Source organism: Microbacterium terregens (genome assembly GCF_039534975.1).
Taxonomy (GTDB): Bacteria; Actinomycetota; Actinomycetes; order Actinomycetales; family Microbacteriaceae; genus Microbacterium; species Microbacterium terregens.
Genome location: NZ_BAAAWH010000001.1, coordinates 1372426 through 1428033, shown reverse-complemented (window position 1 = coordinate 1428033; position 55608 = coordinate 1372426). Strand labels below are relative to the sequence as shown.

Below are 55608 nucleotides of genomic sequence, written 5' to 3'. Positions count from 1 at the left end.
GAGCAAGTTCGAGCTCCGGGTTCTCCGCCACGACACGGGAGAAGCGGAACAGGTCGCCCTCGACGTCGGCATCGGGTTCTGCGATCGACGCGGCGCGGATGGCCAGTTCTTCGATGCCGTCCACGAGGTCAGCGGCCGACGACCACCGCGAAGCGACGATCGACTGCAGGAGGGAGACCGTCGCGGGCTGGAACGTCGGGCCGAACACAGCCGACACGACGTTCGAGCGCGCGGAGTCCGGCGCCGACGAATCGGCCAGCGCGCCGCTCAGCTGCGACGAGCCCCCGACGGCATGCGCCGCCGCGAACAGCTCGCGGGCGGTGTCGATGTCGACGGCGGGCACGGCGGCCAGCGCCGCCGTCGCTGCCGCAGTGGCCTGAGTGGTCGCGCTGCCCATTAGTTCGACGCTTTCTGAGCGGTCTCGGAAGCCTCGAGCTCGGCGAGGAAGCGATCCACGACGGCCTGAGCCTTCGCATCATCGGACAGCGTCTCGCCGATCACGCCTCCGGCGAGGTCCAATGCGAGTGTGCCGACCTCGGAACGCAGCGACACGAATGCCGACTGGCGCTCCGCCTCGATCTGCGCGTGCGCGCTCGCAGCGATGCGGGCGGCCTCGGAGGACGCGGCATCCTTCGCTTCGGTGAGGATCTTCCTGCCGTCCTCACGGGCGGCTTCACGGATCTCCCCCGCCTCGGTGCGCGCACCGGCGAGTTGGGCCGTGTACGCCTCGAGCGCGGCCTCGGCCTTGCTCTGCGCCTCGGCGGCCATCTCGATGTTGCCCTCGATCGCGGCAGCGCGTTCGTCGAGCAGCTTCTTCATCCGGGGAAGGGCGACCTTCCAGAAGATGAAGAGGATGACGATGAAGCACACCGCCGACCAGACGATGTCATACATCGCCGGCAGCAGAGGGCTCGGCTCAGCCTCGCCTCCCTCTGCGGCGAATGTGACAAGAGCGTTCAGCATCCTGTCTCCTTAAGTCGTCGTCGAGGTTCAGTAGCCGAAGATGAAGGCTGTGGCGATGCCGATGAAGGCGAGCGCCTCGGTGAAGGCGATACCGATCCACATGAGCACCTGCAGGCGACCTGCGAGCTCAGGCTGACGGGCGACACCCTCGATGGTCTTGCCGACGACAATGCCGACGCCGATGGCGGGCCCGATGGCGGCAAGGCCGTATCCGACGGTCGCGATGCTGCCGGAGACCTCGGCCAGAACCGTAGTTGAGTCCACGAGTTGGTTTTCCTTTCGGTTGTCGGGTGGCAGGGCCGACCCGGGATCAGTGCTCCTCCGCCACCGCGAGCTGGATGTACACCGCGGTGAGGAGAGCGAAGACGTACGCCTGGAGGACTGCCACCAGGAGTTCGAACAGGGTGAACACGAATCCGAACGCGAGCGATCCGACTCCGAGGAGCGACCACCAGCCACCGGCCGTGAAGAAGAAGAACTGGGTCGCCGCGAAGAACAGCACCAGCAGCAGGTGTCCGACCATCATGTTCATCAGGAGTCGGAGCGTCAGAGTGACAGGCCGGACGATGAAGGTGGAGATGAACTCGATCGGCGTGACGATGATGTAGATCGGCCACGGCACGCCTGCGGGGAACAGGGAATTCTTGAAGAAGTTCTTGGGGCTCTTCTTGACGCCCGCGTAGATGAACGTGAAGTACGAGATCAGAGCCAGGAGCAGCGGGACGGCGATGATGCTGGTGCCGGCGATGTTCAGGAACGGGATGATCCCGGTCAGGTTCATGAACAGGATCATGAAGAAGATCGTGGTCAGGATCGGCAGGAACCGATCGCCGTCCTTCTTCCCGAGCAGGTCGTGCGCGATGTTCACGCGCACGAAGTCCAGCCCCATCTCGACGAGGCTCTGGAAGCGCCCGGGGACGATCTTCATGCGGCGGGTGCCGAGCCAGAAGATCACCACGATGGCGACGGTGGCGAGGATCTGGATCAGGTTGATCCTCGTCAGCTCGAACCAGGTCCCCTCGAAGAGGATGGCGTTCGGGAAGAATTCCCAGATCGACGGCGCGTGGAAACCGCTATCGTCCGATTCGACTGCAGTGGCGATCATGGTCGCGGCTTGAATTAACAGCGCTGGCTCCAGCTTCGGGGCAACGAGATTAATCGTTGTGACGATGGTCGGTGAGAGTCACTCCGCAAGCACTCAGGTACGAGTGGGCGGGCGCATTCCAACCCTAGCAAACGAACGGGGCTCAAGAATCCGCACGCGGACCTTGGGCGGTTCCCGACCGCGTCGGAGGGGCGGTTTCGTCGATCACTTCGGTGGGCAGTGAGGCGTCGCTGACCGTCGGGACGCGCATTCTGGTCAGCACGATGACGTCGACCACGAGGGAAGCCAGAACGCTGACGACGACGGCGACGAAGAAGATGACCGGGCTGATCCAGGGCTGCCCACGCAGCAGGAGAAGGGCGACGATGAACACGATGAGCTTGAGGATCCAGCCGCCCAGCACGATCCCGAAGAACACCGGCACGTAGAGCGCATCGCCGTACCAGCGATTGGCGATCAGGATGCTGGCGGCGGTGATGGCGAGGAAGACAGCGGCGACCAGGACGCCGATCAGGGCACTCCACATGCCCGTCGCCCCGTCGATCAGGTAGCCGGCGACCGCGCCGATGACCGCGAGGACCGCGGTCACCACACCGGACCAGAGGAGCGTTGCGCGCAGGATCGGCGTGCTTGAGACGGTTTGGGCACTCATCGAGCGGCCTCCAGGGTCGGTGTGTCATCGCTCGGAGCGAGGACGGCGGGCTTGCGCCGCCACGTGGGCAGCAGTGTGACGACGAGGCAGGCGGCGGCACCGACGAACGCGAAGGCGACGCCGATCCAGTACTGACCGATCCAGTTCTCCCGCGTCCCGATGTACATCAGAAGCACGGCGAGACTGAACACCGCCGTCCAGGCGTAGAAGATCAGGACCGCGTCGCGGTCCGTGTGGCCCATATCCAGCATCCGGTGATGGAGGTGCTTGCGATCGGGCGAGAAGGGGGACTTTCCGGCAGCCATGCGGCGCACGACCGCCAGACCGAAGTCCAGGAGCGGAAGCAGGACCACCACCACGGGCAGCAGGATCGGGATGAAGGCACCGAGCAGCTGCGAACGGCCGAACCCTTCGGGGTCCAGGACCGCCGGTTCGAGCTGGCCCGTGATCGCGATCGCCGAGCACGCCATGAGGAGGCCGAGCATGAGGGCACCGGAGTCGCCCATGAAGAGCTTCGCCGGACTCCAGTTCAGCGGCAGGAAGCCGATGCATGCCCCGATCAGCACGGCCGCGATGAAGGATGCGAGGTTGAAGTAGGTGCTGGACCCGGTGTCGCGGACCAGGATGTACGAGTACGCGAAGAAGACGACGTTCGCGATGAGGCAGACGCCCGCCACCAGGCCGTCGAGACCGTCGATGAAGTTGACGGCGTTCATGACGACCACGATCGAGAAGACAGTGAGCGTGAAGCTCACCCAGCTGGACCCGATGATCAGCCCGCCGATCGGCAGCGAGAAGATCTGCAGCTGCCCGAACCACGCGATGATGCCGGCCGCGAGGAACTGGGCGCCCAGCTTGATCATCCAATCCAGATCCCACAGGTCGTCGGCGACGCCGACGAGCACGATCAGAAGCGTCGCGGCGAGGATCGCGTACACCGGGGCCGGATCGACCCAGAAGATCGCGAAGTAGGGATGCTGCGAGGACACCGCGAACGCCGCGACGACGCCCAGGAACATCGCGACCCCGCCCAGTCGGGGCGTCGGGGTCTTGTGGACGTCACGCTCGCGGATGCCGGGATACAGCTTGTACTTCAGGCTCAGTCGCCAGACCGCCCAGGACAGCGACAGGGTCACGGCGGCCGTGAACAGGATCGTGAAGATGTACTGCTTCACGGGGTGTCCTCAATGGGGCTCCGCCCCACACCCCCGGCTTGCTGACGCGCGCCCTCAATGGGGCTCCGCGTCGGACCCCCGGCGTCGCTCGGCAGCTCGGCGATGAACGTGTCGTCGGGTTCGCGGACCGGGTCGGGTTCCAGCAGATCGCCGACGACCTCGCGCAAGGCGGCCCGGTCTATCGCCCCCTCGCGCAGAACACGGATGACCGGTTCCACGTCGGGGCTGAGCCCGACCAGGCTCGTCGCATCGATGATCGTCGAGGAGACGCCTGTGGCGGAGGGGCCGCCGTCGAGATACACCGCGACGCTGTCGCCGAGCATGCTCCGGGCATCCCAGGCCAGGATCGCGGCGGGCATTCCGGTCAGGTTGGCGCTGGAGACGGCGAGCGGACCGGTCTCCTCCAGCAGTTCGAGGGCCAGGTTGTTGGCCGGCATCCGCACCGCGACGGTGCCGTGCGTGTCGCCCAGGTCCCAGGACAACGAGGGCTGCGCAGGCAGGACGATCGTCAATCCCCCGGGCCAGAACGCCTCGACGAGTCGTTCGACCGGCTCCGGAACCTCGGCCACCAGCGCGCGCAGCGTCGCGATGCCGGCCACCAGCACGGGCGGAGGCGAGGAACGCCCACGGCCTTTCGCTTCGAGCAGTCTCTGAACGGCGCGAGCGCTGAAGGCATCGGCAGCGATGCCGTACACCGTGTCGGTCGGAAGCACCACGAGTTCGCCCCTGCCGATGGCCTGGCGTGCTTGGCGCATCCCGGCCAGCAGCTGCGCCTCGTCACGGCAGTCGAATACAGGGGACATGTCGCGCCCAGTCTAACCGGCGGGGTGTCGCGGACCCGCCCGTCGTCAGGGTGCGATCGCCGTGGTCGCGCGGTCGCGCGAGGTGAGGTCGGGGTGAGTCGACGCGGCACGCCAGCCGTCGGCCGTGAGCAGTTCGCGGATCGCTGCGCCCTGCCATTCCCCGTGCTCGATCACGAGGCTGCCGCCGGGGTGCGCGAGCCGCAGTCCGACGCGGCTGACCACGCGAACCACGTCCAGTCCGTCCTCTCCCCCGTACAGCGCGGCGGCAGGGTCGAAGAACCGCACCTCGGGATCACGAGGGATCGCGGCATCCGGAACGTATGGGGGGTTGGACGCCACCACCGAGACCTGACCGTTCAGCTCGGGGAACGCGTGCTCCAGGTCGACGAACGCGACGCGTGCGTTGTCTGCGCCGACGAGCGCGAAGTTCTCTTTGGCCCACACGAACGCCTCCACCGAGTTCTCCGCGGCGAAGACGCGGGAGTGCGGGACCTCGGTGGCCAGCGCGAGGGCGATCGCACCACTGCCGGTCCCGAGATCCACCGCGATGGGGGCCGGGGATGCCGCGGCCGACAGCGCGTCGATCGCCAGCTGCGCCACGATCTCGGTCTCGGGCCGGGGGACGAAGACGCCGGGGCCGACGCGCAGCTCGAGGTGCCGGAAGGGTGCGGTGCCGGTCAGGTGTTGGAGCGGTTCGCGCGTCGCGCGTCGCGAGACCAGCTCATCCAGACGCCGGGCGTCCTGCGCATCGATCGCGTCGCCGCGGATCGCGGCCGCCTGAACGGCTCCGCGGCCGGTGCCGAGAATGTGCGCCGCGAGCAGTTCGGCATCCACCGACGCGTCCGGGATGCCGACGCCGGTGAGTCGGTCGGCAGCGCTGCGGAGCGCGTCGGCGAGCGAGGCGGAGGAGGGGGAAGGTGACGACATGAGCGGCATACAGCATATGCCGTGCGTGCCGGCCCCCCGCTCCGTCGCCGACGTCTCCGAGCGCCTCGGACGCGGCCGCTCCCCTAGGCTTGTGCGCACACGACGACACTGTGAAAGGTCCGACATGTCCGGCATCCACCCCGATATCACCTCCGCCTTCGGCGACACCCCGCTCGTTCGCCTCAACCGCGTGGCCGAGGGTGTGGACGGCATCGTGCTGGCGAAGCTCGAGTTCTACAGCCCGGCTGCCAGCGTCAAGGACCGCATCGGCATCGCGATCGTCGATGCCGCCGAGGCATCCGGCGCCCTTCCGCCGGGCGGCACCATCGTCGAGGCGACCAGCGGCAACACCGGCATCGCCCTGGCGATGGTCGGCGCCGCGCGCGGCTACCGCGTCATCCTGGCCATGCCCTCGTCCATGTCGATGGAGCGCCGCCTGCTGCTCAAGGCATACGGTGCCGAGCTCGTCCTGACCGACCCGGCAGGTGGCATGAAGGGCGCACTCGCCAAGGCCGAGGAGATCGTCGCCGAGACGCCCGGCGCGTTCCTGGCCCGCCAGTTCGAGAACGAAGCGAACGTCGCCATCCACCGCCGGACCACCGCCGAGGAGATCATCCGCGACACCGATGGGCAGGTCGACTACTTCGTCGCCGGCATCGGTACGGGCGGGACGATCACCGGCGTCGGGCAGGTGCTCAAGGAGCGCGTGCCCTCCGCGAAGGTCATCGCCGTCGAACCGGCGGACTCCCCGCTCCTCACCAAGGGCACGGCCGGACCGCACAAGATCCAGGGGATCGGGGCGAACTTCATCCCCCCGATCCTGGACCGGAGCGTCATCGACGAAGTCATCGACGTCGAATTCCCCGACGCCATCGAGACGGCCCGTGCCGTCGGCGTCAAGGACGGCATCCTGGTCGGCATCTCCTCCGGTGCCGCGATCTGGGCCGCACTGCAGATCGCGGCCCGCCCCGAGGCTGCCGGCAAGAACATCGTGGTGATCGTCCCCTCGTACGGAGAGCGCTACCTGTCGACCGCTCTGTACGAGCACCTTCGCGAAGACTGAGCCGCCTCCACTGAGAAAGGGCGTTCTGTGCCCGGCATCCACTCCGACATCACCTCTGCATTCGGCGACACACCGCTGGTGCGCCTGAATGCGCTCACCGACGGCCTGGGCGGAGAGGTGCTGGCCAAGCTCGAGTTCTACAATCCCGGCTCGAGCGTCAAGGACCGCCTCGGTTTCGCGCTCGTCGAAGCCCTCGAGGCCTCCGGCGAACTGCTGCCCGGCGGCACGATCGTCGAGTCCACGAGCGGCAACACCGGTATCTCGCTGGCGCTGATCGGCGCCGCGCGGGGCTACAAGGTGATCCTCACGATGCCGGCCTCGATGTCCAAGGAGCGCCGCACCCTGCTGAAGGCCTACGGCGCCGAGCTGGTGCTGACCGATCCGCACAAGGGCATGACCGAGGCCGTCGCGACCGCCGAGCGGATCGCGGCGGAGACCCCGGGTGCGGTCCTGGCCCGCCAGTTCGAGAGCCCCGCCAACGCCGAGATCCACCGTCGCACGACGGCGGAGGAGATCTGGCGCGACACCGACGGCGTCGTGGACTACTTCGTCGCCGGATCGGGCACGGGCGGCACGATCACGGGTGTCGGCCAGGTGCTCAAGCAGCGCAATCCGGACGTGAAGATCGTGGTCGTCGAGCCGAAGGACTCCCCCGTTCTGACCGAGGGTCGCGCCGGTGGGCACCGCATCCAGGGCATCGGCCCGAACTTCGTCCCGGCCGTGCTGGACCGCTCGGTCATCGACGAGATCTTCGACGTCGAATTCGACGACGCCCTGCGCGTCGCCCGCGAACTGGCCACCCGCGAGGGCATCCTGGCCGGCATGTCGGCGGGTGCCGCGGTGTGGGCTGCTCTCCAGATCGCCGCACGCCCCGAGGCCGACGGCAAGCGCATCGTCGTGATCGTCCCCGACGCCGGTGAGCGATACCTCTCCACGGCCCTGTACGAGCACCTTCGCGACCCGGAACCGGCATCATGAGCGAGCGCATCGGACCCATCGCGCGCCTGCGCGAAGACGTGGCGGCGGCCAAGCTGCGGGACCCCGCGGCGCGCAACGGCGTCGAGCTCGCCCTGCTCTACCCGGGGCTGCACGCGGTGTGGGGATACCGTCTGTGGCACGCGCTGTGGGTGCGGCGCGCGCGCTTCCTCGCGCGGATGGGCGCGCAGATCACCCGCTGGCTCACCGGCGTCGAGATCCACCCCGGTGCCACGATCGGCCGCCGCTTCTTCATCGATCACGGAATGGGCGTCGTCATCGGCGAGACCGCCGAGATCGGCGACGACGTGATGCTCTACCACGGCGTCACGCTCGGCGGACGACAGCGCGAGGGCGGCAAACGGCATCCCACCATCGGCGACGGGGTGGCGGTCGGGGCGGGCGCGAAGGTCCTCGGGCCCATCACGATCGGGGCCGGTTCGGTCATCGGAGCGAACGCAGTGGTGACCAAGGACGCCCCGCCCGACAGCATCCTGGTCGGTGTGCCTGCGAAGCCTCGCGCGCGTGCCGTCGGCGAGGACACCCGGGCGCTGCTCACGGTGCCCGAGTACAGCATCTGACCGCGGTCAGTCGGCGCGGCGTTGGGCCACCTGGCGTTTGAGGAAGACCATCGGCAACAGCCATGTGGCCAGGGCCGTGATGACCCACACGATCACCGGAGCGAGCACCCACGCGAGGGGCTGCGAGATGCCGATGCCCGCGTTCGGGATGAGCACCACGATGACGATCGCGATGAACGTCGAGATGATCCCGATGCCGCCGAGCAGGGGCGCTGCGTGACGGCGGGTGATCTTGAAGACCCACGGCGCCAGGACGCTCTGGATCACCGCGAAGATCAGCACCGCCAGGGCGAAGCCCCACCAGTCGCTCCAGTCGATGTGGAAGCCCGGCAGGATCAGGTCGGCCACGATCAGGCCGACCGCCGCCGAGACCACGAAGATCGCTGCGCGGATGAGGAACGTGATCATGCGCCGAGCGTAGCGCGGCAGTCCTCGCGCCTCCCTCCGGCTCGCGGCGGGTCCGCCGCCCCGGTTCACTTGCCCTGAATGCACGCCGAGGCGGCCGAACACCGTGCAAACAGGGCAAGTGAACAACGCGCGGGGCGAGGCTAACCGCGGGCGCGGAGCGCGGCGTGCACCCGTTGGATGAGAACACCGGGGTCGGCGAACACCATCGACTTCGTGACGCGGATCACCCGCCAGCCGAGTTCGGCCAGGCGGTCGTGCTTCGCGATGTCGCGATACCACTGGCGCGGATCGAGCCGATGGTGATCGCCTTCGTACTCGATGGCGATCCGCAGCTCGGGATACGCGAGGTCGACGCAGCCGACGAACTCCCCTGCCTCGTCGTACACATCGTGATCGAGGAGGGGTTCGGGCAGGCCCGCATCGACGATCGTGAGCCGGCACCACGTCTCGGGGCGGGACACCGAGCCGTGGCGCGCGCGCAGCAGCGCCTCGTCGAGGGCGGCGATTCCGATGCGACGGCCGCGGCGCAGCTCCACGTCGAGGTCGGAGACATCAGCCAGCGGCGCCCGCAGCACCCGGCCGAAGGGGCCGGCGATGCGCGGCGCGAGGATGACGGCATCCGCGATCGCCGTCAGATCATATGGATGCCGCACCGCACGCCCCAGCTGGGCCCACGTCGACGCGGGGCTGGTCGTGCGCAAGCCGAAGGGACCCGTCACAACGGTGACCTGCGCGCCGGCGAGCTGGTGGCCACGAACGCCGCGACCGCGCGGGGCGCGAGTCGGGGCGCATACCGAAACGTCGATGCGGTCGAGGTCGAGCGGAGGCAGCGGGAGGTCCCACAGAACGGCAGCTGTGACGTGCGAGAAGAACTCCCCCGCGTGCATGTGAGCGGCGAACTGCCGCGCGGCGAGGATCGTCGCGTCTCTTCTCGGGTCTGAGAGGGCCTCATCGGGCTCAGCTGAGCCCAGCTCGAGCGGTTCGGCCCGCAACCCGGCGAAGGGCCGGTCGAGGTGCGGGGAGTCGATTTCGCGGCGGGACATTCCGGCGCGATGGGCGTCGGCGACACGGAATGCGGGGAGTGGTTCTGCCGTCATCCCGGCACCCTCGCACAACCGCCGCGGGGCGCGGGCGCGCTGTCCACAGGCCCGCGCGCCCCGCGGTTCACTTGTCCTGTATGTACACGAAACGCGGGCGCGCGCGTACAAACAGGGCAAGTGAACAGGTGAGGCGCGGGCACTTACGCACACGCACTCACGCCACTCACGCCCACACGCACGCACACGGGAGAAGTGAGAAGACCCGCGGCGAAGCGACGCCGCAGCGGAGATCAGTCCTCGGAACCCAGCGCCGCGAGGCGCTCTTCCTCGTCGGCCGCGATGCAGGACTGGATGATCGGGTCGAGCGCACCGTCCATCACCTGGTCGAGGTTGTACGCCTTGTACCCGGTGCGGTGGTCCGCGATGCGGTTCTCCGGAAAGTTGTAGGTGCGGATGCGCTCGGAACGGTCCATGCCGCGGATCTGCGACTTGCGGGCTGCGGAGGACGCGGCATCCAGCTCCTCCTGCTGCTTCGCGAGGATGCGGGCCCGCAGCACGCGCATGCCCGCCTCGCGGTTCTGCAGCTGCGACTTCTCGTTCTGCATCGACACCACGATGCCGGTCGGCAGGTGGGTGATGCGCACCGCGGAGTCGGTCGTGTTCACGGACTGTCCCCCGGGTCCGGAGGAGCGGAAGACGTCGATCTTGAGGTCGTTCGGGCTGATCTCGACCTCGTCGGGCGCGTCGACCTCGGGGAAGACCAACACACCCGTGGTCGAGGTGTGGATGCGTCCCTGCGACTCCGTTGCCGGCACGCGCTGCACGCGGTGCACACCGCCCTCGTACTTCAACGAGGCCCATACGCCCTGCGCGGGGTCGCTCGAGGAGCCCTTGATGGCGACCTGGACGTCCTTGTAGCCGCCGAGGTCCGATTCGGTGCGTTCCAGCAGTTCGGTCTTCCACCCACGGGATGCCGCGTACTGCAGGTACATGCGCAGCAGGTCGGCCGCGAACAAGGCGCTCTCGGCACCGCCCTCGCCGCCCTTGATCTCCATGATGACGTCGCGGCCGTCGTCGGGATCGCGCGGGATGAGGAGGCGCCGCAGCTTCTCCTGCGTCTCCTCGACGCGCTCCTCGAGCGCGGGCACCTCGGCGGCGAACGCCTCGTCCTCGTTGGCGAATTCCTGCGCGGCCTCAAGGTCGCCGGTCGCGAGCACCCACGCGTCGTAGGCACCCACGATGCGCGACAGCTCGGCATAGCGCCGGTTGACGCGCTTCGCGCGCCCCGCATCGGCGTGCACAGCCGGGTCGGAGAGTTCCTCCTGGACGGCCTTGTGCTCGTCGATGAGGGTCTTCACCGATTCGAACATGAATGCTCCGAACGACTACGTCAGCGAATGCTGTTCTCGTGCCCGTGGCTGCTGCCACCGCCGGTCGGCGCGGGGATCGACTTCTGCATCTGGACCAGGAACTCGACGTTGGACTGCGTCTCCTTCAGCTTGCCCAGCACGACCTCGAGGGCCTGCTGCGTGTCCAGACCCGCAAGCGCGCGACGGAGCTTCCAGGTGATCTTGACCTCATCGGCCGAGAGCAGCATCTCTTCACGACGCGTGCTCGACGCGTTCACGTCGACCGCGGGGAAGATGCGCTTGTCGGCGAGCTGACGCGACAGGCGCAGCTCGCTGTTGCCGGTGCCCTTGAACTCCTCGAAGATGACTTCGTCCATCTTGGAGCCGGTCTCCACGAGCGCCGTGGCCAGGATCGTCAGCGAGCCGCCGTTCTCGATGTTGCGCGCAGCGCCGAAGAAGCGCTTGGGCGGGTACAGCGCCGAGGCGTCGACCCCACCGGTGAGCACGCGGCCGGATGCCGGGGCAGAGATGTTGTACGCGCGACCGAGACGGGTGATCGAGTCCAGCAGCACCACGACGTCGCGGCCCAGCTCGACGAGACGCTTGGCACGCTCGATGGCCAGCTCGGCGACCGTGGTGTGGTCCTCGGCGGGACGATCGAACGTCGAGGCGATGACCTCGCCGCGAACCGTCCGCTGCATGTCGGTGACCTCTTCGGGACGCTCGTCGACGAGGACGACCATGAGGTGGACCTCGGGGTTGTTCGTCGCGATCGCGTTGGCGATCTGCTGCAGCACGATCGTCTTGCCGGCCTTGGGCGGCGCGACGATGAGGCCGCGCTGGCCCTTGCCGATCGGTGCCACCAGGTCGATGATCCGCTGGGTCAGCTTCTCGGGCACGGTCTCGAGGCGCAGGCGCTCCTGCGGGTACAGCGGCGTCAGCTTGCCGAACTCGACGCGATCGGCGGCGTCCTCGACGGACAATCCGTTGACGGAGTCGACCTTCACCAGGGCGTTGTACTTCTGGCGTCCCGGCTGCTCGCCCTCGCGGGGCTGCTTGATCGCGCCGACGACGGCGTCGCCCTTGCGGAGGTTGTACTTCTTCACCTGGCCGAGCGAGACGTAGACGTCACTGGTGCCGGGCAGGTAGCCGGTGGTGCGGACGAAGGCGTAGTTGTCGAGCACGTCGAGGATTCCGGCGATCGGCACGAGGACGTCGTCCTCGCCGATCTCGGTGTCGAACTCGTCGGCGACGCCCTGGCCGCGACGCTTGTTGCGCTGGCGGTTGCGGTTGCCCGCCGGTCCGCCATCGTCGTCTGCGTCGGATGCCGGAGACTGCGTCTGCGGCTTGGCAGTGGGAGCGCTCGGCGCGTCCTGGTCGCCCTTGGCCGGGGCAGCCTGCGTTGCCTGACCGGTCTGGCCGCCCTGGGCGTTGCGGTTGCGGTTGCGGTTGCGGCTCCGGCTGCGGCTACGGCTGGGGGTCCCATCGCCGTGGTCCTCGCCGGACTCGCCGGCTTCGGCCGTGTCAGCGGACTCGCCACCCTCACCGTCGGTGGACTTCTCGGCTGCGGGGGCCTGCGGTGCGGCGTCGCCCTGGGCAGAATCGGTCGTCTCGGGCGCTGCGACGGCGGCCGGTTCGGTCTCGATCTCGGCAGCAGACTCGACGGCGGGAATCTCAGCGGCGGGCGCCTCGACAGCGGCGGGCGCCTCGACAGCGGCGGGCTCAGCAGCGGGCGCCTCGACAGCGGCTGCCGGCGCCTCATCGGCGGCGGGTGCATCGGCGGCGGGTGCATCGGCGGCGGGTGCATCGACGGATGCCGGCGCCTCAGCGGCGACCCCGGTGCTCTTCGCCCGACGGGGTGCGCGCTTGCGCGGCGCCTTGACGGGGGCGGGCTCGACGGGAGCTTCGGTGGCTGCCGGAGCGGCATCCACCGGAGAGTCGGCGGGAGCGTCGGCGGCGACCTCGGCGGCAGCGGACGGCGCTGCTGCCGCGGCAGGCTCTTCGGCCTGTGCCGCTTCGGTCTCGGCCGCGGGCTCGTCGGCCGGAGCTACCACGTCGGCCGGCGCCTCAGCGCGGTCTTCGGTGGTCTCGGTGCTGTTCTCGGCCGTGGTGGCGTCGACGTTCTCGGTGGCGTCGGGCGCTTCCGTGCGCTCTTCCCCGTTGGCGTCGGCGGTATGGATCTCGGAGATGGACTCCACGAGTTCTCCCTCATGAAACGTGTGGATGATCATGTCTGCACGAGACGCACGCCACAACGGACGTCAGCCCGCGCCGCTTCACAGGCTTCGAACTTGGGAAGGCGGGGGGTCGTGCAGAGTTTCGCAGATTGCGAGCGGAGGCCAGATTCACGTAGTCACGTGGAACCCTCCGTTATGTCCCTCACTGTACCACCCTTGAAGTCCACGGCGAGCATCAGCGCCTCCCACGGAGTGTCCGTGGATCGCGCCGCCAGATCGGCCGCCGCGAGGCGCCGACCAGGGCCATCGGCGAGCACCAGCACGCTCGGTCCGGCTCCGGAGACGACTGCTGCGAAGCCGGCATTGCGCAGGCTCCGCACCAGGCGATCCGTCTCCGGCATCGCCTGCGCGCGATAGCTCTGGTGCAGCTTGTCCTCGGTCGCCGCCAGGAGCAGCTCGGGGCTCTGCATGAGCGCTGCGATCAGCAGCGCGGATCGCGAGACGTTGAAGACGGCATCCTCGCGCGGCACTTGCAGAGGCTGCAGGCTGCGCGCGACGCTCGTGGACATCGTGGACTCCGGCACGAAGATCAGCGGCGACACTCCCCGGTGCACGAGCAGCTTCTTGTGCTGCGGCCCGGACTCGTCGACCCACGCGATGGTGAGACCGCCGAACAGGGCGGGGGCCACGTTGTCGGGGTGCCCCTCGAGTTCCGTGGCGAGGCGCAGCAGCGTCTCGGCGCCGAACTCGACGTCTCCCGCCAGCAGGCCCTTCGCCGCGAGCAGCCCGGATACCACCGCGGCGCCCGACGACCCGAGGCCTCGGCCGTGCGGGATGACGTTGCGCGCGTCCAGTCGCACTCCCGGCATCCGCCGCCCGACCGACTCGAATGCATAGGCCATCGCGCGGACGACGAGGTTCGACGCGTCGCGCGGAACCTCCTGCGCACCTTCGCCGTGGACGGTCACCTCGACCCCGTCTCCGGGCATCCGGGTCACGACGAGCTCGTCGTACAGGCTCAAGGCCAGGCCGAGGGTATCGAACCCCGGCCCGAGGTTGGCGCTGGTCGCCGGCACGCGTACCGCGACGGACCGCCCTTCGACAGCGGGTTCCCGAGCAGGTCGCGAAGCGACCGTGTCGAACGGCTCGGAAACCTGTCTCCGGACGGGTCGGCTCACGCGGTGACTCCGGAGGAGACCAGGCCGAGAACGGATGCCACGTCCGACGTGGTCGCATCCACGACAGTGGGTTCCACCTGCGTGCCGTCCGCGTTGCGCAGCGCCCACTGGGGGTCTTTCAGCCCGTGGCCGGTGACGGTCAGCACGACGCGCGCGCCCTGCGGGATGACCCCGGCTTCGGCGCGGTCCAGCAGACCCGCGACGCTGATCGCTGAGGCGGGCTCGACGAAGATCCCCACCTCGCCGGCGAGCAGCTTCTGCGCCGCCAGGATACGGTCGTCGTCGATCGCGCCGAAGTACCCGTCCGTCGCGTCGCGCGCTTCGAGCGCGAGCTCCCACGACGCGGGGTTTCCGATGCGGATCGCGCTGGCGATCGTCTCGGGGTTCTTGACGATCTCACCGCGCACCAGCGGGGCGCTCCCCTCGGCCTGGAAGCCGAACATGCGGGGGACGCGCGTGGAGATGCCGCGGTCGGCCTCCTCGCGGTATCCGCGGGAGTACGCGGTGTAGTTGCCCGCGTTGCCCACCGGGATGAAGTGGAAGTCCGGCGCGTCGCCGAGCGTCTCGACGACCTCGTACGCCGCGGTCTTCTGGCCTTCGATCCGGTCGGGATTGACCGAGTTCACGAGGTGGACCGGGTAGTGATCGGCCAGCTCCCGGGCGATCTCGAGGCAGTCGTCGAAGTTGCCGCGGATCTGGATCAACTGGCCGTTGTGGGCGACCGCCTGGCTCAGCTTGCCCATCGCGATCTTGCCCTCGGGGACCAGCACGGCAGCCGTGATGCCGGCGTGGGCAGCGTAGGCCGCAGCCGACGCCGACGTGTTGCCGGTGGACGCGCAGATGATCGCCTTCGCGCCGTGCTCGATCGCACGCGAGACGGCGACGGTCATGCCGCGGTCCTTGAACGAGCCGGTCGGGTTCATGCCTTCGAACTTCACCCAGACGTCGGCGCCGGTGCGGCGCGACAGCGCGGGCGCGGGCAGCAGCGGCGTGCCGCCCTCGCCGAGCGTGACGACGGTCGAAGCATCCGTCACTCCCAGACGATCGGCATATTCGCGGAGGACTCCGCGCCAGACGTGTGCCATGTCAATCCCCTTCTACGCGCAGCACCGAGACGACCCGCTCGACCACGCCGCTGGCGGCGAGTCGATCGACGGTGTCGCTGAGGTCCTGCTCTCGTGCTTTGTGAGTTCCGATGACCAACCGCGCGACGGGAACGCCGAGCGCGGCGTCATCGATGACGGTCTGCTCGACCGTGGCGATCGAGACGCGGCCTTCGCTGAGGATGCCGGCCACCGTGGCCAGGACGCCCGGCTGGTCGTCGACTTCGAGCGTGATCTGGTACCGCGTGGTGACGTGACCGATCGGAACGATCGGCAGGTTCGCGCGGGTGGACTCGGCCACGCCGACGCCGCCCGCGATGTGGCGTCGGGCCGCGGAGACCACATCGCCCAGCACCGCCGACGCGGTCTGCACGCCGCCGGCGCCGGCGCCGTAGAACATGAGGTTTCCGGCGGCCTCGGCTTCGACGAAGACGGCGTTGTTCGCGCCGTGGACACTGGCCAGCGGGTGGTTCCGGTGAATCAGCGCCGGATAGACGCGCACCGAGATCGACTCCTGCCCGTCCACGCCCGGCTCCGCGTCGAGTCGCTCGCACACCGCCAGCAGCTTGATGACATATCCCGCGTGGCGTGCGGAGTCGATGGTGGCCTTGTCGATCGAGGTGATCCCCTCGCGGTGCACGGCATCCAGCGGGACGGTCGTGTGGAACGCGAGGCTCGCCAGGATCGCCGCCTTCTGCGCGGCGTCGTAGCCTTCGACGTCGGCGGTGGGGTCGGACTCGGCATAGCCGAGCGCCTGCGCCTGCGCGAGCACGTCCGCGAAGTCGGCGCCCTCGGTGTCCATGCGGTCGAGGATGTAGTTCGTGGTCCCGTTGACGATGCCCATGATGCGCCGGACGCGGTCGCCGGCCAGCGAGTCGCGGAGCGGGCGGATGATCGGGATGGCACCGGCCGCGGCGGCCTCGTAGTACACCTGCGCGCCGACCTGGTCTGCCGCGTCGAAGATCTCGGGCCCGTGGGTGGCCAGCAGCGCCTTGTTGGCGGTGACAGCGTCCGCGCCCGAGTTGATCGCCTGCAAGAGGTACGTCTTGGCCGGCTCGATCCCGCCCATGAGCTCGATCACGATGTCCGCACCGACGATGAGGGACTCCGCGTCGGTCGTGAACAGCTCGCGCGGCAGGTCCGTCTCGCGGGGCGCGTCGAGGTCGCGCACGGCGATACCCACCAGTTCCAGCGACGCTCCGGCGCGGTCGGCGAGTTCGTCGGCGTGCTTGAGCAGCAGCGCGGCAACCTGTGACCCCACGGCCCCGGCCCCCAGCAGCGCAACTCTCAGTCGGCGGTGGTCGGTCATCCGGCTCCCTCTGTTCTTTCGTCGTCCCCGCGGAACGCGGGTGTCTTGTCCAATCCGGCGTCATGCGCCAGGAGATCGTCCAGGCTCACGCCGCGCACGATGATCCGGGCGGAGCCGGCGCGCACCGCGACGACGGGAGGACGCGGCACGTAGTTGTAGTTGCTCGCGAGCGAGAAGCAGTACGCCCCGGTCGCGGGCACCGCAAGCAGGTCGCCCGGGACGACGTCATCCGGCAGGTATTCGGCGTCCACGACGATGTCGCCGGACTCGCAGTGCTTGCCGACCACGCGCACCAAGGCAGGTGCCGCCTCACTCACGCGGGAGGCGATCCGTGCACTGAAGTCGGCCCCGTACAGCGCGGGCCGGGCGTTGTCGCTCATGCCCCCGTCCACGCTGACGTACAGGCGCTGCGCGCCGGCGCCGATCTCCACCGGCTTGGTCGTGCCGATCTCGTACAGCGTCACCCCCGCCTGACCCACGATCGCCCGACCGGGTTCGAAGGCGAGGTTGGGCATCGGGATGCCGCGCACCTCGCACTCGCGGGCGACGGCGTCGACGATGCCCGATGCGAGCTCCTCGATCGGTGTGGGATCGTCGGCCGAGGTGTAGGCGATCCCGAATCCACCGCCGAGGTTCAGGACCGGGATGTCGCCACCGTCCAGCAGCGTGGCGTGCAGCTCCACGATCCGTGCGGCGGATTCCAGGAAGCCGGCCGTCCCGAAGATCTGGGATCCGATGTGGCAGTGCAGTCCCGCGAAGACGAGCGCAGGCAACTCGCGGATGCGTGCCACGACAGCCGGGGCATCCTCGAGCGTGAAGCCGAATTTCTGGTCTTCATGGGCGGTGGCAAGGAACTCGTGGGTCTCGGCGTGGATGCCGCTGTTGACGCGAACGAGCACGGTCTGCGTGCGGACATCGTCCACGGATCGGCGCTCGAGGATGGCGGCGAGCCGCTCGAGCTCGATCCAGCTGTCCAGCACGATCGAGCCGATGCCGACGTCGACCGCGTTCTCGAGCTCCGCGACGCTCTTGTTGTTGCCGTGGAATCCGAGGCGAGCGGGGTCGGCTCCGGCGGCGAGTGCGACCGCGAGCTCACCTCCGGTGCACACGTCCACGGCCAGGCCCTCGTCGGTCACCCACCGGACGACCTCGGCGCACAGGAAGGCCTTGCCGGCGTAGTAGACACGGGCCTGCACGCCGTGGCGCGCGGTCGCCGACCGGAAGGCCGCCAGCGTTCGACGCGCGTGCCCGCGGACCTCATCCTCGTCCACCACGTACAGTGGCGTGCCGAATCGGTCGCGCAGGTCGGTGGCCGGCACGCCGGCGATCTGCAGCACGCCCTCGTCGTCCCGCGTCGCGGATGTCGGCCAGACGCCGGGTGCGAGCGCGTTCGCGTCGTCCGGGGGCAGGAGCCAGTCCGGGGCGAGCGAAGGAGAGACGGACAACTCGAACCAATCGTGGAAGGGTGCTTCGGCGCGACTGCTGCGGGGGTGAGCCCGGGCTCAGCGGGTGTGCCGCGGCAGCGGCGGACTCACGCGCCGGGCGGTCCTCAGAAGTCTATGGCACGGCATCTGCCCATCACGCGTTGGTGACGGTCCTCACGCGCAGGCGCCAGGCTGCTGCAGTGCCGGGTCGCCAACGATCGCCCCGTCGATGTCCAGCTCGGCGACCACGTGCTCGCCGGTCACCGAGATGTCCGCGAGCCGCACTCCGGCCGGGATGTACGAGGCGATGCAGATGGTCCAGTCGCGCAGGACGGTGTCGGTCACCGCGCCGAACTGGTCACGAAGCGCGTCGGCGGACACCTCGTTACCAGCGAGCTGGAGGGATGCCGGGGTGAGCACGATGTCGCCGTCCACGGCGCTCGGCGTCAGCGCCACCCCGACCGGCACCTCCAGGCCGAAGAAGCGCAGGTCGGTCGCCATGGTGACGTTCGGCTCGGCCAGACCCACGGAATCGGCCGGGAAGTTCTCGACCGTCGAAAGCAGCGTGCGCACCTGGTCGGCGTCGAGCACGACGGTCGCCGATGCTGCTCCGGCCGCGGCATCCCCCCGAATGGCGATGTCCTGCGCGTGGACGGTCACGTCGCCCACCAGCGCGCCGAGCTTCACGTCGTCGGAGGCGACGGTGACATCGTCCAGAGTGCCGGCGATCAGCTGCGGCAGGACCGCTCCCGCGACGGAGACGTCGACCTCCTGGTCGGCCGGCAGCGCGAGCTGTGTGATGACCTGCTCACGGATGGTGGAGGTGACGATGTCGCGCGCGATCCACTCCCCGGCGAACCACGCCGCGACGGCGAGCCCGGCAACCACGAGCACCGCGACGATCCAGGGCCACACCCGGCGGCGCCGTGCGGGCGGCTGCTCGGTGTGCGCCCACTCCGGGAGTGGTTCGGTCGGCTGGGTCTGGGCTGTCGTCATGCCCTCGCCTACATCCGTTCCGGCGCATCGACGCCGAGCAGGTCGAGCCCGTTGCGCAGCACCTGGCCGGTCGCGTCGTTCAGCCAGAGCCGCGTGCGGTGCACGCTGCCGACGGGCTCGTCGCCGAGCGGGATCACCCGGCAGTTGTCATACCAGCGGTGGTACAGCCCGGCGAGCTCCTCGAGGTAGCGAGCCACGCGGTGCGGTTCGCGCACCTCGGCGGCGAACGCGACGATGCGCGGGAATTCCTGCAACGCGCCCAGCAGCGCCGACTCGGTCTCGTGGTCGAGCAGCTCGGGGGCGAACTCGCTGCGATCGACGCCGGCCGCGACGGCGTTGCGCGCCACGTTGTGCGTGCGGGCGTGCGCGTACTGCACGTAGAAGACCGGATTGTCGTTCGTCCGCTTGCGCAGCAACTCCGGGTCCAGCGTGAGCGGCGAGTCGGCGGGATACCGGGCGAGCGAGTAGCGCAGCGCATCGGTGCCGAGCCACTCGCGCAGGTCGTCCATCTCGATGATGTTGCCGGCGCGCTTGGACAGGCGCGCCCCGTTGATCGAGACCAGCTGACCGATCAGCACCTCGATGTCCTTCTCCGGGTCGTCGCCGGCGGCGCCCGCGAGCGCCTTCAGCCGGTGCACGTAGCCGTGGTGATCGGCGCCGAGCAGATAGATCTTGTGCGCGAAGCCCCGGTCGCCCTTGTTCAGGTAGTACGCGGCATCCGCAGCGAAGTACGTGTACTCGCCGTTGGAGCGGCGGATGACGCGGTCCTTGTCGTCGCCGAAGTCGGTGGTGCGCACCCAGACCGCCCCCTCGTCGTCGAACACGTGGCCCTGCGCGCGGAGTCGATCGACGGCCTCGTCGACGAGGCTGGGCTCCCCGTCGCTGCCCGGAGCGTGCAGGGTGCGCTCCGAGAACCACACATCGAAGGCGACGTGGAACTTGGCCAGCGATGCCTGCAGCTCCCCGAGTTGGAACCCGTACGCGAGGTCACGAGCGACGGCGACCTGCTCATCGGGATCGAGGTCGAGCAGGTCGGGCCGGGACTCCAGAACGCGACGGGCGAGGTCGTCGATGTAGACACCGGCATAGCCGCCCTCGGGGGTCGGTTCGCCCTTGACCGAGGCGAGCACCGAGTGTCCGAACCGCTCCATCTGCACGCCGGCGTCGTTGATGTAGAACTCGCGCGCCACGGTCGCGCCGCTGGCGAGCAGCAGTCGGGCGATGGAGTCGCCGAGCGCGGCCCACCGGGTGTGGCCGATGTGCAGGGGTCCGGTGGGGTTCGCGCTGACGAATTCGACGTTGATCGCGTTGCCGCGCTGGGACTCGTTGGTGCCGAAGGCCGCTCCGGCCTCGACGATCGTGCGGGCGAGCGCGCCGGCGGCCGCGGCATCCAGCCGGATGTTGATGAAACCGGGACCGGCGACCTCGACGCTGGCGACCCCGGGCGTCTGCGCGAGGCCGGAGGCGATCTCGGCGGCCAGCTCGCGCGGGTTGGCTCCGACCGCTTTCGCGAGCTTGAGCGCGGCGTTGGAGGACCAGTCGCCGTGGTCGCGGTTCTTCGGGCGCTCCAGCGGCAGGTCAGCGGCCGTCAGACCGGCCGCCGAGCCCTCTCGGCGCGCCTCGGCGAGCGGGGTCACGATGGCGAGCAGGGCGGTGGAGAGTTCGGCGGGGTTCATGGCCGCACCAGTCTACGTTTCCGCGCCGGGAGGTCCGGGCGCGCTCCCCTCTCCGCTCCCCTGTCGCAAACTGCCGCGCACCCCGGCACGTTGCGACAGCGGAACAGCCCCGCGCCGCGCCCCCCTCCGCTCCCCTGTCGCAAACTGCCGCGCACCCCGGCACGTTGCGACAGCGGAACAGCCCCAGGTCGCGGCCCTCTCTCGGCTCCCCTGTCGCAAACTGCTGCGCACCCCGGCAGGTTGCGACAGCGGAACAGCCCCAGGTCGCGCCCTCTCTCGGCTCCCCTGTCGCAAACTGCTGCGCACCCCGGCAGGTTGCGACAGCGGAACAGGCGAAGAGGCAGGGTCAGGCGAGCTGGACCAGCGTGGTGAAGTCGTCCGGGGCGGGGTCGGATGCCGCGGCTCCCGTCGCGAGAGCAGGCTCGAGCTGGTCGGGCCTGCCCTCGCCCTCCAGCCCCTCGACCGACGCCGCTTCGGGCATGACCCACGCGTCCACGCGCATGTGCACCAGCCCGACGTGCCCGCCGTGGTAGCTGAGGAACGCGCAGTCCGCGGCATCGCGCCCGGTGGCGATGCGCACCAGCGAACGCCGGTTCGCCAGCCGCGTGGCGTCGATGACGTACCAGGCCCCGTCGTGGAAGGCCTCGGCGACCGCGTGGAAGTCCATCGGCTGCAGACCCGGCGCGTAGCAGGCGGTGTACCGCGCCGGCATGTCCATCGCCCGCAGCAGCGAGATCACGACGTGCGCGTAGTCCCGGCAGACGCCCTGGCCGGTCATGAGGGTGGTCACGGCGCTGTCCGTCCCCTGGCTGAGCCCCGGGGTGTACGTCGTGCTCGTCGCGACGAAGTCGGAGACGGCTGCGATGAGGTCATAGCCCTGCAGACCGCGGAACTGGCGACGCGCCTGGCTGAAGACTTCGTCGGACTGGCAGTACCGGCTCGGCCGCAGATACGTGATCGCCTCGAGGTCGCTGGTGCGACCGCTGGTGGCCTGGCCTTCGACGGTGGCCTGGTACCGCACCTCGAGCCGCCCGGGCTCGCCGGTCAGACGATGCAGGCGGCTTCCGGACTGGTCGACGATCTCGGTCGGCGTGTACACGCGTTCGCCCTGGGTGAAGGTCAGTTCCTCGGTGACCAGCGGCACATGCTGGGCCGCTGCGACTTGGAAGATGAGGTCGACGGAGGACCCCAGTTCGAGGTCCAGTTCAGCGGTCACGAGGCGTTGCACCGGAGTATCCTCGCACGCCGAATCGACGGCTTCGTACGCACTGCGAAAGCGGGCCCGCCAGGTCAGCGGCGCGGAGCCGTCCGCGACGGAAGTCGCCCCCGCCGGCCGGCCTCTCCCCGGCACGCGAAGCCGCGTGTTCGTCGCGTCGCGGATCATCGCTTACTCTTCTGACGTGAACCCGCCCGCGACCGCCCGCCGCGCGCGCCGGTTCTGGCCTTTGGCCGTCGTCGCGATCGCGATCGCCGCGGTGTGCGCGGTGGGTGCTCTTCGCCCGTGGGCGGCGGACCCGGGCGCGATCGTGGCGACCGGCCAGGATGCCGCGATCTCCGTCGCCGGGCCCGCGCCGCTCATGCTCCCGGAGCAGCCGCGGGTGCTCGTCTTCGGAGACTCCTGGACCTACGGATCCGCCGCTGCTCTCCCGACGCTCGGGTACGCGTACGTGATCGGTCAGCGCCTGGGCTGGGACACGACCGTCGACGGGGTCCGCGGCAGCGGTTACCTCAAACCGGGGCTGGACGGGGGTTCGTACGGCGAGCGCATCGCCGCGCTGGACCCCACGCTGGATCCCGACCTCGTCATCATCGAGGGCTCGATCAACGACCGACGGCTCGCCGAGACCGGGTACCGGGAGGCCGTGACCGCGGCGTGGGACGCGCTCGCGGCGCTCTACCCCGCGGCATCCGTCGTCATCCTGGGGCCGGCCCCCCAGATCCTGCCGGTGGAGGCGTCGACCGCCCGCATCGATGCCGACCTGGCCGAACTCGCCGCGGCACGCAGCTGGTGGTACATCTCCCCGCTCGCGGAAGGCTGGATCACGACCGACAACTACGCCGGGGTCATCGACGCCGGCATCGGTCGCGATCACCCCTCGACGAATGGACATGCCTACCTGGCGACTCGGCTCGCCGAGGCGCTGCGGGAACGGTCCGGGGGGACGGATGCCGCGGCCGACGCTCCGCGTGAGGTGGAGCCGAACGGACCCTGACGCGAACGGAGCGGCGCGGCTCGGTGATAACCTCGATCGGTACGCCTCCGTAGCTCAGGGGATAGAGCGTTGGTTTCCGGTACCAAAGGTCGCAGGTTCGATTCCTGTCGGGGGCACTGACTGACGCGAAAGGCCGTCCTTCGGGGCGGCCTTTCGCGTCGGTCGGTGCGGCAGACGACCGCGCCGGACGGCAATGAAGATCGGCCCGGAGCCGAAGCCCCGGGCCGATCGTCTGCGATCTGTGGTTTCCGTTTCGAGTTCCCTTGCGGGTCCCTTTCGTCTCCGTTTTCTCTCCGCAGAAGTAAAGATACTCATCCCCGCATGCGCGTCAAGAGTTCATCTCGAAGTCACCTCGACGTGATGTTGAACGTGAAGGATCCGCGGTCATTCGGATGCTTCGGGGCGGCGTCCGGGTGGCCTATTCGGGACCGACGAGCTTGAGCCCGACGATGCAGCCGACGAGTCCGAGGATCAGCAGCAGGCGCACGATCGAGAACGGCTCCGCACCGGTGATCATCGCGTAGCCGACGGTCAGCGCGGCGCCGATGCCGACCCACACGGCGTAGGCCGTGCCCGTCGAGATGTCACGCATCGCCCAGGCCAGGCCCGCCATGCTCGCGATCAGCGTGACGGCGAAGATCACGCTCGGCCAGAGCTTGGTGAAGCCCTCGGATTTGCCGAGCGCGGTGGCCCAGACGGCCTCGAGGATGCCGGATACGACCAGGATGACCCACGACACAGGACTCGCCTCCATGGCCAGTCTTGTCGCTCACCGGGTACTGATCCGTCGTCCGGGGATCCGGGAGAGGATCCGCGTCCCACGCTATCGCTCGGCTCTGTGCACCCCCTGTGCAGCGGCTCCGTCCCCGTTCACTCCGCCGAGGGACTCAGATGAGGAAGAGTCCGTTCAGCAGATCCGGGTTGTGTGCGTGCACGAGCACGAGGAAGACCACGGCGTCGAAGAGCAGATGCACGGTCACCACGTAGGTCAGCGAACGCGTGCGCTTGAAGATGTAGGCCTGCACCAGCGCGAACGGGATCGTCAGCAAGGGCCCCCACGCCTGGTAGCCCAGCTCCCAGAGGAACGAGACGAAGACGGTCGCCTGCAGCAGGTTGGCCTGCCAGTCGGGGAAATGGCGGCGCAGCAGGGTGAACACGATGCAGATGAAGAACAGCTCGTCCCAGATTCCCACCGCGCCCACACCGACGAACAGCCGGGCGATCATTTCCGGCGTATCCACCACCGGCCAGTTCATGTAGACGCCCGAGGTGATGAAGTAGAAGGGCAGGATCAGCCAGCCGAAGGCGAGCACGGCGAACAGCCAGGTCCACTGGAACGCCGTCCAGCGTCCACCCCCGCGCCACGGGAAGCGGATCGCGTGATCGCGGTAGACGAAGCGGGAGATCACGTACGGCACGGCCACGGCACCACCCAGCGCGAGCCCGAACCGAACGAACGCGAGATTGTCCAGCTCCGCGGCGAGCGGGATGGCGCTGACGATGAGCATTCCGAGGGTGATCAGCGAGAGGTCCCGCACCAGGCTCGGGGTTCGCACACCGGTCGACGCGACGCTCGCTTGCGCGGCGGCGGCCTCGGCATCCGTACGGAAACGCACGAACCAGGCGGTCAGCATCCCGGCGGCGAGCAGCACCCACCCCAGCCAGGCGATCTGCAGGACGAAGAACGCGGGCGCGGCGAGGCACACCAGGAAAGCGGGGATCAGACCGACTGAGACCATCGGGCGGGTGCCGAGCACGGCAGTGGGATGAGCGGGCACCCGTTCAGTCTGTCAGCGGATGGGCGATCTCATCCTGCGGCATGCGCGCGGCGAAGATCGCGATGATGCCGAACACGAGCGTGAGGACGCCCGCCGCGGTGAAGATCACCTGCATCGAGAGCACCTCGGACAGCGGTCCGGCGAGCGCCATCGACAGCGGCATGAGAGCGAGCGAGACGAAGAAATCCAGGCTCGAGATCCGTCCCAGCATGTGCCGGGGAACGCGCCGCTGCAGCAGGGTGCCCCAGATGACGTTGCCGTAGCTGAACCCGAAGCCGACGAGGAACAGCGACGCCATGAGGAGCCAGTACTGGTCGGTGAACCCGACGATGATGAACGGCAGCGTGCTGACGCCCCACACCAGGTTCATCGTGGTCAGATAGCGCCGCGGGAGCTTTCTCGACGACACGAAGATCGAGCCGAGCACCCCACCGGCACCGTAGACCGCCAGCAGGAAGCCGAACAGACGAGGATCCTCGCCGATCCGTTCCCGGACGAGGAACGGCAGCAGCACCTCTTCGGGCCCGACCACGACGAGCACCCACAGCGTGGCGTACAGGAGGGTCCACAGCAGCCACGGTGTCTTCACCGTGAAGACGACCGCTTCGCGCAGGTCGTGGAAGACGCTCTTCGCCGAGTGATCCGCGGTCTCGTCCGCTGCGGCCGGCTCAGGCTCGGGGCGCAGGAACATCAGGATCGTGAAGGCCGCGCCGTGCGCGATCGCGATCACCACCGCCGCGTGGGCGGGGATCACCGCGGCCAGGAGCATTCCCGCGGCCGCCGGACCCGCCGCCTGCTGCAACGCGGGCCGGATAGCCCCCTCCAGCCCGTTCGCGGCGAGGAGCTGGCCCGGGGGAAGCAGGCGCGGCAGGATCGCGCTGTACGCGGGGAAGAAGAACCCCGCTCCGGCACCGAGGGTGAACGCGACGACGACGAGCTGCGGGATGCCGACCGGTCCGAACGCGCCGACCACCACGACGGACGTGATCGCCAGGAAGTCCGCCAGCGAGACGGCGCGGACGATCAGCCGGCGTGAGACGCGGTCCGCGACGATGCCTCCCGGAATGGCGCACAGCAGCAGTCCGGTGGCGTTCGCCGCGGCGACGAGCGACAGGTCGAGGGGTCCTCCCCCGACGCCGATGACGGCGTAGACCATCACAACGGCCCACATCCCGGCGGCGAAGATCGACAGCACGACCGCGGCGAACAGCGCGCGGAAGTCCCGGTGCGCGAGTGGGCGGACGATCCTCCAGCGGTCGCGCGTCGCGCCCGCCCGTGCACCCTCCACCGGAGCGGATGCCGGGTCCTTCGGCTCGCTCATTCCCGGCGTTGGCGGATGTAGCTGAGATCACGGATCGCGCGACCCGCCCGAGCCCCCTTGCGTTCGAAGGCCGTCAGAACCCGGCCGTCGAACCGGTCCGCCCACTCGCCCGCGAACGCGCGCTCGAACTCGGGCGCGGCATCGAGCACCTCGCGCATCTGCCGGGCGTACTGCTCCCAGTCGGTGGCAAGACGCAGCGTCCCCCCGTCGCGCACGGCGCCCGCAGCCGTCGTGGCGAACTCCGGCGTGACGAGCCGCCGCTTGGTGTGCTTGTTCTTGTGCCACGGGTCGGGGAAGAAGACCCACAGCTCGTCGACGGATGCCGGTGGCAGCAGGTGCTCGAGGACCTCCGGCGCGTTCGCCTCGACGAGCCGCAGGTTCTCGACGGCCGCGCGCTCCGCGCCCAGCATCGTGCGGGCCAGCCCGGCGGTGAAGACCTCGATCGCGAGGAAGTCGGCCTCGGGGCGCGACACGGCCGCGTGGATGATGGCGTGACCCTGCCCGGAACCGATCTCGACGATGAGTGGCGCATCCCGCCCCCAGACCTCCCGCGGGTCGATCGCCGCGCCGGGTCGCACACTGGTGGCCGCATCGTCGCGGGGCGCGTCCAGGACGTACCGCGCAGCGAGGTCGGTCCAGGCGCGCTCCTGCCCGTCGGTCATCCGGCCGTTGCGGCGAACGAAGGACACGGGGCGATCACGGAAGGTGGAGGGGTCGGACACCACTCCAGGCTAACCACGCACACCGACTTCCATGTCGGTGCGGCCGTGCTTCAGTCCGTGACGAAGTCGATGAGCTCCTCGACACGGCCGAGCAGGGCCGGGTCCAGGTCCCGATAGGAGTGAACGCGTGCGAGGATGCGCTGCCACGCCCTGCCCAGGTCCGCCGGTGTCTCGGACGGCCACCCCAGCGCCCGGCACGTCCCGACCTTGATGTCGGTTCCCCGCGGAACCTCCGGCCAGCGCGCGATGCCCATCGCCTTCGGGGTCACGCACTGCCAGACGTCCACGTACGGGTGCCCGACCATGCGGACGAAACGGCCGTGCGGTCCCCGTGCCACCGCATCCGCGATTCGCGATTCCTTCGAGCCGGGCACGAGGTGATCGACCAGAACCCCGTAGCGGCGATCCGCGGTCGGCGGCTCGTTCTCGAGCGTCTCGGCGAGCAGGTCGACACCCTGCAGATACTCCACGACCACGCCCTCTGCGCGCAGGTCCGCGCCCCACACCTTCTCGACCAGCTCGGCATCGTGGCGTCCCTCGACGAGGATGCGACTCGCGCGAGCCACTCGCGCGCGCGCTTCGGGGGCCGCGAATGACCCGGACGCGGTCCGCGCCGGGGTCCGCGGCGCGGTGGACAGGACGGGCGCGGTCAGCACCACATCGGCGCCGTCGACGAGGAACCCGGGCCCGAGCGGGAACAGCCGGTGCCGCCCGTGCCGGTCTTCGAGCTCGACGAGACCGGAGGCCACCCCGACGACAGCTCCGCAGAATCCGTCCGCCGCGACCTCGACCACCAGGTCGACGTCGGCTGTGAGCACGGGAACGGGTCGTCGGCGGGCATCGCGCCATCCGGCCGCCAGTACGTCGGCCGCGTATCGATCGTCCATGAGTCCTCCGAGATCGACACGCTACCCGCGCGGCACGGTGGCGGACCGCTCACACGGCGAGGTCGATCAAAACCGTCTGCTCAGACGGCTCTTCGTCGCGCCATGACGACCGCAGCGCCGCCGCCGAGCAGGAGCAGGACGCTCCCGACGATCAGCGACGCGCCGGGCGCCGAGGCCCCCGACGCCGCCAATCGGCGTGGCCCGGCGGTGCTGCTCTCGGATGCCGCGGGGACGGTGGCGGCATCCGGATCGGGCCCCGGGACCGGTGCGTCGGGCGTGGTCGGCGGGATCGCGGGGAGCGGTGGGACACCCGAGGGGAGGACGGCCGTTGCCCATGCGGTCTCTTCGCCCTGCTGCACGCAGGCGGCCTCGAGAAGGACGCTCGCGAGCGGTCCGGGGTTGTTGGCGACCAGCCACACGCTGATGGGTTCCAACGGCACCTGGACCGCCGCGCCGTCCGCCGCGGCGACGACCTCCAATCCGATAGGGACCTCGACGACGCCGCCGTCGCCCGTGGGGCTCAGCAGCGTGGACGCGAACAGGATCGCTCCGTCGGCGGGACACCCGGCCACGGAGACGGAACCATGGTCTCCCGGCTCCCGCAGCACGTCCACGCTCATGCCTGCGGGGACATGCAGGACGAGCTCGATGGGCGGAGGCGGCGGAGCTTCTTCGGCGGCCGCGGGCGAGCCGGTCATCGCCAGCAGCGTCGCGGCGAGCAACGAACCTGACGTTGCGACGATGGAAAGTACGGACATGGTCCCCCTCGGTCGAATTCTCAGTATCCCTGACACCAAGCCTCGCGCCGCACGCGCTCTCGCGCGGGCACGTCGAACGAGCCGACGGCTGGTTCGCCGCCGCGGCCACGCCCTCGCCTCGCACGCGAGGGTTGCATAGACTCGGTGCTCGGGGCCTCGACTGCGCGTCCCCGAGGAGGGGAACGATGCGTGCGCGATGGGCAGTGGCGCTCACGACGGCTCTCACGCTGATGTTCGCGGGCGCAGCCGGTGCCGCGTCGGCGACGGACCCCGTGACTCTCGGTGCCGGATACGTGCTCGACGATGTCGGCGCACTCTCCAGCGCCCAGGCGAGCGAAGCGCAGACCCGCCTCGAGCAGCTCAAGGCCGACACCGGGATCGACCTGTGGGTGGTGTTCGTCGACGAGTTCACCGACCCCACCAGCTCGGAGGACTGGGCGAACACCACTGCGGAGATCAACGGGCTCGGCCCGACGCAGTATCTGCTCGCGATCGCCACCGGCACCCGTCAGTTCTACCTCTCCGGCGATTCCTCCGGTCCGGTGTCCTTCGAACAGCTCGGAACGATCGAGCAGTCGGTCCAGCCGCGGCTGGCCGACGAGGACTGGGCCGGTGCCGTCGACAGCGCTGCCGCGGGATTCGCCGACGCCGCGGGCGGCGGGCCCGGCTCCGACGCTTCCGGAGGGGGTTTCCCCACGGGCCTGGTCATCTTCCTCGCGATCGCCGTCGTCGCGATCATCGTGATCGTGCTCGTGGTGCGCAGCCGACGCAAGAACAGGAAGGTCGGCGGCGCGGGCGGCGCCGGACCGGCGATCGAACAGATCGACGGAAAGGAACTGGCGCGGCGCGCCTCATCGGCACTCGTGGAGACCGACGATGCCGTCAAGACGAGCGAACAGGAGCTCGGGTTCGCCAAGGCGCAGTTCGGCGACGCCGCCACCATCGAGTTCAAGCAGGCGCTGCAGAAGGCTCATGAGAACCTCAACACGGCATTCACGCTGAGGCAGCAGCTGGATGACGCGACGGCCGACACCGAAGAGCAGACCCGTGCGTGGAACGCCGAGATCATCCGCCTGTGCGAAGAGGCCAACGCGGGCCTTGATGACAAGGCCGCCGCGTTCGACGAGCTGCGCCGGCTCGAGCAGAACGCTCCCGAGTCCCTCGCACGCGTGAAGGAACTGCGGGACACGGCCGCAGCATCCATCGACGCTGCAGATGCGCACCTGCGGACGCTGGCCGCCGGCTACGCGCCCGAGGCGCTGGCGACCGTCGCCGACAACCCTCAGCAGGCGAGCCAGCGCATCGCGTTCGCCGACGAGCAGCTCGCCGCAGCCGCCGCCGCGATCGCGGCCGGCAAAGGAGGTGAGGCCGCCGTCAGCATCCGGGCGGCGGAGGAATCCGTGGGCCAGGCCCTCCTCCTGGAGCAGGCCATCGACAAGCTCGGGCGCGACCTGGCCGAGGGCGACCGCAGCGCCGCGGAGCTGATCATCGAACTCGAGGGCGACATCGCCACGGCATCCGCTCTGCCCGATACCGACGGCCGGGTTTCCGCCGCGATCACGGCAACCCGCCAGCAGGTCGACGGCGCGAAGGCCAATCTCGCCGGCTCCGCGCGCCGCCCGCTGCAGATCCTGCAGAGCCTCGAGGCGGCCGACGCGCAGATCGACGGCGTCGTGGCCGGCGTGCGAGATGCGGCGGCCAAGGCCCAGCGCGCGCAGCAGATGGTCGGCCAGCAGATCCTTCAGGCCCAGGGTCAGGTCTCCGCCGCCGAGGACTACATCACCGCCCGGCGTGGAGCGATCGGCGCTGCGGCGCGCACGCGACTGGCCGAGGCCGGGGCGGCGCTGGTCCAAGCCCAGCAGCTGCAGGCGGCCAATCCCGAGCAGGCGCTGCAGTACGCGCAGCGCGCCAATCAGCTCGCGAGCCAGGCGATTGAACACGCCTCGAACGATGTCGGCGCATTCCAGGACGGCGGGATGGGTGGCATGCTGGGCGGGTTGGGGGGCAGCGGCGGTCGCAGCGGGGACGGCGGCGGCATGCTGGGCGCCATCCTCGGCGGCATCGTGATCAACTCCATGCTCGGCGGCGGCGGCTCGGGCCGCGGCTCATCCGGGGGGCTGGGCGGCATGCTCGGCGGAGGGGGCGGAGGCCGGATGAGTCCCGGCAGTTTCGGCGGCGGCGGCACACGCGGTCGCCGAGGGGGTGGTCGCTTCTGAGCACCCCTGCACGACGGAGTCCCGCAAGTTTTCACACGTACGTTCCGAACCATCGATAGGAAGGAAACACGGATGGCAAAGCAGTCCATCTTCGGTCGCATCTCGACCCTCCTGAGAGCGAACATCAACTCGATGCTCGACTCCGCCGAGGATCCGCAGAAGATGCTCGACCAGCTCGTCCGCGACTACTCGAACAGCATCGCCGACGCCGAAGCTGCCATCGCTGAGACGATCGGCAACCTCCGACTTCTCGAGCGCGACCACGAGGAAGACATCCAGGAAGCGTCCGAGTGGGGCAACAAGGCCCTGGCGGCCAGCAGGAAGGCCGACCAGCTCCGCACCGCGGGGTCCACGGCCGATGCCGACAAGTTCGACAACCTGGCCAAGATCGCCCTCCAGCGCCAGATCGGCTCGGAGCGCGAAGCCCGGGCGGTCGAGCCCACGATCGCGTCGCAGAGCGAGGTTGTCGCCAAGCTCAAGGACGGCCTCAACGGCATGAAGCAGAAGCTCGAGCAGCTCCGCAGCAAGCGGAGCGAACTGCTCGCGCGCGCGAAGACCGCCGAGGCCCAGAACAAGGTCCACGACGCGGTCAAGTCCATCGACGTGCTCGATCCGACCAGCGAGCTGGGCCGGTTCGAGGACAAGATCCGACGCCAGGAGGCGCTGGCTCAGGGCAAGGAGGAGCTGGCCGCATCGAGTCTCGATGCGCAGTTCAACAGCCTCGACGACATGGGCGAGCTCACCGAGGTCGAAACTCGTCTGGCTGAGCTGAAGGCGGGCACTCCCGCTCCCGCGCAGCAGGCGATCGACGCCTCGACGGCCCCCTACACGCCGTAACAGCGCGGACGAACGGGCGGGTCCCTTCCGGGGGTCCGCCCGTTCTCCATCAGCGGAAGCGAAGCGTGCGCCGCGGGCGCGCGCACGCTGCGCGTGCGGAAGGATGAGGACATGGCCCGATTCGTGATCGTCCCGCAGTGGCAGGGATCGCCCTCCTCCCGCGCGATGCAGCTCATCGACGGCGCGCAGGCGATCGCCGGCGATCTGCCCCGCGCATCCTCGACCACGATCGAGGTCCCCATGGAGGCGGGCGAGCCCATCGGCACCGGCGTGCATCGTTACAGCACCCTGCGTCGCACGCGGGATCTGGTCGATCTCGAACTGGCCCCGCTGTCCGAGCCGGTCATGCTCATCGGCGGGGACTGCGGCATCGCCGTCGGAGGGGTCGGCCACGCCGCGCGGCGGCATCCCGAGCTGGCCGTGGTGTGGCTTGATGCCCACCCCGATCTGCATTCCCCCGACTCGTCGCCCTCCGGGGCGTTCAGTGGCATGGCGCTGCGCGCGATCCTGGGCGAGGGGGCCGATGGCCTCGGCCTCGCATCCGGCGATGTACCGGCCACCCGCGTCGTGCTCGCGGGCGCGCGTGCATACGAACCCGCTGAGGAGGATGCCGTCTCCGAACTCGCACTGCGCACCCTGGACGCTGCGGCCCTGAGTGAGCACGGCGCCCTCGCCGACGCCGTGACGGCGACCGGGGCGACGTCCGTCTACATCCACGTCGACCTGGACGTGCTGGACCCGGCGGCGATGGGCGGCGTGACAGCGTCCGTGCCATTCGGCGTCTCCCTCGCCGACCTGCTCGGCTCGATCGCCCAGGTGCGGGCCGCGCTGCCCCTGGCCGGATCGAGCATCACGGGGTTCGCACCGCCGTCGCCCGCGGCGGCGGTGGAGGACCTCGGCACCATCCTGAGGATCGTGGGGGCGCTCGCGTGAGTCCGATCCCGAGTCCTCCGACCGGATGGCGTGCGGAAGCGGATCGCGCCGTCGAGCGCGGCGCTCGTCTGGACCGGTTTCTGCCGTTCCTCGACTCCCCCGTCAGCCACGCCGGATACGTGTACGGGACAGTCGTCGGCTGGATCTGGGGATCGATGTGGAGCACCGGACGCATCGAGCGGCGCGCGGGCCTGTGGGTCTTCCGGGGGCTGCCCCGCTGGGCGTACCGTCGCGGCGGCGTGTGCGTGGGCGGGTGCTACCTGACCGGCGCGGAGCCGGTCACCGACCGCGTCCTCGCCCACGAAGCCGTCCATGCGCGCCAGTGGCGCCGGTACGGATTCCTGATGCCCGTGCTGTATCTGCTGGCCGGGCGCAACCCGCTGCGCAACCGGTTCGAGATCGAAGCCGGGCTGGAAGACGGCAACTATGTGCCGCGATCCAGGTCGCCGCGCAGGGGCGATCTCACGTCGTCCGGGAGCGCGCTCGCTTAGAACGGGCCGCACGGAACGCACGCGCGCAAACCGGCGCGGCAGGCTCAGCGCGCGGTGGCGAGCCCGAATCGCTCCGGCGTGTGGATCGCATCGGCCGCGACGCCACTGCGGGCGGTGAGGTGGTCGACGATGTCGGCGGTGCCGAGGTATCCGCCCAGCAGGAAGATCCGGGTGTGGTCGTCGTCGGCGCAGAGCATCTCGTCCGCCCACGCGGTCACCGCGCGCACCAGCGCCTGACCCGGAGCGCAGGTCCGGCCCGTGCCCGGGGCGCCGGTGCGGGCCGCGCGGTCCAGCCATGTCACCACCATCCGGCTCGGGACGTGCAGGTCGTCCTGCCCATCGCCCCCGAACCAGGACGCATCCGGCACCTCGATGAACACACGGCCGGTCGAGCAGATCGGCAGGGTCGCAAGCAACGCCTCGAGCTCGGCGAGCGAGGATTCGTCCGCCGTGATCAAGTGCTGGACGCGCGTGTGCCGCGAGGCGCGGCAGGCGGCGGCGTTGTGCTCGGTGCTGGAGGTCATGACACCTTCACTATACCCCGAAGCAAGGGTTGCCTAACCTTGGTTGACGGAACCCGGACTCCCGGATCAGTCCCCCCGCAGGAGGACGCGGCGCAGCTCGGTCACCTCGTCCTCGGGCAGGCCATGCGCCACAAGGTATTCCGCCGCAGACCCGTACCGCGCGACGACCCCTGACAGCAACGTCCGCATCACCGGCGCCGGTGAGCGCGTGGCGAGGTCCTCGAGGTGGACGGCTTCGGGGTGCATGCGCCGCAGCAGCTCGACGACGTGGCGGTTGCGCCACTCCGGCAGCAGGTCCTCGGTGCGCGCGTAGTCCGCGACGATCGCGTCCTCATCGACGCCGGCGGCGGCCAGAGCGAGCGCCACGGTCACGCCGGTCCGATCCTTGCCGACCGTGCAATGCACCAGCACCGGCTGATCGGCGACGATCCCCCGCACCACATCCACGACGCCCGCCGAGGAGGCCTCGACCAGCCGGCGGTACATCTCGTCCAGAGAGATGTCCTCTTCGAACATCGAAGCCACCGAGCCGAGGAACAGCGGAACGCGCTGCGTCTGCAGGGACAGGCCCGCGACCCGGCTCGGCGCGTGGACGACCTCATCATCCGCGCGCAGATCGATGATGCGACGGATGCCGAGTCCCCCCAGCGCGACCACGCCATCGTCTTCGAGCCCGGCCAGATTACCCGAGCGGTACAGCACGCCGGACCGGGTGCGAGCGGGCCCCGCAGCGAGTCCGCCGACGTCCCGGAAGTTGACGGCGCCACGCACGACGGGGTCAGCGGGACGGTTCACCAGGCCGCGCCCGAAGCGGCGTCGCGGTCCTCCCCCGCCATGTCCTCGCGCGACGGGACGCTGTACCGCCCCGCGATGGCGATGCGGTTGAAGGCGTTGATCGAGACGAGGATCCAGCTCAGTCCGACGTACTCGCTCTCGGTCAGGATGCCGCCGACCCGGTTGTAGACCTCGTCGGCGATGCCCTCCTCCGACACGAAGGTGAACGACTCGGCGAGTTCGAGACCGGCCCGCTCACGGTCCGAGAACACACCGGATTCGCGCCACACGGGCAGCTGGGCGATCGTGTCGGCGGTCACGCCGGCCTTCTCGGCCCGTTCGAGGTGCACGCGCACGCAGTACGCGCATCCGTTCAGCTGCGACACGTGGATCTGCACGAGCTCCTTCAGGCGCGCATCGATCCCCGCCTCATCGGCGATCCCGCCGACCGTCTTGGAGAACGCGGACAGCGTCTTATACGCATCGGGTGCCGACTTCGAGAGGTGCACGCGCGCCAATTCGCTCATGACTCCACCCTACTCAGCGGCCTGGGAGGCCCGCGGGAACGGGCACAATGACAGGGTGAGCGAACCGACCGACGAGTTCTCCTTCCTGCCCGAACAGGCCGCCGACGCCGGGATCGTGGGACCTATCCCCCGCGGCGAGCGGATCGCGCTGACCCTCGCAGACGGCCGCATCCTGAGCGCTCTGCGCTACGGCGACGCGCCTCCCGTGGTGACCTTCCTGCACGGCGCCGGGCTCAACGCGCATACGTGGGACACGACGATCCTCGCGCTGGGGCTGCCGGCTCTCGCAATCGACCTGCCCGGCCACGGGGACTCTTCCTGGCGGGACGACTTCGCCTACACGGGTCGGGTCCTCGCGCCGGACATCGTCACCGGCATCGAGGCCTGGACCGACCGTCCGCAGATCCTCGTCGGCCACTCGCTCGGAGGGCTGACGGCAGCGGCGGTCGCGGCATCCCGCCCGGATCTGGTCAGGCACCTCGTGATCATCGACATCACACCGGGCGTGGACCCGAACGCGGGGCCCAGCCAGATCCGCGACTTCTTCGCCGGACCCACCGACTGGGCATCACGGGACGAGCTGGTCGACCGCGCGATGGCGTTCGGCCTCGGCGGCACGCGACGGGCCGCCGAGCGCGGTGTCCACTTCAACTCCCGGGTTCGAGCCGACGGGCGCGTCGAGTGGAAACACCACTTCGCGCACCTCGCGGCGGCGATGGCGAGTGCGCCTCAGGGGCCCCAGCCCGCCCGGCCGGATGCCGTCTCGGCGGTGCTCGGGGAGACCGGCTGGGACGACCTGTCGGAGGTCCGCGCGCCGATCACGCTCCTGCGCGGCGACCGAGGCTACGTCACCGACGCGGACGCCGCCGCGTTCGCGGACCGGGTGCCCGCGGCATCCGTCATCGTCCTGCCCTCGGGGCACAATCTGCAGGAGGAGACGCCGGTCGAACTGGCCGCGCGCCTGCGGACCGTCGTCGGGAAGGGTTAACGCTTGCGTTGCGTTCCGCGTAACGGGCGCCCGACCGGGTTCACGGGTTCTCTAGGCTGGACTATCGGACCGACCTGACTCCCGCAGAGTCGCCCGCCCGAGGCATCCGAGCAGCAATCGGATGCTCCTCCGAAAGGACCCCCATGCTTCGCCGCACCACCCTTGCCGCCACCGCCCTTCTTGCCGCGGGAGCACTGCTGCTCTCGGCGTGCACCGGCGGCGGTGCGACGCCGGAGCCGACGACCACCAGTGCGCCGGACCCGGACGCGTCCGCGGTGATCCGTCTGGTGCTCGAACCGGGCAACCTGGACATCCGCGAGACCGCCGGTGCCGCGCTGGATCAGATCCTGGTGGACAACATCTACCAGGGGCTGATCGCGCGCACGGCCGAGCAGGACATCGTGCCGTCGCTGGCCGAGGAGTGGGATGTCTCGCCGGACGGGCTGACCTACACCTTCACGCTGCGTGAGGACGTCACCTTCCACGACGGGCAGGCGCTGACCCCGCAGGATGTGGTGTGGACGCTGACCACGCGCAAGAACACGCCGGAGTGGAGCGACTCGGCCCGGCTGGCGAACGTGGCCTCGATCGTCGCGGAGGGCCAGAACGTCGTGCTGACCCTGACCGCGCCGGATTCCGGCCTGCTGTGGAACCTCACCGGCCGGGCCGGTCTCATCCTCAAGGAGGGCGACACCGTCGACTACCAGACCAAGGCCAACGGCACCGGCCCCTTCACGCTCGCGAACTGGCGTCAGGGCGACAGCATCACCTTCGCCCGCAACGAGGCGTACTGGGGTGACAAGGCGCAGGTCGCCGAGGTCGTCTTCGATTACATCCCCGACAACCAGGCCGCGCTGAACGCGGCGCTGGCCGGCGAGGTCGACGCGGTGACCGGGTTCGACGCGAACCTGAAGGAGCAGGTCGAGGCGACCGGGGCGTTCTCGCTCGTGACCGGTGCGTCCACCGACAAGGGCACCCTGGCGTTCAACCAGACCTCCGGGCCCCTAGCCGATAAGCGCGTCCGGCAGGCGATCCGTCAGGCGATCGACCACGACGCGTTCGTGGACGCCCTCGCCTCCGGCGAGACCCTGTTCGGGCCGATCCCGTCGCTGGATCCCGGCTACGAGGACCTCGCCGATACCGCCCCGTTCGATCCGGATGCAGCGCGCGACCTGCTGGCCGAGGCCGGCGCCGAGGACATCACCCTGGAGCTGACGATCCCCAGCTTCTACTCCACCACCATCCCGCAGATCCTCGTCTCGAACCTGAACGAGGTCGGCATCACCCTGCGGGTGAACTCGGTCGATTTCCCGACCTGGCTCAACGACGTCTACATCAACAAGGACTACGACCTCAGCTTCGTGCTGCACACCGAGGCGCGCGACTTCGAGAACTGGGCCAACCCGGACTACTACTTCACTTACGACAACCCCGAGGTGCAGGCCCTGTTCGCGCAGTCCCTGGCCTCCACCGACGAAGGCGACGCCGCCGACCTGCTCGCGGACGCCGCACGGATCGTCTCCGAAGACGCCGCCGCCGACTGGCTCTACAACGGCGCGTCCGTCGTGGCCGTGGGCACTAACATCACGGGTATGCCGTCGGTCAACGTCAACGAGCGCCTCAACCTCGCAGAGCTCGCCAAGAGCAACGGGTGATCCGCTACACGCTGACGCGGTTGGCCCTGCTCCTGCTCGGTCTTCTCGTCGCCAGCGTGCTGATCTTCCTCACCCTCCGCGTGCTTCCGGGAGACATCGCGCAGCTCATCGCCGGCACCAACAGCACGCCGGAGCAGATCGAAGGAATCCGGGAGCGGCTCGGCCTGAACCAGCCTCTTCCGGCCCAGTATCTGGAATGGATCGGCGGAGTGTTCCGCGGTGATCTGGGCTCCTCTCTGCTGACCGGTTCCAGCGTGACGGCGGAGCTGGCCGAGAAGGCGCAGGTCACCGTGCCGCTCGGCATCCTGTCGCTCACGATCGCGCTGCTGTTCAGCCTCCCGTTCGGCGTCATCTCCGCGATGCGTCGCGGCCGCGCAGACGGCACCGCGCTGAGCGTGGGCGCGCAGGCGCTGGCCGCCGTCCCGGTCGTGTGGGCGGGCATGATGCTCGTGGTCGTCTTCGCGGTGTGGCTCGGCTGGCTGCCCGCACAGGGCTTCCCCCGCGCCGGCTGGCAGGATCCCGCCGCGGCACTGCGCTCGCTCCTCCTGCCGGCGCTGACGATCGGCATCGTCGAGGGGGCGATGCTGATGCGGTTCGTGCGCAGCGCGACGATGCAGGCGATCGGTCAGGATTACGTCCGCACCGCCGCCGCGAAGGGGCTGACCCGCAACGCCGCCCTCATCCGGCACGGGCTGCCGAATGTCGGGCTCTCCGTCGTCACGGTGCTGGGACTTCAAGTGGCCGGGATCATCGTCGGCGCGGTCGTCATCGAGCAGCTCTTCACGCTGCCCGGAGTGGGCCGGATGCTGGTGGCCGATGTCAGCGCGCGCGACCTGCCGAAGGTGCAGGGCGAGCTGCTCGTCCTGACGGGGTTCGTCCTGGTCATCGGCTTCCTCGTCGATCTGGTCCACCGCCTCCTGGACCCGCGGCAGCGGGAGGCGACGTGACCGCGGACCGCCGGGGTGGACGAAGCGCGCGCGGCCGCGGGACGTGGCTGCGTCGCCTCTGGGCGCTGTCCACCGGTCGGTTCGGCCTGATCGTGGTCATGGTCGTCGCGCTCACGGCCCTGGTTGCGGTGTTCTGGACGCCCTTCAACCCGCGGCAGGTCGACATCGCGAACCGATGGGCGCTGCCGGGATGGCCGCACCTGCTGGGAACCGACGGGTCCGGCCGCGACATCCTGAGTCTGCTCATGGCGGGTTCGCGCACGACCGTGGTCGTCGCCGTCGGCGCCGGCGTCATCGCCACACTGATCGGCGTGGCGCTGGCCGCCCTCGGTGCGCTCACGGCGCGGTGGCTCCGAGAATCGGTGGCGGTGCTGGTCGACATCCTGATCGCGTTCCCGGTGCTGATCATCGCCATGATGATCAGCGCGGTCTGGGGCGGATCGCTCGCCGTGGTGATCTGGTCGGTGGGGATCGGCTTCGGCGTGAACATCGCGCGTGTCACCAGACCCGAGTTGCGCCGGGTGCTGCACAGTGACTTCGTGCTTGCCGGCCGGGCTTCCGGGCTCTCGCCCCTGCAGAATCTGTGGCGCCATCTGCTGCCCAACGTCGCCCCCGTCTTCATCGTCCAGCTGTCCTGGGGCATGGCCGTCGCGGTGCTCGCCGAAGCGGGGCTGTCCTACCTCGGCTTCGGTGCACCGGTCACCGAGCCCTCCTGGGGTCTGCTGCTGGCCGAGCTGCAGCAGTACATCACCGTGTATCCGCTGTCGGTCCTGTGGCCGGGGCTGGCGATCACGTTCACCGTCCTCGGGCTCAATCTCCTCGGCGATGCGCTGCGCGAGGCGACCGACCCGACGCTCTCGCGCGGCCGGGACCCGCTGCACCCGCCGCGCGGAGCCATCCGGCACGTTCCCGAGGTCGTCGCATGAGTCTCGAGGTCACGGATCTGGTCGTCGACATCGACGGCCGCAGGGTCATCGACGGGGTCTCGTTCGCGGTGCCCGACGGGGCCCGAGTGGGCCTGATCGGAGAGTCCGGCTCGGGCAAGTCCCTGACCGCGCTCGCCATCCTGGGACTGCTGCCCGACGGCGCCGAAGCCGGCGGCAGCGTCCGCTGGAACGGACGCGAGCTGATCGGCATGCCCGACCGGGAGCTGGCGCAGCTGCGCGGCGACGAGATCGGCATCGTGTTCCAGGAGCCGCGGACCGCGCTGAATCCGATCCGCACGATCGGGCGCCAGATCGCCGAGTCGGTGCGTATTCACGAGGGCCTGTCGCGCACGCAGGCCCGCGCGAGGGCGATCGCCGAAGCATCCCGAGTCGCCCTTCCGGATCCGGAGCGGATCGTGGCGCGGTACCCGCATCAGCTCTCCGGTGGTCAGCGTCAGCGAGCGGCGATCGCGATGGCCCTCGCCTGCCGGCCGCGCCTGCTCATCGCCGACGAGCCGACGACCGCGCTCGATGTCACGATCCAGTCCGAGATCCTCGAGCTGATGCTGTCGCTGGTGGAGGACGACGGGATGTCGCTCGTGTTCATCACCCACGACCTCGCGGTGCTGTCCCAGATCGCGACGGACGGTGTCGTGCTCGAGCACGGCCGCGTCGTGGAGGCCGCTCCCATCGCGACGCTGCTGACCGCGCCGTCCTCGCCGGTCACCCAAGGGCTGCTGCGGGATGCGACCGCGACGCTCTGGCGACCGGGAGGTGTGCGATGACCGACTTCCTGGTACGCGCTCGCGGGCTGACGCGTCGCTACCCGATCCCCCGGCAGAGCCTGTTCGAGCGACTCACGCACACGACCGCGCTCGAGGATGCGGACCTGGACGTCCGCGCCGGGTCCGCACTCGGGATCATCGGGGAATCCGGTTCGGGCAAGTCCACCCTGGTGCGGCTGCTGCTGGCGCTGGATGTCCCGACCGCGGGAACCGTCGAATTCGACGGCAGACCCGTGGATGCCGCGGCTCGAGCGGACTCGCTGCACTGGCTGCGCCGCGAGACCGGCATCGTGTTCCAGGACCCGTACGCGTCGCTGGACCCGCGGATGAGCGTCGGCCGCATCATCGGTGAGCCCTTGTGGGCTCTCGGGATCGAGGGCGACCGCCGCGAGCGCGTCCGGGAGGTGCTCGAGGAGGTCGGGCTGGAGCCGGAGATGGCGGAGCGGTTCCCGCACGAGTTCTCCGGGGGGCAGCGCCAGCGGATCGCGATCGCGCGGGCGGTGGTGCATCGGCCCAAGCTTCTCGTCGGCGACGAGCCCCTCTCCGCGCTGGATGTCACCGTTCGCGCCCAGATCCTCGAGCTGCTCCGGGAGCTGCGCGTGCGCGACCGGCTGACCCTCATCCTGGTCTCGCACGATATCGGCGTGGTGCAGAACCTCTGCGACGAGGTGATCGTGATGAAGGACGGCCGCATCGTCGAGGAGGGACCGACCGAGAAGGTGCTGATGCAGCCACAGGTCGCCTACACCCGCCGTCTGCTCGCCTCGATCCCCGTCATCGACCCCGGCTCCCCCTGACCGGGTTTGCGCGCGGTGCGGTCTGCGCGCCCGGCTGCCTGCGCGCTCGGCTGCCTGCGCGCCCGGCTGCCTCGCTGGGGTTCCCCTGTCGCAAGCTGCGCCCCCGGCCGGCATGTTGCGACAGGCGAGAGGCGCGGTCGCCCGGGTCGAGTTGGCACCCCCGGGGCTCCCCCGGGGCTCCCCTGTCGCACACTGCGCCCCCGCCGGCGTTTTGCGACGGACGAAGCGTCTTGCCTCGGGCTCACTCCCGCCAGCGTTCCTCCCCAGGTGCGCGGATGCGACTCGACTCCACCGGTGCGGGACCGGCGACGCGCGTCTCGGACGCGCGACTCGATCATGGGTGGATGCTGCGCCCGATGCTCCCCGACCACCTCGGCCTCTGCTTCCGTGTCGCGGACGCGCTTCGCGCCGGCGTCCCGCCCAGCCGTCTGCGCCGAGCAGATCTCGCGAGGCCGTTCCACGGCATCCGCGCGCTCGTCGACTCCGAGGCCGGTGTCGAGCTTGACCGCTTGGGCCGCCCGCTCGGCGACCTCGAACGCGATCATCTGCGTCGCGCACGCGAATACGCGGTGGGGATTGCGGAGGGGCACTTCTTCAGCCACATCACCGCCGCGGTGATCTGGGGCCTCCCTCTTCCGGCCGGCATCGTGGCGCGCCCCGGAATCGATGTCGGGGTGTTCGGACCCGCGCGGCTGCCGCGCGGCAAGGGTGTCCGCGGTCACCAGACCTCCGCGCGCCTCACGACCGTCCACCGCGACCCTCGCTCCGGCCTGCTGCTCACGAGCCCGGCATCCACCTGGGCGATGCTGGGCGCGGTGCTCCACGATCCCTACGACCTGATTGCAGTGGGGGATGCCGCGGTGCGCGTCTGGCGGGTCGCCCACCCGCTCGCCACCACTGCAGATCTCGAGGCCGCGGCGCAGTCGGGACGGCGCGTCGGCGTCGGTCAGCTGCGGGGCGCCCTCCCGCAGGTGCGTACTCGCGCGGCATCCCGACCGGAGACCTGGGCGCGTCTGACCCTGATCGGCGCCTTGCTGCCCGAACCGAAGCTGAACTTCGACGTCTTCGAAGACGGGCGGTTGCTGGCCTGCGTTGATCTCGCCTATCCGAGCCTGAAGATCGCGATGGAGTACGAGGGTGAGCATCACTTGCTCGATCCCGAACAGTGGGCACGCGACATCCGCCGATATGAGGAACTCATCGCAGCGGGGTGGCGCGTGATCCGCGTCACCAAGACCGAGCTCTTCGCAGAGCCGGGCGTCTTCGTCTCGCGCGTGCGCTCTGCAATCGCCGCCCGCTCCTGAGCCCGTCGGCCGCTCCCCCGTCGCAAAGCGCACGCTCTGCCTGCGTGTTGCGACAGGCGAGCGTCACGTTACGAGCCGGTCCGCGGTTCACCTGTCGCAAAGCGAGCGCCCCGGCGGCGTGTTGTGACAGGCGAACGCCGAGCCAAGCCTCACGCCGCGAATGCCACCTCGACTTCCGGGGCGCCACTCCCCTGTCGCAATCTGCAGCCCCGCCGGCGCATTGCGACAGGCGAGCACCGAGGTACGAGCCGGTCCACGGTTCCCCTGTCGCAAAGCGCGCGCCCCGGCGGCGTGTTGCGACAGGCGAGCACCTCGGCGGCCCGGCACCGAGCCGGCGGCATCCGGGAGCGTGTCGGGCACGCGGGTTAACCTCGAACCATGACGCACGCGATCGTCCCCCCGTATCTGCTTGCCAGGATCGCCGCCGCACGAGAGCCCACGTGGGCGCGAGCCGCTCACGCCGCGCGCACGACCCTCGAGGCGCCGCGCGAGTACCGTCCCGTTCGTTCGCGCCTGCGGATGTCCATCGACGAGCCGGGCACGCTCGTCGTCGAGAACGGGCCTGCGCCCGACCGCACCATCTCGGACGCGCAGCAGCGCGAACGGCTGCCCGGCGTCCGCGTGCGGGGCGAGGACGATCCGGCGACCGGCGACATCGCCGTCGACGAGGCCTTCGACGGGCTCGGCACGACCTTCGACTTCTTCTGGGATGCCTATCAACGCAGCAGCATCGACGGCGCCGGGGGGCCGCTGCTGGCGACCGTCCATTACGGCCGCGACTACGACAACGCGTTCTGGAACGGCGAGCGGATGGTCTTCGGCGATGGTGATGGAGAGGTGTTCGTCGGGTTCACGGGCTCGCTCACCGTGATCGCCCACGAGCTCACGCACGGGGTGACCGAGCACGAGGGCGGCCTGGTGTACCAGGGACAGTCCGGGGCTCTGAACGAGTCGATCTCGGACGTCTTCGGAGCACTCACCGAACAGCACCACCTCGCACAGACCGTCGACGAGGGGTCGTGGCTGATCGGCGCGGGCATCTTCACGGCGGCCGTCCAAGGCGTTGCGCTCCGCTCCCTGTCCGCGCCGGGAACGGCGTACGACGATGACGTGCTGGGCCGCGACCCGCAGCCCGCGCACATGGATGCGTACGTCCAGACCAGCGACGACAACGGTGGCGTGCACATCAATTCCGGCATCCCGAACCATGCGTTCTACCTCACCGCGCGAGCCCTGGGCGGTCGAGCCTGGGAGCGTGCCGGCGTGATCTGGTACCGCACCCTCACGTCCGGGACGGTGGCACCGACGGCGGACTTCAGCGCCTTCGCCGGCGCCACCCTCGCCGCGGCCGAGGCGGAGTACGGTGAGGAATCGGAGGAGGTCGACGCGGTCCGGATGGGCTGGACGGGCGTCGGTGTGCTCAATGGACGAAGCGGCGACACCGCCTGAACCCGACGAGGCGAACCGTAACGAGGAGTACGACGTCGTCGCGATCGCCGTCACCGTGACCCGGACCGGTGGATTCGCGGGTCTGCGGCGGACATGGCGAGCCCAACCCGATCCGGACGCGGCACCGCAGTGGATCGCGCTCATCGACGAGTGCCCTTGGGATGCCGCGAACCCCGCCCGCGCGATCCCGCCGAGTGGCGCCGACCGGTTCGTGTGGCATGTCGACGCTCGGTGCGGCGACGCGGAGCGCGAGGCGGCGCTGGCGGATCCCGAGGTGGAAGGTCCGTGGCGCGAGCTCATCGACGCGGTGCGATCCGCCCCCCGCCCGCCGGAATCCGCCCCGCGTTCGCCGGAATCGGCCCCCCGCTCGCCGGAATCGGCCCCGCGCTCGCCGAACCCCGCGCCACGCTCGCCGGACCCCGCGACGCCGCGACCGCCGCGCGACTGATCACCGCCGGAAGAGGCCCTTCTTCTTCGCGGGCTTGAGGTGCTTCTGCATGTAGATCGTCCCCAGCCATCGACCGAACTTGAACCCCACTCGGCCCATGCGTCCGACTTCGACGAAACCGAGCTTCTCGTGCAGGGCGACGGATGCCTCGGCGCCCTTGTCGCTGATCACCGCGACGATCTCGCGGATCCCCGCCGCCTCGCAGGCATCGATGAGGGCCTCCAGGAGCGCGCGCCCCAGGCCTTTCCCCGCGGCGGCGTGCCCGAGGTAGATCGAGTTCTCCACCGAGTAGCGGTAGGCGGACTTGCTCGACATCGGCTGCACCAGCGCGTAGCCCAGGATCTGTCCCGAAGGGGACTGCGCGACCAGGAAGGGCAGATTGAGCTTGGCCAGGTAGGCGGCCTTCTCACGCCACTGGGCCAGCGTCCACTTCTTCTCGTCGAAGGTGACCACGGAGTTGGTGACGTAGTAGTTGTAGATCTCCCGGATGTCGGGGATGTCACGGTCTTCCACAGGTCGGATCGCGTACGAGAATTCCGTTTCCGGGGCGGGCAGTTTCCGCAGGTGGCGAGGCAGCCTGCGACGGTCGCGGTCGTATTCCTCCTCCAGCATTCCGACAGCCTACGCTCAGCCCGGCAGGCGCCAATCGATGGGCCCGGCACCCTGCTGCGCGAGCATCTCGTTCGCCCGCGAGAAGGGACGCGATCCGAAGAAGCCGCGGCTCGCCGACAGCGGAGACGGGTGCGGCGATTCGATGATGGGGGTGGATCCGAGCAGGGGGCGCAGGTTGCCGGCATCCCGCCCCCACAGGATCGCCACCAAAGGCCCGTCGCGCGCGACCAGTTCGCGGATCGCGTGCTCGGTGACCTTCTCCCACCCCCACCCGCGATGGGATGCCGGTGCGCCGGGCGCCACGGTCAGCACACGATTCAGCAGCACAACGCCCTGATCGCTCCACCCCGACAGGTCCCCGTGGGACGCGGGAGGGATGCCGAGATCCGAATTCAGTTCCCGGTAGATGTTCGTCAGGCTCCGGGGCAGCGGCCGCACGTGCTTGTCCACGGCGAAAGACAGCCCGATCGGGTGGCCCGGCGTCGGATAGGGATCCTGGCCGACGATCAGCACTTTCGCCGCAGCGAGCGGACGCTGGAACGCGCGGAGCACCTGATCACCGGCAGGAAGGTATCGTCGCCCGGCCGCGGTCTCCGCACGAAGGCGCTCGCCCAGTTCGGCCAGCACCGGCGCCACCGGTGCGAGGGCGCCCGCCCACCCCGCCTCGATCAGGCCCTCATCGGCGAGTTCGGCCAGCGACCGTGGCACGCCTCAGACTCCCTCGGAGCCCATCAGCCGGCTCCGCCGCGCACGCGGAGCGGGCCGCGCGCGAGCAGGTGCTGCGCCGACTGCGCGACCGGGCGCATGGTGATCAGATCCAGGTTGACGTGCCCAGGGGCGTTGAGCGCATAGGCGATGACGTCCGCGACGTCATCCGCCGTCAGGGGATTCTCCACGCCCTCGTAGACGCGGTCGGCGGCGTACTGATCGCCGCCGAGGCGGTTGAGCGTGAACTCCTCGGTGAAGACCATTCCCGGAGCGACCTCGACGACGCGGATCGGTTCGCCGTTGAGCTCGAGCCGCAGCACGTGCGCGAGCATCGCCTCGCCGGCTTTCGCCATGTTGTATCCGGAGCCGCCCGGGTAGGCCGTGACCGCTGCGGTGGACGTCACGAAGAGGGTGTCGGCATGGCCCTCGGATGCCGCGGCCGCACGCAGCTGAGGAAGAAGCGCCCCGACGAGCCGCTGGGCGGACAGGACGTTCACGTCGAACATCCACTGCCAGTCGGCGGGCTTGGCGTCCTCGACGCGGTCCGTTCCGCGTGCTCCGCCGGCGACGTGCACGAGGGCGTGGACCGGGCCGGTATCGGCGAGCCACACGGCGAGCGCATCGACGTCCTCCTGCCGGGTCAGATCCGCCGCGAACGCGACCACGCCGGTCTCCTTCTCGAGGGCCTGCAGACGGTCGGCGCGTCGAGCGACGCCCACGACATCCCAGCCGCCGGCGCGGAGCGCGCGCGCCGCGGCCTCCCCGATCCCCGAGCTCGCCCCGGTCACCACTGCACGTCGCGTTGCCATGCGACAACGCTACCCACGTTCGCTTCCCCGAAACGCCACGTCGCCGTCTCGGCGCCCCGGCGACAGGTCGCCGGTGTTACGTCACATTTCCCCTTCGTTGTTGACAAACGCGCCACTACCTAGTCTCGACTCAGGCCCCGGTGTCCGCCGTCGCCGCCCGACCCACCCGCAGGAGCACGCACATGTCCGCACCCGAGAACTGGCGCTTCGAGACCAAGCAGATCCACTCCGGCGCCCAGCCCGACCCCGTGACCAAGGCCCGCGCCACCCCCATCTACCAGACGACGTCGTACGTCTTCGATGACACGACGCATGCCGCGAACCTGTTCGCTCTGGCGGAGTTCGGAAACATCTACACGCGCATCCAGAACCCGACCCAGGATGTCGTCGAGCAGCGCGTCGCGGCGCTCGAAGGCGGCACCGGTGCCCTCCTCGTGGCCAGCGGTCAGTCTGCGACGACGTTCGCGATCCTCAACATCGCCGAGTCCGGCGACCACATCGTCTCGTCGAGCTCCATCTACGGCGGCACCTACAACCTGTTCAAGTACACCCTCGCCAAGCTCGGCATCGACGTGACGTTCGTCGAGAACCAGGACGACCCCGAGGAATGGCGCGCGGCTGTGCGCCCGAACACCAAGCTCTTCTTCGCCGAGACGATCGGCAACCCGAAGATCAACATCCTCGACATCCGCACCGTGGCCGACGTTGCGCACGAGAGCGGCGTCCCGCTCATCGTGGACAACACGATCGCGACCCCGTACCTGATCAAGCCGTTCGAGTTCGGCGCGGACATCATCGTGCACTCGGCCACCAAGTTCCTCGGCGGTCACGGCACGGTCATCGGCGGCGTCATCGTCGACGGCGGCACCTTCGAGTGGTCGAAGAACGTCGACAAGTTCCCCGGCCTGACCGTTCCGGACCCCAGCTATCACGGCGCGAGCTACACCGCGGCCGTCGGCGACGGCCTCGCTTACATCATCAAGGCGCGCGTGCAGCTGCTGCGCGACCTCGGTGCCGCGATCTCTCCGCAGAGCGCATGGCTGCTGATCCAGGGCATCGAGACGTTGTCGCTGCGCATCGAGCGCCACGTCCAGAACGCGCAGGAGACCGCCGAGTGGCTCGAGGATCACCCCGACGTCGCCTCGGTCAACTACTCGGGCCTGCCCAGCTCGCCCTGGTACGCCAAGGCCAACGAGTACGCCCCGAAGGGCGTGGGCGCCGTGCTGTCCTTCGAGCTGAAGGGCGGTGTCGAGGCCGGACGCGAGTTCGTCAACACGCTGACGCTGTTCAGCCACCTCGCGAACATCGGTGACGTGCGCTCGCTGGTGATCCACCCGGCCTCCACGACGCACTCCCAGCTCACCCCCGAGCAGCAGCTCACCAGTGGTGTCACGCCGGGTCTGGTGCGCCTGTCGCTCGGTCTGGAGAACATCGACGACATCAAGGCCGACCTCGAGCAGGCTCTGGCCGCCGCTCGCAAGGTCAGCGAGGCCGCCCGCGCCTGAGCGCCGCACCGCTGCACGCTCGAAGCGCCCGGTCACCGCGTGGCCGGGCGCTTCGGCGATGCGACCGTGGTCTCAGGCGGCATCCCACCAACGCAGGACGCGTAGCGCCCGCAGCGTGATCCACCTGCTCGGAAACCCCTCATGCTCTCCCCCCATCGCGAACGGAGTGGGGCCCTGGTGGGTCAGTTCGAGCTTCCACAGACCGAACGGGAGCTGCTTGCCGCGCAGGAGCTCGATGGCCTCCGCGCAGCGGGGGTCCCGTTCCGGGCGCGCTCGGCGGAAGTAGTCGAGTCCGCGCAGCACGTCGTAGTACCACCGGGTCGGGAAGGAGGGCATCGTGAAGCGCGGGTCGATCGCCTCTCCGGTCGATGCGCGTCGGAACAGACGTCGTTCGAGAAGGTACTCGTCGCCTTTCGCGCGCGCGGCAGCCGCGGCATCCGATCCACCGGTCGCCTGCTCCCAGGCCCACAGCCCCTCGAGCACGCAGATGGTCGAGTGGAAGGACGACCGGCTGGTGCCGTCCTCGTCCCAGCAGTTCCACCCGCCGTCGGGCAGCTGACCGGCCAGCAGCGTCTCGACGATGTGCGACCCGTCCTGCCCGAAGTACGCGGCGTTCGCCAGCGCACCGCCGTTGATGCACGGCTCGACCTCGCCCTGGAAGTACGGCTCGCCGGCGTAGTCCCACTGCACTTTCTCGCGAACCAGGGTGATCGCCTCCACGACCTCCGGCGCCGCCGGATCAGCGCCGAACTCCCGCAGCAGCTCGAGCGAGGGGTGCGTCCCGGTCCAGGCGTCGTAGAACGGTCGGCTCTCATCGACCCACCCCGGCCGGTACACGCCGTCGTCCCACAGTCCGTTCTCGGCCTGGTCGGCGAGAAGCTGCGCCCCCCATCCCTCGACGGCGACGCGTGCGCGCTCGGCGGCGACCTCATCGGCGGAGGCCTCCGTCAGGTCCCGCAGGACCTGCCAGCGGATCGCGGGATCGGAATCGAGCAGGTATTCGATCACATCCATGCCGAGCACCGTACTCCCGCCCGCGGACAGGCGTAACACGCGGTCGAGCCCGCCGGGAAACCGGGGAGAATGGCCAGATGGACTGGCAGACCTCCGAAGACACGGTGCCGAGCGCGCCGATCACGGAGTCCGACGCGCGGATGCTGCTCGGCCGGCCACCGGCCACCGGCGCGTGGCGCGACGGTGATGCCGTCGGCGAGCGCCGTTTCGCCGGGTTCGGTTCCTTCCGGACGGAGGGTGGGCAGGAGCTGCCCGCCTACCGCCTCGCCTACGAGACCTGGGGCGAGCTGTCCCCCGCACGCGACAACGCGGTGCTGATCCTGCACGCGCTGACCGGCGACAGCCACGTGCGCGGCGAGGCCGGGCCCGGGCATCCCACCGAGGGATGGTGGCACGACATCGTCGGCCCAGGGGCCCCGATCGATACCGACACCTGGTTCGTCATCGCACCCAACATGCTGGGTGGATGTCAGGGCTCGACCGGCCCGTCGAGCATCGCGTCCGACGGGTACGAGTGGGCCTCGCGCTTTCCCTATCTCACGATCCGCGACCAGGTCGCCGCGCAGGTTCGTCTCGCCGACGAACTGGGCATCGACGTGTGGGCGGGCGTCGTCGGCGGCTCGATGGGCGGGATGCATGCACTGGAGTGGGCTGTCAGCATGCCCGACCGGGTGGAGCGCCTCGGCATCCTGTCGGCACCCCCGGTCAACACCGCTGACCAGATCGCGCTCAACTCCGTGCAGCTGGAGGCGATCCACATCGATCCTCGCTTCCAGGGCGGCGAGTACTACGACGCCGGCGACGGCGATGGGCCGCACCGTGGCCTGGCTCTGGCGCGGCGCATGGCGCTGCTGAACTACCGGTCCCCGACCGAACTGAACCAGCGATTCCAGCGGTCATGGCAGTCCGGAGTGAGCCCGCTCGGCCACGGCGGACGGTTCGCCGTCGCGTCGTACCTCGATTTCCACGGCAACCGCTTCACCCGGCGCTTCGACGCGAACAGCTACATCACGCTCGTCGAGGCGATGAATTCGCACGACGTCGGCCGTGACCGCGGCGGAGTCGAAGACGCGCTCGGCCGCGTCACGGCGACCACCCTCGTCCTCGGGATCGACAGCGACCGGCTGTTCCCGGTCGACGGCCAGCACCGCATCGCCCGCGGCGTGCGGACGACTCTCGGCGACGGCGCCGTCGTGGTGACCAGCGACTTCGGGCACGACGGCTTCCTCATCGAGTCGACGGCCGTGGGCGCTCACCTGCGGCAGCTGCTGGAGTCGCCCGACCGCTGAACCCGGTCAGTCGGTGCGGGTGTAGATCCACGGCAGGGCGGCCATTTCCAGGCGGTGGCGGGATGCCGCGTCCGCTGCCTCGTCCTCGTACGCCGCGTCGCCCTGCCAGAGCAGCACGGGGCCGTCGCCCCCGCGCCACGCGACGGTCTCGAAACGACGGATGCCGCTCATCCGCGCCTTGGCGAGCATGGCGTCCGCGTCGGCCTGGCCGGCCAGATCGTGCAGGGTGACCCAGGTCGGCGGGTACAGGGTGACCTCTCCGCGGCCGTGACGTGCCAGCATCTCGGCCGGCCGCACCCACTGGGCGGCCGCGACCTCGTCCGGCGCGAGGACGAGGTCCCCGCCCGGATCGCTCGCGAGGAAGAACCACGTCCGGATGCGCAGCGCGATGCCCGGTGGCGGATCCCAGCAGGACACGCCGACCAGGGACGCGGCATCCACCCGCAGGCCCGTCTCCTCCTGCGTCTCCCGCGCCCCGGCCTGATGCGCGGCGGCCAGCTCGTCCGACGTCGCCCGCTCGATGATCCCGTCGTCGAGCACGTCATGCTCGGCGCCGAGCACCTCATCCGCCCCGGCGCGGTCGGCGGCTTCCAGCTTGCCGCCGGGAAAGACCCAGGCACCGGCGAAGGAGCCCCGGTCGGGTCGCTCGATCATCAGGACCGCGGGGCCGGCCGGAGTGTCCCGCACGATCACCACGGTGGCGGCGACGGGCACGTCGGGATCGGTCCCGTCTCCGGGGCGTCGGGGGCGGGTGGTTCCGGTCACGTCCTCGAGCGCTCGCACGGCGCGGTCGGAGGATGTCGGCTCTGGCATCCGCCCAGCCTAGGCCGACCGGCCGGCTCGGCCGTGTCCTGACGTGGGCTGGCCTGTCCGGTCAGACGGATTCGAAGTCGCTGTCGGGGGGTGTGTCGAGTGCGCGCTCGAGACGCGCGATCTTGCCTTCGATCTCTCCGGTGAACCCGGGACGGATGTCGGCCTTCAGGACGAGCGAGACCCGCGATCCGAACGGCAGCACCGCGTCGGTCGCGCGCTTTATCACCGCGAAGACCTCGTCCCATTCCCCCTCGATCTCGGTGAACATCGAGGTGGTGCGATGCGGCAGGCCCGACTCGCGCACGATCCGCACGGCGGCGGCGACGGCATCGTGCACCGAGGCGTCCGCGGAGCCCGGGCCGGTGGCGTCGGGGATGCCGCGTGCGGCGTCCGTGGGAGTGCCGCTGGGAGCGACGGAGAAGGCGACGAGCATGGGAACCTCCGGATCAGGCGAGCGGGATGGCGGCAGGCAGGAGCGCGGGGACGCGCCGGGGGACGCGCGCGAGTCGAACGATCGCCCACGCGAGCAGGACGACCAGGAGCGCATTGCGCAGAGTCAGGACCGCCGTCGGGATGGCACCGGCGTTCAGCAGCGCCCCGTACATCGTCGGGTAGACCAGCTGCGTCAGGAAGGCGATGCCCAGGCCCAGCCAGGCGGGGCGCCACCAGCGCCGCCGGTCCACGACGAGACCGAGCACGAGCGGTGCGACGATCCAGGCGATGTACTGCGGGGATCCGACCTTGTTGAACACGACGAACGCCAGGACCAGAGACAGCGCCAACGGCGGGAACAGCCTCAGGAAGACCGCCCCGCGCCAGGCCTTGTAGGCACCCAGAACCGCCACACCGAGCACCGCGAGCACGAGCAGCGGCGTCATCACGGTGATCACCGCGTCGATCTGCGGGCCGGCGACCTGGAACGTGAGCAGGTCCCGGTCGTAATAGATGAACGAACCGGGGATGCCGAGCACGGCGCGCCAGAGATAGTACGCGCTGACCGGCGCCTCCAGTTGCAGCCCACGGTCGGTCTGGCCCGTGACGAACCCGAGCACGTGCCGGCCGCCTCCCGCCGCGATCACGGCGGTGAGCGTCGCCGCCGACACGATCAACGCCCCGGCTACCAGCGCGACGCGGCGGCGGATGGCGATCACCGCCGCGGCCAGCAGCGCGGCCGGCCACACCTTGATCCAGGTCGCGACCGCCAGCAGGATCGACGCGAGCCAGGGGCGCCCGACCAGCCAGAGGCAAGCTGCCACCGAGAGCGCGACCGTGACCCCGTCGAGTCGGTACAGGCCCACGGGTCCGAGGAGCACGATGAACGCCAGCCAGAACCACGCCCCCGCGATCCGTCCGCGCGAGCGGGCCTTTCCGACGAGCAGGGCGAAGGCGAGCGCGTCGCAGAGGGTGACCAGGATCGCCCACGCGACCTCGTAACCCGCGATCCAGGTGAAACCCTGCGCGAGGATCATCGGCACCAGGGCCAGCTGCGGATAGACCCACGCCTGGCTGATCCCGACGATCCCGCGGCCCTCCATCGCGGCCGTCGACCACGGGCCGTACACGTTGGTGACATCACCCATCGCTTCGCCGGGCAGCACGAACCCGAGGACGCCGACGACGAGATGAACGATCGCGAACCCGATCCACAGCACCGCGCGTCTCGACACCTGTCGATTCTAGGCGGCCGCGCCGCCCGCGCCGGGTTCGTTGCTGCGCCGCGTCAGGCCGCCGCGCAGCACGTCGGCACTCAGCGCGTGGCGAGCGCCTCGGCGACGGCGCGCGGCAGCGCCGCGGCGACATCCATCGCGGTGACGGGCCCACCGGCCGGCCCGAAATCGCCGGCCGCCAGGGACGCCGCGCGGCCGTGCAGCCATACCGCGGCGGCCGCGAGGGCGCTGAGATCGCCCGCGGATCCCCCGCCGGCGACGAGCGCGCCGATGGCGCCGGCCAAGACGTCACCGGTGCCGGCTGTCGCAAGCCATGGCGTTCCCGCCGAGACCGCCGTCGCCGGCCCGCCCGGTGAGGCGACGATGGTGATCGAGCCCTTGAGCACGACCGTGGCGCCGAGCTCGGCGGCCGTCTCCAGCGCTGCGGCGGCGCGGGTGCGCTCATCCGCCGGGGAGACCTCGGGCAGCCCCAGAGCCGCGCGCAGACGGGCGTGCTCCCCCGCGTGCGGCGTCACGATCATCGGCGCGATCGCCCCGGGCACCAGATCCAGCGCGCCGGCGTCGGCAACGACGGGCAGCGACGACGACAGGATGCCGCGCAGCGCGGCGGTCTCGGCATCCGATCTGAGCGCAGCGTCCATGCCCGAGCCGATCAGCCATGCCTGCACGCGTCCGTCGACCGTAACGGTCTCGGGGCGCCGCTGCAGCACGAGCGAGGTCGGCGCCGCGGGTCCGAGATAGCGCACCATCCCCAGGCCGGTGCGCCACGCGGCCTCGACGCCGAGGACGGCCGCACCCGGATACGCCTCGGATCCGGTGCGCATGCCGAGGACGCCGCGGGAATACTTGTCATCGTCGACGGTTGGCCTCCGAAGGGCCCGCGCCGTGTCCTGCACCGTCCACACGCCGATTCTGCGTGAACCGGCCGTGCCTGAGTCGGACATGCCGACACCCTACCCGCGTTGGAGTCACTCGATGAGTCTGCTGTTCTCCCCGCTTCCGCTGCGCGGTCTCACCGCACGCAACCGCCTCTGGGTCGCGCCGATGTGCCAGTACAGCGCGGTGGACGGCGTACCGCAGGAGTGGCATCACACGCATCTGGCGCAGTTCGCCTCCGGCGGCGCCGGTGTCGTGATGGCCGAGGCGACGGCAGTCTCGGCGCAGGCGCGCATCTCCCCCGAGGACACGGGGCTGTGGAACGACGCGCAGCGGGACGCGTGGGCGCCGATCGTCGCGGCGATCCGGGCGCGCGGAGCGATCGCGGGCGTGCAGCTCGCCCATGCCGGGCGCAAGGCCTCGACCTGGTCGCCGTTGTCCGGTCACCGCGGCTCCGTGCCGCACCCCGCCGGAGGATGGATCACGGTCGCACCGTCCGCGATCCCCTTCGACGGCTTCGCCCCGCCGCACGCGATGGACATCGCCGCGATCGATGACGTCGTCGACGATTTCGCTGCGGCCGCCCGACGAGCTGTCGAGGCCGGGTTCCAGGTGCTCGAGATCCACGCCGCCCACGGCTACCTGCTGCACCAGTTCCTCTCCCCGCTGTCGAACGTGCGCACCGACGAGTACGGCGGTTCGCTGCAGAACCGCGCCCGCCTGCTTCTGCGCATCGTCGAGACGGTTCGGGATGCCGCGCCCGACGCGCCTCTTTTCGTCCGCTTCTCGGCATCGGACTGGGCCGAGGGCGGCTGGAACGTCGAGGACACCTCGACCGTCGCGCGATGGGCGACGGAGCGCGGGGCGGACTTCTTCGACGTCTCCAGCGGCGGACTCGTCGCGCACCAGAACGTTCTGACCGGGCCCGGGTATCAGGTCGGTTTCGCCGCGCATATCCGCCGCGACGCCGGGGTTCCGGTCAGCGCAGTCGGCCTGATCAGCGAGGCCGCGCAGGCCGAGGAAGTGCTCACCGCCGGTGACGCCGACGCAGTCATGGCCGGACGCGAGTGGCTGCGCGACCCGCACTTCGCGCTGCGGGCCGCGGGCGAGCTCGGCGCTGACATCGACTACTGGCCGAAGCAGTACCTGCGCGCCCGCCCGGTCTGAGTCCTCGCGGAGGCGACGGTCGCGGAGCTTCAGCGGCGACGCCGGGTCGCGTCCTGCACCTCTCCGATCAGCTCCTCGATGATGTCCTCCAGGAACAGCACCGCGGTGGTCTCGCCCGCCGCATTGCGCACCTGTGCCAGGTGACGGCCGGCCCGGCGCATGAGCGCGAGCGCGTCTTCGAGGTCGGTCGTCTCGAGGACCGGCACCATCTGGTGGATCCGTCGCCTGGGGATCGGCTGGACGACGTCGGCCGACGCGTCCGGACCCTCGGCGGCGCGCAGGATGTCCTTGAGGTGCACGTAGCCGATCGGCGCGCCCGCGGCGTCCACGATCACGTACCGCGAGAACCCGTGCTTTGCGACCGACCGCTCGATCTTGTCGGGCGTCACCGACACGGGCAGGGTCACCAGCTGCGTCAGCGGCACCGCGATGTCCTTGGCCTTCTTGTCGGTGAACTCCAGCGCTGCCGAGACGGTGCCGGCCGCGTCATCGAGCACGCCCTCGATCCGCGACTGGTTCACGATCGTCGTCACTTCGTCGAGCGTGAACGTCGAGGCGGCTTCGTTGCGAGGCTCGACCCCGAACAGGCGCACCGCGTGGTTGGCGATCCAGTTGAGCGCCACGATGACGGGGTGGAAGAGGCGTGAGACCCAGACCAGCGGCGTTGCCAGCATGAGCACGGCACGGTCGGGAACCGAGAACGCGAGGTTCTTGGGCACCATCTCGCCGAACACGACGTGCAGGTACGACACGAGCAGCAGCGCGATCAGGAACGCGATGGTGTCCACCATCGCCTCGCCCAGGCCGGTCAGCCCGAGCGGCCCGGCGAGCAGATGATGGATCGCGGGCTCGGACACGTTCAGGATCAGCAGCGAGCAGATGGTGATGCCCAGCTGACTCGTCGCGAGCATGAGCGTGGCGTGCTCCATCGCGTAGAGGGCGGTCTTCGCTGAGCGCGAGCCCT

The 55608-nt window shown here is 69.9% G+C and carries 57 protein-coding genes, 1 tRNA gene and 1 riboswitch (2 of these 59 cut by a window edge); of the genes, 21 read left to right on the top strand and 37 right to left on the bottom strand.

What is annotated here, in order from left to right; all coding sequences use genetic code 11:
• The 8 genes from ABD655_RS06400 to prmC form a co-directional block, all read right to left on the bottom strand.
• Positions 1-397, bottom strand: partial view of a F0F1 ATP synthase subunit delta gene (locus ABD655_RS06400; RefSeq protein ID WP_344712525.1) — the 5' portion only. 395 nt of this gene lie to the left of the window's left edge; only the first 397 of its 792 coding nucleotides appear in the window; its start codon is at positions 395-397; the stop codon falls past the left edge of the window.
• Entirely contained in the window at positions 397-963 is a 567-nt protein-coding gene (locus ABD655_RS06395) for a F0F1 ATP synthase subunit B (RefSeq protein ID WP_344712523.1), read from the bottom strand. Before ABD655_RS06395 ends, ABD655_RS06400 begins: the two co-directional genes overlap by 1 nt.
• Before the next feature lie 27 nt (positions 964-990).
• Positions 991-1227 (bottom strand): ATP synthase F0 subunit C, encoded by a 237-nt coding sequence (gene atpE / locus ABD655_RS06390; RefSeq protein ID WP_257502800.1) that lies wholly within the window; start codon positions 1225-1227, stop codon positions 991-993.
• A gap of 46 nt (positions 1228-1273) precedes the next feature.
• Positions 1274-2068 (bottom strand): F0F1 ATP synthase subunit A, encoded by a 795-nt coding sequence (atpB, locus tag ABD655_RS06385; RefSeq protein WP_344712520.1) that lies wholly within the window; start codon positions 2066-2068, stop codon positions 1274-1276.
• Positions 2069-2210: 142 nt separating this feature from the next.
• Complete coding sequence (locus ABD655_RS06380; protein ID WP_344712518.1) at positions 2211-2720, bottom strand: Cg1360 family ATP-synthase-associated protein; 510 nt, start codon at positions 2718-2720, stop codon at positions 2211-2213.
• Complete coding sequence (locus ABD655_RS06375; RefSeq protein ID WP_344712516.1) at positions 2717-3895, bottom strand: MraY family glycosyltransferase; 1179 nt, start codon at positions 3893-3895, stop codon at positions 2717-2719. The genes ABD655_RS06380 and ABD655_RS06375 overlap by 4 nt, the downstream gene beginning before the upstream one ends.
• Complete coding sequence (locus ABD655_RS06370; RefSeq protein ID WP_344712514.1) at positions 3892-4698, bottom strand: L-threonylcarbamoyladenylate synthase; 807 nt, start codon at positions 4696-4698, stop codon at positions 3892-3894. Before ABD655_RS06370 ends, ABD655_RS06375 begins: the two co-directional genes overlap by 4 nt.
• Before the next feature lie 45 nt (positions 4699-4743).
• Positions 4744-5625 carry a peptide chain release factor N(5)-glutamine methyltransferase gene (prmC, locus tag ABD655_RS06365; RefSeq protein ID WP_344712512.1) on the bottom strand — a complete coding sequence of 294 codons (882 nt, stop codon included), beginning with the start codon at positions 5623-5625 and terminating at the stop codon, positions 4744-4746.
• Positions 5626-5749: 124 nt separating this feature from the next.
• Here prmC and cysK (ABD655_RS06360) point away from each other — a divergent pair, with 124 nt between their 5' ends.
• Genes cysK (ABD655_RS06360) through epsC form a run of 3 tightly spaced genes read left to right on the top strand, consistent with a single transcriptional unit; the run spans position 5750 to position 8244 of the window.
• Positions 5750-6688 carry a cysteine synthase A gene (gene cysK, locus ABD655_RS06360; RefSeq protein WP_344712510.1) on the top strand — a complete coding sequence of 313 codons (939 nt, stop codon included), beginning with the start codon at positions 5750-5752 and terminating at the stop codon, positions 6686-6688.
• A 27-nt stretch (positions 6689-6715) separates the two neighbouring features.
• On the top strand, positions 6716-7666 hold the full coding sequence (gene cysK / locus ABD655_RS06355) for a cysteine synthase A (RefSeq protein ID WP_344712508.1): 951 nt from the start codon (positions 6716-6718) through the stop codon (positions 7664-7666).
• Positions 7663-8244 carry a serine O-acetyltransferase EpsC gene (gene epsC, locus ABD655_RS06350; protein ID WP_344712506.1) on the top strand — a complete coding sequence of 194 codons (582 nt, stop codon included), beginning with the start codon at positions 7663-7665 and terminating at the stop codon, positions 8242-8244. The genes cysK (ABD655_RS06355) and epsC overlap by 4 nt, the downstream gene beginning before the upstream one ends.
• A gap of 6 nt (positions 8245-8250) precedes the next feature.
• On the opposite strand, the gene ABD655_RS06345 is transcribed toward epsC, so the two are convergent.
• From ABD655_RS06345 to ABD655_RS06295, 11 genes are all read right to left on the bottom strand, one after another.
• The gene (locus ABD655_RS06345; protein WP_344712505.1) at positions 8251-8652 is read right to left on the bottom strand and encodes a hypothetical protein; all 402 of its coding nucleotides are present in this window, start codon (positions 8650-8652) and stop codon (positions 8251-8253) included.
• A gap of 140 nt (positions 8653-8792) precedes the next feature.
• A complete protein-coding gene (locus tag ABD655_RS06340) occupies positions 8793-9749 on the bottom strand; it encodes an endonuclease domain-containing protein (protein WP_344712504.1) in 957 nt (318 codons plus the stop codon).
• Between the two features lie 233 nt (positions 9750-9982).
• Positions 9983-11062 (bottom strand): peptide chain release factor 1, encoded by a 1080-nt coding sequence (prfA, locus tag ABD655_RS06335; protein ID WP_344712503.1) that lies wholly within the window; start codon positions 11060-11062, stop codon positions 9983-9985.
• A gap of 20 nt (positions 11063-11082) precedes the next feature.
• Positions 11083-13272, bottom strand: a complete 2190-nt coding sequence (rho, locus tag ABD655_RS06330) for a transcription termination factor Rho (RefSeq protein ID WP_344712502.1) — start codon at positions 13270-13272, stop codon at positions 11083-11085.
• Between the two features lie 122 nt (positions 13273-13394).
• Positions 13395-14294 carry a homoserine kinase gene (gene thrB / locus ABD655_RS06325; RefSeq protein ID WP_344712501.1) on the bottom strand — a complete coding sequence of 300 codons (900 nt, stop codon included), beginning with the start codon at positions 14292-14294 and terminating at the stop codon, positions 13395-13397.
• Positions 14295-14392: 98 nt separating this feature from the next.
• Positions 14393-15481: a threonine synthase gene (gene thrC / locus ABD655_RS06320; protein WP_344712500.1), complete on the bottom strand. Its 1089-nt coding sequence runs from the start codon at positions 15479-15481 to the stop codon at positions 14393-14395.
• Position 15482: 1 nt separating this feature from the next.
• Positions 15483-16808: a homoserine dehydrogenase gene (locus ABD655_RS06315; protein ID WP_344712498.1), complete on the bottom strand. Its 1326-nt coding sequence runs from the start codon at positions 16806-16808 to the stop codon at positions 15483-15485.
• The gene (lysA, locus tag ABD655_RS06310; protein ID WP_344712496.1) at positions 16805-18253 is read right to left on the bottom strand and encodes a diaminopimelate decarboxylase; all 1449 of its coding nucleotides are present in this window, start codon (positions 18251-18253) and stop codon (positions 16805-16807) included. Before lysA ends, ABD655_RS06315 begins: the two co-directional genes overlap by 4 nt.
• 153 nt (positions 18254-18406) lie before the next feature.
• The gene (locus tag ABD655_RS06305; RefSeq protein ID WP_344712494.1) at positions 18407-19228 is read right to left on the bottom strand and encodes an LmeA family phospholipid-binding protein; all 822 of its coding nucleotides are present in this window, start codon (positions 19226-19228) and stop codon (positions 18407-18409) included.
• Between the two features lie 8 nt (positions 19229-19236).
• Positions 19237-20904: an arginine--tRNA ligase gene (argS, locus tag ABD655_RS06300; RefSeq protein ID WP_344712492.1), complete on the bottom strand. Its 1668-nt coding sequence runs from the start codon at positions 20902-20904 to the stop codon at positions 19237-19239.
• 346 nt (positions 20905-21250) lie between these two features.
• Positions 21251-22132: a transglutaminase-like domain-containing protein gene (locus tag ABD655_RS06295; protein WP_344712491.1), complete on the bottom strand. Its 882-nt coding sequence runs from the start codon at positions 22130-22132 to the stop codon at positions 21251-21253.
• A 172-nt stretch (positions 22133-22304) separates the two neighbouring features.
• Between ABD655_RS06295 and ABD655_RS06290 the strand changes: the two genes are divergently transcribed.
• Both ABD655_RS06290 and ABD655_RS06285 read left to right on the top strand, forming a co-directional pair.
• Positions 22305-23117, top strand: a complete 813-nt coding sequence (locus tag ABD655_RS06290; protein WP_344712489.1) for an SGNH/GDSL hydrolase family protein — start codon at positions 22305-22307, stop codon at positions 23115-23117.
• A gap of 43 nt (positions 23118-23160) precedes the next feature.
• A tRNA-Arg gene (locus ABD655_RS06285) sits at positions 23161-23233 on the top strand.
• Positions 23234-23535: 302 nt separating this feature from the next.
• Here the strand turns inward: ABD655_RS06285 and ABD655_RS06280 are convergent.
• From ABD655_RS06280 to ABD655_RS06255, 6 genes are all read right to left on the bottom strand, one after another.
• Positions 23536-23856: a DMT family transporter gene (locus ABD655_RS06280; protein WP_344715715.1), complete on the bottom strand. Its 321-nt coding sequence runs from the start codon at positions 23854-23856 to the stop codon at positions 23536-23538.
• Between the two features lie 12 nt (positions 23857-23868).
• A riboswitch (guanidine-III (ykkC-III) riboswitch) is annotated at positions 23869-23934 on the bottom strand.
• A 70-nt stretch (positions 23935-24004) separates the two neighbouring features.
• Positions 24005-24856, bottom strand: a complete 852-nt coding sequence (locus ABD655_RS06275; RefSeq protein WP_344715713.1) for a CPBP family glutamic-type intramembrane protease — start codon at positions 24854-24856, stop codon at positions 24005-24007.
• Between the two features lie 43 nt (positions 24857-24899).
• Complete coding sequence (locus ABD655_RS06270; RefSeq protein WP_344712487.1) at positions 24900-26216, bottom strand: MFS transporter; 1317 nt, start codon at positions 26214-26216, stop codon at positions 24900-24902.
• A complete protein-coding gene (gene trmB / locus ABD655_RS06265) occupies positions 26213-26878 on the bottom strand; it encodes a tRNA (guanosine(46)-N7)-methyltransferase TrmB (RefSeq protein WP_344715711.1) in 666 nt (221 codons plus the stop codon). Before trmB ends, ABD655_RS06270 begins: the two co-directional genes overlap by 4 nt.
• 110 nt (positions 26879-26988) lie before the next feature.
• Entirely contained in the window at positions 26989-27825 is an 837-nt protein-coding gene (locus ABD655_RS06260) for a DUF3097 family protein (RefSeq protein WP_344712483.1), read from the bottom strand.
• A gap of 80 nt (positions 27826-27905) precedes the next feature.
• The gene (locus ABD655_RS06255; protein WP_344712481.1) at positions 27906-28583 is read right to left on the bottom strand and encodes a hypothetical protein; all 678 of its coding nucleotides are present in this window, start codon (positions 28581-28583) and stop codon (positions 27906-27908) included.
• Positions 28584-28768: 185 nt separating this feature from the next.
• On the opposite strand from ABD655_RS06255, the gene ABD655_RS06250 reads away from it, so the two are divergent.
• From ABD655_RS06250 to ABD655_RS06235, 4 genes are all read left to right on the top strand, one after another.
• Complete coding sequence (locus tag ABD655_RS06250) at positions 28769-30799, top strand: TPM domain-containing protein (RefSeq protein WP_344712480.1); 2031 nt, start codon at positions 28769-28771, stop codon at positions 30797-30799.
• Positions 30800-30871: 72 nt separating this feature from the next.
• Complete coding sequence (locus ABD655_RS06245; RefSeq protein ID WP_344712478.1) at positions 30872-31636, top strand: PspA/IM30 family protein; 765 nt, start codon at positions 30872-30874, stop codon at positions 31634-31636.
• A gap of 111 nt (positions 31637-31747) precedes the next feature.
• Positions 31748-32569, top strand: coding sequence for an arginase family protein (locus ABD655_RS06240; RefSeq protein WP_344712476.1), 822 nt, complete (start codon positions 31748-31750; stop codon positions 32567-32569).
• Positions 32566-33060: a Fe-S oxidoreductase gene (locus ABD655_RS06235; protein ID WP_344712474.1), complete on the top strand. Its 495-nt coding sequence runs from the start codon at positions 32566-32568 to the stop codon at positions 33058-33060. Before ABD655_RS06240 ends, ABD655_RS06235 begins: the two co-directional genes overlap by 4 nt.
• Positions 33061-33104: 44 nt before the next feature.
• Here the strand turns inward: ABD655_RS06235 and ABD655_RS06230 are convergent, their stop codons facing one another.
• The 3 genes from ABD655_RS06230 to ABD655_RS06220 all read right to left on the bottom strand — a co-directional run bounded on the left by ABD655_RS06230 (position 33105) and on the right by ABD655_RS06220 (position 34885).
• A complete protein-coding gene (locus ABD655_RS06230; protein WP_344712472.1) occupies positions 33105-33584 on the bottom strand; it encodes an SIP domain-containing protein in 480 nt (159 codons plus the stop codon).
• Positions 33585-33650: 66 nt separating this feature from the next.
• The gene (locus ABD655_RS06225; protein ID WP_344712470.1) at positions 33651-34379 is read right to left on the bottom strand and encodes a tyrosine-protein phosphatase; all 729 of its coding nucleotides are present in this window, start codon (positions 34377-34379) and stop codon (positions 33651-33653) included.
• The gene (locus ABD655_RS06220) at positions 34376-34885 is read right to left on the bottom strand and encodes a carboxymuconolactone decarboxylase family protein (RefSeq protein ID WP_344712468.1); all 510 of its coding nucleotides are present in this window, start codon (positions 34883-34885) and stop codon (positions 34376-34378) included. The genes ABD655_RS06225 and ABD655_RS06220 overlap by 4 nt, the downstream gene beginning before the upstream one ends.
• A 55-nt stretch (positions 34886-34940) precedes the next feature.
• On the opposite strand from ABD655_RS06220, the gene ABD655_RS06215 reads away from it, so the two are divergent.
• The 9 genes from ABD655_RS06215 (at position 34941) to ABD655_RS06175 (ending at position 44184) form a co-directional block, all read left to right on the top strand.
• Positions 34941-35873, top strand: coding sequence for an alpha/beta fold hydrolase (locus tag ABD655_RS06215; RefSeq protein ID WP_344712466.1), 933 nt, complete (start codon positions 34941-34943; stop codon positions 35871-35873).
• A gap of 143 nt (positions 35874-36016) precedes the next feature.
• Positions 36017-37528 (top strand): ABC transporter substrate-binding protein, encoded by a 1512-nt coding sequence (locus tag ABD655_RS06210; RefSeq protein ID WP_344712465.1) that lies wholly within the window; start codon positions 36017-36019, stop codon positions 37526-37528.
• A complete protein-coding gene (locus ABD655_RS06205; protein ID WP_344712463.1) occupies positions 37525-38475 on the top strand; it encodes an ABC transporter permease in 951 nt (316 codons plus the stop codon). Before ABD655_RS06210 ends, ABD655_RS06205 begins: the two co-directional genes overlap by 4 nt.
• Positions 38476-38573: 98 nt before the next feature.
• On the top strand, positions 38574-39401 hold the full coding sequence (locus ABD655_RS06200) for an ABC transporter permease (RefSeq protein ID WP_344715709.1): 828 nt from the start codon (positions 38574-38576) through the stop codon (positions 39399-39401).
• The gene (locus ABD655_RS06195; protein WP_344712461.1) at positions 39398-40186 is read left to right on the top strand and encodes an ATP-binding cassette domain-containing protein; all 789 of its coding nucleotides are present in this window, start codon (positions 39398-39400) and stop codon (positions 40184-40186) included. The genes ABD655_RS06200 and ABD655_RS06195 overlap by 4 nt, the downstream gene beginning before the upstream one ends.
• Positions 40183-40983 (top strand): ATP-binding cassette domain-containing protein, encoded by an 801-nt coding sequence (locus tag ABD655_RS06190; protein WP_344712459.1) that lies wholly within the window; start codon positions 40183-40185, stop codon positions 40981-40983. The genes ABD655_RS06195 and ABD655_RS06190 overlap by 4 nt, the downstream gene beginning before the upstream one ends.
• A gap of 275 nt (positions 40984-41258) precedes the next feature.
• Positions 41259-42287 carry an endonuclease domain-containing protein gene (locus ABD655_RS06185; RefSeq protein WP_344712457.1) on the top strand — a complete coding sequence of 343 codons (1029 nt, stop codon included), beginning with the start codon at positions 41259-41261 and terminating at the stop codon, positions 42285-42287.
• Positions 42288-42665: 378 nt separating this feature from the next.
• The gene (locus ABD655_RS06180; protein WP_344712455.1) at positions 42666-43736 is read left to right on the top strand and encodes a M4 family metallopeptidase; all 1071 of its coding nucleotides are present in this window, start codon (positions 42666-42668) and stop codon (positions 43734-43736) included.
• Positions 43711-44184: a protealysin inhibitor emfourin gene (locus tag ABD655_RS06175; RefSeq protein ID WP_344712454.1), complete on the top strand. Its 474-nt coding sequence runs from the start codon at positions 43711-43713 to the stop codon at positions 44182-44184. The genes ABD655_RS06180 and ABD655_RS06175 overlap by 26 nt, the downstream gene beginning before the upstream one ends.
• On the opposite strand, the gene ABD655_RS06170 is transcribed toward ABD655_RS06175, so the two are convergent.
• From ABD655_RS06170 to ABD655_RS06160, 3 genes are read right to left on the bottom strand one after another with little or no spacing between them, the layout of a single operon-like run.
• Positions 44185-44796, bottom strand: coding sequence for a GNAT family N-acetyltransferase (locus tag ABD655_RS06170; protein ID WP_344712453.1), 612 nt, complete (start codon positions 44794-44796; stop codon positions 44185-44187).
• 15 nt (positions 44797-44811) lie between these two features.
• Entirely contained in the window at positions 44812-45504 is a 693-nt protein-coding gene (locus tag ABD655_RS06165; protein ID WP_344712451.1) for a uracil-DNA glycosylase, read from the bottom strand.
• Between the two features lie 23 nt (positions 45505-45527).
• A complete protein-coding gene (locus ABD655_RS06160; protein ID WP_344712449.1) occupies positions 45528-46313 on the bottom strand; it encodes an SDR family oxidoreductase in 786 nt (261 codons plus the stop codon).
• Positions 46314-46495: 182 nt separating this feature from the next.
• Here ABD655_RS06160 and ABD655_RS06155 point away from each other — a divergent pair, with 182 nt between their 5' ends.
• Positions 46496-47818: a bifunctional o-acetylhomoserine/o-acetylserine sulfhydrylase gene (locus tag ABD655_RS06155; protein ID WP_344712447.1), complete on the top strand. Its 1323-nt coding sequence runs from the start codon at positions 46496-46498 to the stop codon at positions 47816-47818.
• Positions 47819-47890: 72 nt separating this feature from the next.
• On the opposite strand, the gene ABD655_RS06150 is transcribed toward ABD655_RS06155, so the two are convergent.
• Positions 47891-48832 (bottom strand): hypothetical protein, encoded by a 942-nt coding sequence (locus ABD655_RS06150; protein ID WP_344712446.1) that lies wholly within the window; start codon positions 48830-48832, stop codon positions 47891-47893.
• A 77-nt stretch (positions 48833-48909) separates the two neighbouring features.
• Here ABD655_RS06150 and metX point away from each other — a divergent pair, with 77 nt between their 5' ends.
• Positions 48910-50121: a homoserine O-acetyltransferase MetX gene (gene metX, locus ABD655_RS06145; protein ID WP_344712444.1), complete on the top strand. Its 1212-nt coding sequence runs from the start codon at positions 48910-48912 to the stop codon at positions 50119-50121.
• A gap of 6 nt (positions 50122-50127) precedes the next feature.
• On the opposite strand, the gene ABD655_RS06140 is transcribed toward metX, so the two are convergent.
• The 4 genes from ABD655_RS06140 to ABD655_RS06125 form a co-directional block, all read right to left on the bottom strand.
• Positions 50128-50934 carry an NUDIX hydrolase gene (locus tag ABD655_RS06140; protein ID WP_344712442.1) on the bottom strand — a complete coding sequence of 269 codons (807 nt, stop codon included), beginning with the start codon at positions 50932-50934 and terminating at the stop codon, positions 50128-50130.
• A 61-nt stretch (positions 50935-50995) separates the two neighbouring features.
• Positions 50996-51367 carry a thiamine-binding protein gene (locus ABD655_RS06135; RefSeq protein ID WP_344712440.1) on the bottom strand — a complete coding sequence of 124 codons (372 nt, stop codon included), beginning with the start codon at positions 51365-51367 and terminating at the stop codon, positions 50996-50998.
• 13 nt (positions 51368-51380) lie between these two features.
• Complete coding sequence (locus ABD655_RS06130) at positions 51381-52601, bottom strand: glycosyltransferase 87 family protein (protein ID WP_344712438.1); 1221 nt, start codon at positions 52599-52601, stop codon at positions 51381-51383.
• Between the two features lie 80 nt (positions 52602-52681).
• Positions 52682-53545: an ADP-dependent NAD(P)H-hydrate dehydratase gene (locus ABD655_RS06125; RefSeq protein WP_344712436.1), complete on the bottom strand. Its 864-nt coding sequence runs from the start codon at positions 53543-53545 to the stop codon at positions 52682-52684.
• A 31-nt stretch (positions 53546-53576) separates the two neighbouring features.
• On the opposite strand from ABD655_RS06125, the gene ABD655_RS06120 reads away from it, so the two are divergent.
• Positions 53577-54644 carry an NADH:flavin oxidoreductase/NADH oxidase gene (locus ABD655_RS06120; protein WP_344712434.1) on the top strand — a complete coding sequence of 356 codons (1068 nt, stop codon included), beginning with the start codon at positions 53577-53579 and terminating at the stop codon, positions 54642-54644.
• Positions 54645-54673: 29 nt separating this feature from the next.
• Here the strand turns inward: ABD655_RS06120 and ABD655_RS06115 are convergent, their stop codons facing one another.
• On the bottom strand, positions 54674-55608 hold the 3' portion of the coding sequence (locus tag ABD655_RS06115) for a hemolysin family protein (RefSeq protein WP_344712433.1). The gene runs 121 nt beyond the window's last position; the window shows 935 of its 1056 coding nt (coding positions 122-1056); its start codon lies beyond the right edge, outside the window — the gene reads right to left on this strand; its stop codon occupies positions 54674-54676.

What these genes read in the sequence shown, in the direction of transcription:
- ABD655_RS06395 (WP_344712523.1), bottom strand. Translation starts at nt 963, where the DNA reads ATGCTGAACGCTCTTGTCACATTCGCCGCAGAGGGAGGCGAGGCTGAG.
- atpB (WP_344712520.1), bottom strand. Translation starts at nt 2,068, where the DNA reads ATGATCGCCACTGCAGTCGAATCGGACGATAGCGGTTTCCACGCGCCG.
- ABD655_RS06380 (WP_344712518.1), bottom strand. Translation starts at nt 2,720, where the DNA reads ATGAGTGCCCAAACCGTCTCAAGCACGCCGATCCTGCGCGCAACGCTC.
- ABD655_RS06370 (WP_344712514.1), bottom strand. Translation starts at nt 4,698, where the DNA reads ATGTCCCCTGTATTCGACTGCCGTGACGAGGCGCAGCTGCTGGCCGGG.
- prmC (WP_344712512.1), bottom strand. Translation starts at nt 5,625, where the DNA reads ATGTCGTCACCTTCCCCCTCCTCCGCCTCGCTCGCCGACGCGCTCCGC.
- cysK (WP_344712510.1), top strand. Translation starts at nt 5,750, where the DNA reads ATGTCCGGCATCCACCCCGATATCACCTCCGCCTTCGGCGACACCCCG.
- epsC (WP_344712506.1), top strand. Translation starts at nt 7,663, where the DNA reads ATGAGCGAGCGCATCGGACCCATCGCGCGCCTGCGCGAAGACGTGGCG.
- ABD655_RS06345 (WP_344712505.1), bottom strand. Translation starts at nt 8,652, where the DNA reads ATGATCACGTTCCTCATCCGCGCAGCGATCTTCGTGGTCTCGGCGGCG.
- ABD655_RS06340 (WP_344712504.1), bottom strand. Translation starts at nt 9,749, where the DNA reads ATGACGGCAGAACCACTCCCCGCATTCCGTGTCGCCGACGCCCATCGC.
- prfA (WP_344712503.1), bottom strand. Translation starts at nt 11,062, where the DNA reads ATGTTCGAATCGGTGAAGACCCTCATCGACGAGCACAAGGCCGTCCAG.
- rho (WP_344712502.1), bottom strand. Translation starts at nt 13,272, where the DNA reads ATGATCATCCACACGTTTCATGAGGGAGAACTCGTGGAGTCCATCTCC.
- thrC (WP_344712500.1), bottom strand. Translation starts at nt 15,481, where the DNA reads ATGGCACACGTCTGGCGCGGAGTCCTCCGCGAATATGCCGATCGTCTG.
- ABD655_RS06315 (WP_344712498.1), bottom strand. Translation starts at nt 16,808, where the DNA reads ATGACCGACCACCGCCGACTGAGAGTTGCGCTGCTGGGGGCCGGGGCC.
- ABD655_RS06305 (WP_344712494.1), bottom strand. Translation starts at nt 19,228, where the DNA reads ATGACGACAGCCCAGACCCAGCCGACCGAACCACTCCCGGAGTGGGCG.
- argS (WP_344712492.1), bottom strand. Translation starts at nt 20,904, where the DNA reads ATGAACCCCGCCGAACTCTCCACCGCCCTGCTCGCCATCGTGACCCCG.
- ABD655_RS06275 (WP_344715713.1), bottom strand. Translation starts at nt 24,856, where the DNA reads ATGGTCTCAGTCGGTCTGATCCCCGCTTTCCTGGTGTGCCTCGCCGCG.
- ABD655_RS06270 (WP_344712487.1), bottom strand. Translation starts at nt 26,216, where the DNA reads ATGAGCGAGCCGAAGGACCCGGCATCCGCTCCGGTGGAGGGTGCACGG.
- trmB (WP_344715711.1), bottom strand. Translation starts at nt 26,878, where the DNA reads ATGACCGACGGGCAGGAGCGCGCCTGGACCGACCTCGCTGCGCGGTAC.
- ABD655_RS06260 (WP_344712483.1), bottom strand. Translation starts at nt 27,825, where the DNA reads ATGGACGATCGATACGCGGCCGACGTACTGGCGGCCGGATGGCGCGAT.
- ABD655_RS06255 (WP_344712481.1), bottom strand. Translation starts at nt 28,583, where the DNA reads ATGTCCGTACTTTCCATCGTCGCAACGTCAGGTTCGTTGCTCGCCGCG.
- ABD655_RS06250 (WP_344712480.1), top strand. Translation starts at nt 28,769, where the DNA reads ATGCGTGCGCGATGGGCAGTGGCGCTCACGACGGCTCTCACGCTGATG.
- ABD655_RS06245 (WP_344712478.1), top strand. Translation starts at nt 30,872, where the DNA reads ATGGCAAAGCAGTCCATCTTCGGTCGCATCTCGACCCTCCTGAGAGCG.
- ABD655_RS06240 (WP_344712476.1), top strand. Translation starts at nt 31,748, where the DNA reads ATGGCCCGATTCGTGATCGTCCCGCAGTGGCAGGGATCGCCCTCCTCC.
- ABD655_RS06230 (WP_344712472.1), bottom strand. Translation starts at nt 33,584, where the DNA reads ATGACCTCCAGCACCGAGCACAACGCCGCCGCCTGCCGCGCCTCGCGG.
- ABD655_RS06220 (WP_344712468.1), bottom strand. Translation starts at nt 34,885, where the DNA reads ATGAGCGAATTGGCGCGCGTGCACCTCTCGAAGTCGGCACCCGATGCG.
- ABD655_RS06210 (WP_344712465.1), top strand. Translation starts at nt 36,017, where the DNA reads ATGCTTCGCCGCACCACCCTTGCCGCCACCGCCCTTCTTGCCGCGGGA.
- ABD655_RS06200 (WP_344715709.1), top strand. Translation starts at nt 38,574, where the DNA reads ATGGTCGTCGCGCTCACGGCCCTGGTTGCGGTGTTCTGGACGCCCTTC.
- ABD655_RS06195 (WP_344712461.1), top strand. Translation starts at nt 39,398, where the DNA reads ATGAGTCTCGAGGTCACGGATCTGGTCGTCGACATCGACGGCCGCAGG.
- ABD655_RS06190 (WP_344712459.1), top strand. Translation starts at nt 40,183, where the DNA reads ATGACCGACTTCCTGGTACGCGCTCGCGGGCTGACGCGTCGCTACCCG.
- ABD655_RS06185 (WP_344712457.1), top strand. Translation starts at nt 41,259, where the DNA reads ATGCGACTCGACTCCACCGGTGCGGGACCGGCGACGCGCGTCTCGGAC.
- ABD655_RS06180 (WP_344712455.1), top strand. Translation starts at nt 42,666, where the DNA reads ATGACGCACGCGATCGTCCCCCCGTATCTGCTTGCCAGGATCGCCGCC.
- ABD655_RS06175 (WP_344712454.1), top strand. Translation starts at nt 43,711, where the DNA reads ATGGACGAAGCGGCGACACCGCCTGAACCCGACGAGGCGAACCGTAAC.
- ABD655_RS06170 (WP_344712453.1), bottom strand. Translation starts at nt 44,796, where the DNA reads ATGCTGGAGGAGGAATACGACCGCGACCGTCGCAGGCTGCCTCGCCAC.
- ABD655_RS06160 (WP_344712449.1), bottom strand. Translation starts at nt 46,313, where the DNA reads ATGGCAACGCGACGTGCAGTGGTGACCGGGGCGAGCTCGGGGATCGGG.
- ABD655_RS06155 (WP_344712447.1), top strand. Translation starts at nt 46,496, where the DNA reads ATGTCCGCACCCGAGAACTGGCGCTTCGAGACCAAGCAGATCCACTCC.
- ABD655_RS06150 (WP_344712446.1), bottom strand. Translation starts at nt 48,832, where the DNA reads ATGGATGTGATCGAATACCTGCTCGATTCCGATCCCGCGATCCGCTGG.
- metX (WP_344712444.1), top strand. Translation starts at nt 48,910, where the DNA reads ATGGACTGGCAGACCTCCGAAGACACGGTGCCGAGCGCGCCGATCACG.
- ABD655_RS06140 (WP_344712442.1), bottom strand. Translation starts at nt 50,934, where the DNA reads ATGCCAGAGCCGACATCCTCCGACCGCGCCGTGCGAGCGCTCGAGGAC.
- ABD655_RS06135 (WP_344712440.1), bottom strand. Translation starts at nt 51,367, where the DNA reads ATGCTCGTCGCCTTCTCCGTCGCTCCCAGCGGCACTCCCACGGACGCC.
- ABD655_RS06125 (WP_344712436.1), bottom strand. Translation starts at nt 53,545, where the DNA reads ATGTCCGACTCAGGCACGGCCGGTTCACGCAGAATCGGCGTGTGGACG.
- ABD655_RS06120 (WP_344712434.1), top strand. Translation starts at nt 53,577, where the DNA reads ATGAGTCTGCTGTTCTCCCCGCTTCCGCTGCGCGGTCTCACCGCACGC.